Genomic DNA, 49598 nt, shown 5'->3' on the forward strand with positions numbered 1-49598 from the left:
ATTTAGTTTATAGATAATTCAGCCGATATTTTATATAGATAGCCTATGTTTATTTATTATCATTTTGCTTAATCAAGTTCATAAATTTGTTGAGGTTAAAACTTATGGGTTTTTTTGATGAGAAATTTGTAAAAAATAAAAAAAGTTACATTCTCCAATGCACTTTAGCAACTATATCAATGTTTATTATACTAATGTTTCTTGATATAATATCAGATGGTATAGTAATTGCTTCTCTTGGTGCTAGTTCGTTTATTGCTTTTACAATGCCTAAATCAGAGTTATCAAAACCTAGATTTCTTATAGGAGGCTATTTCGTTGGCATTATAAGTGGGTGTACTTGCAACTATATACTTAAATTAGCAGAAATGCACATCCTGTTTCCTTCAAATAAGTTAGTCATTATATCAATTATAGGCGCTTTGGGAGTTGGTTTGGCAATTTTTTTAATGGTAATCACAAATACTGAGCATCCTCCAGCTGCAGCACTTTCATTAGGTCTTACTCTTATGGAATTTACTATGATTACAATTACAGTTGCTTTAATTGGAATTATAGCATTGTGCTTTTTAAAAACCATTTTGAAATCACAGCTTATAAACTTACTATAATTTCAGCTTATTCTAAGACTCAACTCCACCTGAAAATTTATAAGAGCAACTAATATTAGAAATCATTAACCAAATTCAATTCAAGAACCGTCCCCAGTTTGAATTAGACTGGCTATGCTGTCTCAATATTTGCTTCATCTTGAAGTTTAAGCTCTTCAATTGCCATTTCTCTCAACTTGTATTTCTGAATCTTTCCACTAGCAGTCATTGGAAAGTCATCTATGAACTTGACATACGATGGAACCTTGTGTCTTGCCATATTACTCTTTACGAAATCCTTAATCTCATCTTCGGTAGCGGTTTTGCCCTGTTTTAATATAATATATGCCATAATCTCTTCACCGTATTTCTTGCTAGGAACACCTATAACCTGTACATCCTTGACAGCAGGGTGGGTATATAGAAATTCCTCGATTTCCTTAGGATAAATATTTTCTCCACCTCTTATTATCATATCCTTGATGCGGCCAGTAATCTTGAAATAACCGTCTTCATCCATAACCGCAAGGTCTCCGGTATGAAGCCATCCTTTCTCATCTATGGCATTTGCAGTTGCCTCTGGCATGTTGTAATAGCCTTTCATAACATTATAACCTCTTATAACCAACTCACCGTTTGTATTAAAAGGTGCATCTTCATTGGTAGCAGGGTCAACTATTTTAACTTCAATAAAGGGAAGAGCTCTTCCAACAGTTGAAACTCTTCTCTCTATACTATCATCAACCCTTGTCTGGGTACATACAGGAGAAGCTTCTGTCTGACCATATGCAATGGTTATTTCTTTAGCCCCCATAAGTTCAACTACCTGTTTCATAACCTCTACAGGACAGGGGGAGCCTGCCATGATACCAGTTCTGAGTTTGGTAAATTTGAATTTACTAAATTCCGGATGTCCAAGCATTGAAATAAACATTGTAGGAACACCATGAACTGCCGTACACTCTTCATCTTGAACTGCCTCCATTACCCTGACAGGATGGAAATGATCAACAGGCACTATTGATGAACCATGAGTGATACAAGCCATTATTCCAAGCACCAATCCAAAACAATGAAAAAACGGCACTGGTATACAGAGTTTATCCTTATAGGTGAAATTCATGCAGTTACCTATGCATTTTCCATTATTGACAATATTATAGTGGCTTAGCATTACACCCTTAGGAAAACCTGTCGTACCTGATGTATACTGCATATTGATAATCTCGTGTACATCAAGGCTTGACTGTATAGCTTGAAGTTCCTCATCCGGTATTACCTTTGCCATTTCATGTAATTTATTCCAATTCATCATTCCCGGGTGCTCTTCCTCACCGATGTATATTATATTTTTAAGCTTGGGTAAAGTTTGGGACTCAAGTTTTCCAGGCTGGGAGTCTTTGATTTCAGGGCAAAGGCTGTTAATAATGTCTACGTAATTTGCATCTTTACAACCATCTATAAGAATTAATGTATTCGAATCCGATTGCCTGAGTAGATATTCAAGTTCAAAGTTCTTATAGTTTGTGTTTACCGTAACAAGCACAGCACCTATTTTGGCAGTAGCAAAAATGGAAATGAGCCATTCCGGATAATTTGTTGCCCATATGGCTACATGGTCACCTTTTTTTATTCCCATTGCCATAAGGCCTTTTGCCGCCTCGTTGCATATATCCCTGAACTGGGAATAAGTTTTTCTGAAAGGTTGCTCATGATAAATAATCGCTTCATGATTAGGATACCTTTCAGCCATGTCGTCAAGTAAATCTCCAACCGTTTGGTTTATTAATTCTTCCATCTTGACCCTCCTAACATGTCCGTCAACTATTTTAAAATTATCAAACACTTTTTATTTCCCCATTCGTTTATATCATATAAATAATTCACTAAGATAATTATACACCAAAATAGCATAAATGGTAACGTTAATTTATAAAAAAGGGTTCATATATATTTTTTCATTCACTTAAATAAGGGGATCTAATATCAATGTATATTCTAAAAGCTTCATTATGGAATTATATGTATAGCTTTTAGAAACAGAAAAAAGGGGGTTGCCCCCCAATGTTTAGCTTTATATAAATCAATCTACTTATGATGTCCTTAAATACTACTCAATAAATAGTGGGATTTCTCTAATATTTTTATCATCTAAAGGACCTAGCATTAAATTTGAAGTGCTGTCAAGAGCATCTTTATCAACAGTAATATATATATAAAAGTATTCCATAACCGGTGGACCAACAAAACTCGGATTGTTTACACTAGTAGATATTACAAATGAATCTCCTTTAATGGCAGCACCATTTAATCCAACTGAATTTCCACCCTCACCAAATTGATAAGATACCACTATCATTCCGTTTTCTTCAAAAAACTCATCTGTATAGCCCAATCTTGAATATATTCTTTCAATATTAGAAGAATACGAACCACCAGATCCTCCCATAGAGATTTCATAATCCTTTATTAAATCCTGTCTTTCTATTATATTTAAATTAATTTCTTGTGTTTCATCGGCTATGCCTTTTGGTACAGTAACTAACAATGCCCAATGAGCCATATCAGTTGTTCCTTTAAAAGGTGTAAATCTTTTCAAATTTACTATGCACTCATCATTTTTAAAGGTGACTTTATCCATCTCATGCCAAATAGATCCACTTGTTTCTTCTAAAGCTATAAATATTAGACCATTGTTCTCAAAATATGCGTCTGTATATTTATCTAAAGCTTCATTGATATCTTCACTTTTATTCTCCTTAAACAGTTCTAATAATTCAGCATTAGTATTTATATTTTGTATTGTAGGATATTCATCAACAGCAGTCTGTGTTTTAAAAAGCTCATGACTTGATTCTACCTCTTCTTCTGTTATTATATTTAGCTTAGCTTCTGAAATATTATTGAGCTTACCTGATATCGGAAGCAAAAACACCTTATGATCCGTTCTAGAAGATAAGGATGATTTAGATTTAAATCTGTGTATATTTACAGTGCAAATTTCATCTCTTATTTCAATACTTTTAGGGGTATCTTGTTCATATGTACTATTTTTCTCTTGTGCAACATATATAAGACTATTGTCCTCAAAAAACTCATCTGAATATCTATTTACATATAATCCAATATCAGGTGCTCCACGAAAAGAATATTGATCGTATGATCCAATTGCTTCTACCAATTCTGAATTAGTATTTACTATTTTTACAGGATAATCCGGAAGATTTTGTACATAAAGTGAGTCATAATTTATCATTATCTCATCTTCTGTATTGGATTCATCTTCCTCACTTTCATTGTATTCATCAAAGTTATCTATTACTCCAAGAATATATCTTTTTAATAATGAGTAATCTATTGAAGATACATTACCATCCCCGTTTATGTCTGCATTTTCAATATTGATATCCTCCTTGTCACTATTGCCTAAAATATATCGTTGCATCAGTGCAGCATCTGTAGAATCAATGATTCCATCTGAATTTAAATCCCCTGTTATTCCAGTAGCATGTCCATAGGCAAAAGTCCCTAAAATAACCGATGTCAAAACAAGGTTAAACATTACCTTTTTGCTTAATTTCAACACAATCACACTCCCCTTATTGGATTACATCCATTTTATTATATTTAAATTTTATCATATCAAGCTCATATAGGTCAATCTTGCATAATATTGTAAATGGATTTATTAATCATAACAATTAATTTTTGTTTACACTAATTTTATAATATTTTCCAATAGAAAACGTCTTTGTTGCGGCTGATTTAAATGGGGATGGAATAATAGACAGCACTGATATTTCTTTGATGAAGAGATATATCTTTAGTATAATAGATTGATTTCCTGTTGATTATACAGAAAATAATATAATTTATTATAGTTTTCTAACAGGTATTGATATATAAAACACACTTCCCTTTTCTTCTCCTTCTTCAAACCACATTTCTCCTCCAAACCTTCCCTTTATAGTAGAATAGGATAAAAGTAAACTTATTCCTGTTCCATTTTTATCCCTTGTGGTAATCATATGCTTAAATATTTTATACTTAATATCTTCAGGTATTCCTTTTCCATAATCTCTAACCTCAAATATAATTGAAGTCATGTCTAAGTATATACTAAGGTCTATCCTATATCCTATTTCATTTTTTTCACTATATGACTCAACTCCATTAATCAAAAGATTGTCAATTATTTTAGCTAGACTTCTTATATCACCTGATATTCTTGTCTTAATATTAAGATTTGTTTTAATGTTAAGATTGCATCTAGAAAGTTTTTTGTTGTTGTCTAGATTATATTTTATTACGCCTAAAAGTTCTTCTATCGTAAACTCTTTTATAGAGGTACAATTTAGCTGTGTAGTTTGATTTTTAATGGTTGAAATCATTTTTGAAATATAGGAGTTATATTCTTTCAGCCGCTCATTCCACATTTTAATCTCTTTAGAAATTTTACTTTTCTCTTTAATAGTTGCATTGGCATCTTCTAGAGCATATCTATGTTTATTTATCAGTTTTTCCCAAGTCTCCTGTATTTCTGATATTGATTTAATAGGTGACATAAGGTTATGAGAAATAGCTCCAACTAAATGACCTAATAGAGCAAGACGCTCATTTTCAAGCATAACTTTTTCCATCTTATCTTTTTCCTGCAACACTAAAACTCCTTTTAATATGTTGCTTACCTGAGATCTTAGAGCTTCAAATACAAAAACATCATCATTGTTTATTTCAATACATAAAAACCCAAAGTTTTCTTCCCCAAAATATAATGGACATACAAGATAAATAAACCTTCTATCTTCAGGGAGATAACAATTCGGCACTATATCTTTGGTGTTATAAATCTTTACACTACCCGTTATATCGACTCTTTCATGATTATAAAAGGCATATATAAGCTCTGATTTATCAGGAACATCATATGATTTATTTAACAAATCTGTATCTACAAACATAGTTGAACCTTCATAATAAGTTGAAATAAAACAACTTCTTATATTGCACCCTTTTAAGATGTAAGTAATTTTATTATATAGCTCTTCTAAAGAATACGTTTCAGTTCCCTCAACTAATTCCATATCAGGTGTGAGTCTTAAATATTTATTTGACATCTCATCTAATGTCCTCTCGCCCCTGCACCCACAAGACTGTCTCTTGACTAAAACTGCTGGAAATTCCATTATATCATTGGTTTTTTTCCCATCTATTTTTTCAATTAGCGTTTTAACTGCATTATAACAAAGTTCTTCAATCGGTTGACGCACAGTTGTCAAAGAGGGTTTTGTCAATCTTGAATTAATTGAATCATCGAAACCACACATGATAGTTTTTCCCGAAACATCAAATTCATATTTTTTAGATAAATCACCAGTTGCCTTTATAGCTCCTAATGCCATATCATCATTAGAAAAAACAATTGCCTCATAATCAATGTCTTTTATAATTATATCCTTCATTATTTCATATCCATCTTGAGAATCAAAGTTGCCCTCAAAAACTATATTTTTATCAACTTCAATGCCATTTTCATTTAAAACTTCTAAATATGCTTCGTATCGTTCTATCGCTTCACAGTTATTTTTAGGACCTTTTACAAAAGCAACTTTTTTGTAACCATGGTCTTCTACTAAGTGTCTTACTGCACTTCTCATACCTTCTTTATTCTCCATCAATATACTAGTAGCATTTGGCACAACCCTTCCAATTGATACCATAGGTATTTCTTTAAATCTTTCTAAAAAGCTAACAAACTCATCTTCATTTAATTTATCTGATATTGCAGAGGTAAGTATTACGCCATCGACTCTACACTTATCTACAAAACCATAAACAATAGTATGTTTTTTATCATCACCCATTTTTGACTTTATATTTTTCCCCTCATAAACTATTAAATTGCAATCAAATTTTTTAGCTGCTTTTTTTAGCATAAGCCACATGTAAGTCAAATAGTTTCCATTTAGACCTTTTATCATCAATCCTATTGTTTTACGTTTTTTCATTATTTACCTCCAATCAAAGCAACTTTAATGTTATGAATATTATTACTTATTCACCATTATTTTCACGTTGTCTTTTAACAGGTATAGATATGTAGAATGTTACTCCTTTACCTTCAGGTTCTTCAAACCATATTTCTCCCCCAAATCTGGCCTTTATAGTAGAATGGGATAGAAGCAAACTTAGCCCTGTACCATTTTTACCTTTAGAAGTCACCATATGTTTAAATATTTTATCTTTAACCGAAGAGAGAATTTTATCTCCATAATTCCTTATTTTAATTGTGATAAACTCTTCTTTATAGCACACATAAAAGTCAATTATATATGCTTTTTCATCTTCTTTACTATATGACTCAACTCCATTAACTAAAATATTATTAATTATTTTTACTAAACTTGTTATATCACCTGATATTTTTATTTTATCAGTGACCTCTGTTTTAACATTTAATTTACACTTTGAAAGTTTTATATTATTATTTAAATTAAATTTTATTTTTTTCATAAGTTCATCTACAGTAAATTCATTTTTAGTATTAGAATTTAACTCTTCAGCTTGTGCATTAATACTTAAAATTACTTTTTCCATATAATTTTTATACTCTTTTAATCTACTATTCCAAGTTTTCATTTCATCTAAAATCTCAATATAATCTTCCTTTGTAACTTCAGAATCTTCTAAAGAATTTTCATACTCATCAGCAAGACTTTCCATAGCAGATGATACACCTGATATTGACATTATAGGTGACATAAGATTGTGAGAAATCCCTCCTACTAAGTGACCTAAGGAAGCTAACCTTTCACTTTCAACTAAAACTCTTTTTATCCTGTCCTTTTCCATTAATAGAAGTGCACCATTTAAAACATTGCTAATTTGAATCCTTAATAATTCAAAATGCAAAACATCATCACTTACTAATTCAATACACATAAAACCAAAATTATCCTCCCCAAAATACAATGGCTTTATAAGATAATTAAACCTTCTATCCTTTGGAATAAAGGACTCAGGTATTAGATTTTTTGTATCAAAAAGTTTTTCTTCTTCTACATTCACTCTTTCACCATTACAATAAGCATATAGAAGTACAGATTTTTTTGGAACTTCAAAAGACTCTTTTAGCAATAAAGTATCATTATACATAATTGTACCTTCATAATATGTGGAAATAAAACAGTTTTTTAATCCAATTCTTTTAAATTCCTTGGTAATTTTTTTACAAATATCATTTAAATTATATGTTTGCACTCCTATATTGAATATGCTCTGTGGTATAAGCCTTAAAGACTTATTTGATATTTCATCTAAAAGACTCTGTTTTTTACATCCACATGATTGTCTTTTCACTAAAACAGCAGGATACTTTATGATATCCTCTGTTTTTTTTCCATCTATTTTCTCAAGAAGAGCTTTAACAGCCCCCTGGCAAATATCTTCAAAAGGTTGACTTACAGTTGTCAAGGAAGGAGTTGTCAATTTTGCTTTAGTTGTATTATCAAATCCGCATATGGTATTTTTTTTAGAAACATCTATATTATATTCTTTTGATAAATCTTCAATTGCCTTTATAGCTCCTAATGCCATATCGTCATTTGAAAAAACAGCTGCATCATATTCAATTCCTTTGAGAATTACTTTTTTCATAATTTCATACCCTGTATGGGAATTAAAATCCCCTTCAAAGACAATATCCTCATCTACATCAATATTATTTTCTTCTAGAACTTCTAAATAAGCTTCATATCTCTCTACCGCTTCACAATTATTTTTAGGTCCTGTTACAAAAATAATCTTTCTATACTCGTGATCTTTAACTAAATGTTTTATGAGACTTTTCATTCCTGTTTTGTTATCTACCAATACACTCGTAGTTTTAGGTATTATCCTTCCAATTGATACTAGCGGTATATCTTTAAACCTACGTAAAAATTTATTAATATTTTCATCACTTACATGGTCAGTCACTGCCGAAGTAATTATAAGTCCGTCTACCCTTTTTTTATCTATAAAACCATATACAATAGTTTGCTTTCTCGTATAATCTGAATAATAGTTTAAAACTCTTCCCTCATAAACTATTAAATTACAGCCAAATTTTTCGGCTGCTTTTTTCAGCATAAGCCAAAAATAAGTTAAATAATTACCCTCTAAACAATTAATTACAAGCCCAATTGTCTTTCGTTTTTCCATATTTTCCTCCAGTTAGCCAAGAATAATGTGTATCTATATATTAAATCGGAATAACTAGATTTTTTAATAAGCTCGAGGAGATTTGTCCTCGAGCTTTAATCTTACTCTAATACAAAATTTGGGTTTGTCAAAAGAATGGTTTTCTTTAAAGCTAATAATAAAGACTTTTTAATTTATTACGTGTTTCTTTTAAACACTCAATTAATTTAGGATTAAAAACACCACATTCACCATTTATAATCATGCTATATACTTTTTCTTCATGGTATGCTTCTTTGTAACATCTTTTACTTATAAGTGCATCATAAACATCTGCAACAGACACAGCTTGTGCTGAAATTGATATGTCATCTCCTTTTAAACCATCTGGATAACCCTTTCCATCATATCTCTCGTGATGATGCCGACATATTTCATAACAATAATTATAATATTGTTCATCTTGAATTACTGATGCACTATTTATAATTTTGCAGCCTCTTGTAGTATGTTCCTTCATAATTTCAAACTCTTCTGGTGTCAACCTACCAGGCTTTAATAATATATTATCTGGAATTGCTATTTTTCCTACATCATGCATTGTTGAAGCCGAAGCCATGACCTCTATTTGTTCTTCACACAACCCATACTCTGGATATTTTTTCATAATAGCCGTTAAAAGAAGTTTAGTTATATTTTTTATTCTTTTAATATGATCACCTGATTCTAAATCTCTCGATTCTACTACAGAACCCAGTACTTCAATAAAACGATTATTAATATTGCGAATTTCATTTTGTTTTTTCATTTTTACAATTTCGTCCATGTCACAAAAGGTCAGTATAACATCTTCACTTACTCCATCAATACCATCCATATAGTACACATTTGACTCATACCACCTAATTTCATCCTTTTCATCCATTATCCTTAATTCAAAAGACAAATGTTTTCCATCTCTGTTTATTTCACTTTTTGAAATAACAGCATCTTTATAAATGTTTTTTTCATTATTATAAATATATTCATCTATACATATTTTCAGTTGCTCAATACTTCCTTGACTAGCTAATTTACCTATTGGTTTTCCCTTTCTTATATACGCTTGATTTTTTTTATTTATATAAATAACTGCATCATATTTTTCTGTAACAATTTGGGATAACCTTTTTTTCATAGCATTTAATGAAATCATCAGTTCTTCTTTCTTTTCTTCTCCATCATTTAAGTAAGATAGAACACCAATAACTCGATTTTCATTTAATTTACTATTTTTTACCCTTGTTAAGTTCAAAACTCCAGAACGCCAGTTTCCTGAATTGTCTTTTATGTCAAGAACAACTACAGACTCTGTTTCATAATCTTTGATTTTCTGAAATGCCTTTTTAACAGCTTCTTTTGATTGTTCTTTTATCCTTTGGCTATTTATAAAAACTTTTTCAAAAGATTCACTTGTGTCATACTTTATATTGAAATCCTCTAATTCTTTCAGGATAATGGCATTACCAGTTTTTATATCGTAGTCAAACATTAGACATTTAATTCCATAATAAGTTTCCATTTCATTTTCTACTTCTTCTACTTTTTCATCTGTACTCATCTCAGCTGGTGCTACAACAAGTCCAAGAATTCCCTCAACAGAACCATCTTCACCAATTAAGGGCTCTTTATAAATGTCATAGTATTTTACTGTTTCACCGCATAATGTAGGCGAAAGCATTCGACTTCCTTTTTTTGTATTCATGATTTTTTTGTCATCATCATAAAAACTTTGAGCTATTTCTTTAGATTTTTGAATATCAAAGTCGGTTTTCCCTTTAAGTTCTCCTCTGTTAACACCATTTATTATGTCGCAAATCTTACTTGTAACCTGGTAATTACAGTTGGTATCCTTCACAAACAGATTAATAGGCAATGCTTCTAATATCATTCGAAACATTCTATTCTCTTCTTCTAGTTGCTTTAGTTTGTTTTCCATATCATTCACTTTTTACATCTCCTTTAACTTAATAGACTATTGCGATGCTATTTATCAAAGTACATAAAGTGACAATTTTTTATTTGTTTTCAGGTTATTTATTTTAAGAATAGATTCTTTTGTTTTTCAAGATAAGGCATTCTATATTATATTCTTCATTAACTATTATTTTTCCTGCTTTTTTGGACAGTCTCGATATTTTTTTTGCAGACCTACTGTTCCTCTGTTAATACCAGATTAAATTAACTTTTACTCATGGAAGAAATGAGGAATTGCATCATAAAATATCCAATGTAATCAAGACAGTTAACCATTACTACCCACGTTGAAACTTGCCTCCATTGAGAAGCCGCCACAAGCACTGTGCATTCTTGAAGCAGCAATTCTCTCAGGAGTTGTTGACGCTACATAAGTAAAATACTTACCTTCTACGAAGGAAATTCATCAATTATTTCTAAAATGTAACGTGATAAAAGGGTGATGTCAGTGCTATTTACTTCTCCATCCTGATTAACGTCAGCTGCACGCTTAGCAGCATCGCTAGCAAATCCTTGCTCTAGTATCCCCCTCTTTGCTAATGCTAAGTCAGTGGAGTCAATAGTACCGTTAAAGTCTAAGTCGCCAAGCATAAATTCAACTTCAGCAGGTCCAGTAATCACAGTCCCTGCAACTGCTCCAATCGCTTCATCTATGTAGAAATTCATAGTATCTTCTTCTGTTTCCACATAAACGTACATATCTCTTGCATCAGCAGGGATTTTGTATTCTGGGTTATATAGGTGAACCCATTCGTTTGCAACTGCAGTCTTCATATCTATAGTATCATATTGAGTATCACCATATGGATCCACATATTGCAATTTCATACAGAATGTTGCCGAAGTACCACCTTCAATAAACATAGCAACAGAACTAAAACAATATTTATCGCCAGAAACAAATGTTATAGGACTTAATGCACGTTGTGCTCCATTCCATGCATCTGTGCGATCGTTAATTAAAAGTGCCTCTGAATCTTTATAAGCTACTCTGCCACTTAACATAATTTCTGCAGATCCTCTATTAGTCCATTGACCCATGCTGCCTTCGAATGTATCGTGATAATAATATCCATTTGCATCTGGCTCCTCTGGCTGTGCTGTTCCACCACCGATTGGGTTGCTACCATCGCCCCATTCCGATTGTGGAATAAGGGAAGCTACTGCATTATAAGCTTCCTTTGGTTGGGTATCTCTATCAAATAAAAGAGGTGCATTTTCAGAACCAATCCAAGTATTGGCATCATCAGGTCCCCACATACAAACTGCTGTAACCCTTCCTTGGTTAGAGTTTTTGTTTACATCGACAGCTGCTTGGAAAATAGCTTCATATTTTTCAGCCTGCTGCTGTTCACTAAATCTGCCCTCCTCTGTGCTTATATCAAGTTCTGTAATCTGAACATCACAGCCTATATTTATATACATCTGTAACGCCGTTGTATAGGTTTCTATACCTGTAAACCCATCCATATCTGCATTGATATGCGACTGCATTCCCACACCATCAAGCAAACCCTTATTGTATAAAGATGTACACAATTCAACTATACTGTCTCTCTTATGATCCCAATATTCGTTGTAATCATTATAGTAAAGCTCACAACCTTCTGGAGCATATTTTCTTGCATATCTAAATGCTTGCTCAATAAAACTATTATCTCCATAAATCTGAACCCATGGAGATCTTCCATCCCCATATCCGGGTTCTCTTGCTCCACCAAAATTTCTAGTTCTGTTAGCATCATCACTCACAGCCTCATTTACAACGTCGTAGGCATAAAGATTTAGTGATGGATACTGTCTTTCTATTTCAGCAAACATATTTTTTATGTAGCTTTCCATACGCTGATCCATAACTGATTGGGATACCCAATCTCCATCGTTTTCAAAATTGTCCTTAAAGAACCACTCAGGCGTCTGACCATGCCAAACTAAGGTATGACCTCTAACAGCTATATTATTTTCTGCACAGAAGTTTAAAATACTTGCTGCACGATTTAGGGAAACGTTAATATTTGTATTAGTTGAACCTGATTGAACCATTGTAGCATCAGGCTTCAATTCGTTTTCATGAGTAATACTGTTAAACTCTCTCAAGATCATAGCCGTTATTGTTGAATTAGTTACTGTTCCAGAGTTAAGTATCGAACCAACTCTGAAATAATTTGCATATATATCTTTTAATCCAACATCACTACTTGCTGCTGATACTGTATTTGCTTTAACTTTTCTATTTTTAGTTATAGTTACATCATCAAAAATGAAATCTACAGTACTATCAGTTGTGATTGACAAAGTAATATCTGATGCAGTTTTTGGTGCTTTATACTCTGTTGAAAGTTCAATCCATTCTCCACTAGCAACGTCTTCAGTTGCAATTACTTTTGAATTTAACTCCCCTGTCTCTGTATCTTGGTAGCTTAAGGAAAACTTAAATGTTTCATTACCATCTCCATCATGATTTACAAAAACGCTGTAATCATAACTCTTACCACCATCAAGATATAAACCCTTTTGTGAATACGCTCCATCATTCTTAGATGAGCGTTTTGTCACCATCATACCTCTTGTAGAATTGTTCCCCTGATTTTCAACTGCTGATAAAACTGTGCTTTCTCCCATATTGCACCATCCATCATAGTTAATTTCAAAGTCATCAGAAACAATCACATCCTCGTATGTTCTGTCTGCGTTTAAAGGCATTGCCCAAAGCAGTCCTGCTGATATTACAAAAGCTGTCACCCCTGCTAAAAATCTTTTAATTTTCATACTTATACCTCCCATAATATAATCTTTCTAAAATCACTGAACCCTTACTTAAGCAAAATTACCTCCTTTGCCTTACTTATACGAAAGATATAGATTTTTTAAGTTGGGAATTTGATTTAGTGAATTAATTTAGCTAAAGCTAAACAACGAGACCTCAGGTGGAGACTCAACTCCACCTGAAAATTTATAAGAGCAACTCCACCTTGTAAAAGATGGAGTCTTAGGATAAGATTAATTTTAAAAACCTCTATAAGCGTTAACTTATACTGGTTTTCATCTACATAATATAGTCTTGTTTTTAATACACAAACTATTTCAAGGCTACTCAACAACTTTTATTTCAATATACGTTGCATCTTTTTTCTCAAGTTCAGTAGATATTTCTTCAATATAAAGTTCATACTCCCTGTGCCTTATATACCTATTCGGATGATTAAACGATTGGAAAGAAATCATATTTTCATCCGCCAAACCTGGTACAATTCTATAAGTTGCATCTGCTCTAAATAAATCCGTGTCCTCATATTTTTTAAGAATAAGTTTAAAGTTTTCATGCTTGAGATAATATCCTGGATAATTTATTGACTCAAAGGAAATACAATCTGCTTCTGCAAGTCCAGGAACTATCTTAAATACAGAATCCTTAATAGGTTCTACATAGGAAGAAAGCCGAACATTAAATGATTCACTTCTTATAAAATATCCACGATAATTACTAGATTCAAATCTTCTATGCATTGAATCTGTGGCCTCCGGTGTTGGCGTTGGTGTCGGTGTTGGCGTTGGTGTCGGTGTCGGTGTTAGTGTTGGTATTGGCGTTGGTGTTGGCTTTGGCGTTGATGTTGGCGTTGGCGTTGGCGTTAGTGTTGGCTTTGGCGTTGGTGTCACTTCTAATTTATCACCTGCCAACCACTCTATTAGATTATCAACAGTAACCTCTTTAGCATACTCAATTGAAATATCCTTTTCTAGTTTTTTGTATACTACATATCTGCCAGTGGATATACCTTCACTTTTTGCAGCTTCTCTTTCCTTTATATCCGCTTGAAGCAAGTATACATCTGCTTTCCCACTATTTTGTATATCATTTTTAATTACATCCATAATAATATTAAGTTCTTCTCTTTTTCTCCTACTTTCTTTATTGCTTTCTTCCTTTTCCCAATTCAACGCACTTGAAATCAATATATGATCTTTTGTGTTCTTACTAATAGCCCCCTTAGCACTTAATCCATCCATTATATTATCAATAGCTTCAGAAATATCAACCTTATCAAACTTTATATTATTAACAAGGAGCTTTGCATCATCATCTAGTGGAACTAAATTTAAAACATTTCCACTATGGTCAATTTCGACCTCAAGACTAGGATTTGTGTCAATACTTACGTAGGCAAAAACTTGGGGATTGTATAAAATATTATTTATATCAATTATCCCCGAAAAAGACATAAAAGCAGCTATCATAAATATGGCACAAGCAGCACCTAAAACCCACTTTGTTAAAGTATGTGTTTTCTTAATAATTTCTTTGTTGGTAAATTCAATTTTCTTTCCCACACAAATTGTAGGGCTTCTCTTAATATAGTAGCACTGAAAATCTTCAGTAGTTACAATAGCTTTATTTTTTGTCAGTTTTAATACAATACCCTGATACTTCATCTCTTCCCTCCTTACTTTCATATTCTAAGGATTAAATTTCTTATTTGCGGTTTCAAAATATTTTTGTAATCATTTATCTTTTCTAGATTATAATAAATCAGAACACTTTGTTTAAATATGCCTTGAAATTTCCATAATCGCTTTCATATATTATGCATAAACATATAATAAATGCTCTATTTCTTTCAACAGTCTTTGGATGAACATCAATTACTTTTGAAAGCTGCTTCATTTGTATATACTTTTTTGTTTTTAATTTATATAAAATATCTTTATTTTCAATTATTTTTTTAGCAATGCCTATACACATTTGTTTTGAATCCTTATGTTTTGGTACATAGTCTGGCAATTTTGTAATACTTAGTCCAAAGCTTTCTAATTCTTTTGAAAAATTTTTTAACTCCCAAATAAGCTCGTATTTGCCTGCTCCCTGATTAATATCATACATATTTAGTTTTTTCTCAAGTTCCTTCTCTCTTTTGCTGTTAAAAGATGAAAAGGGAATTTCATTTTTACCAACTGATGATGATTTCCTAAAATAATCTATCATTCTTTTTTTCATCACCATTTCTGCAAATTTAAGAAAACTTCTACTTCTACTTATATCAAATCTATCAATAGCCTCATCAAAGGCTATTAGTCCTATACTATATTCGTCACTGCTTTTTAAATCATTTGCATTAGAAGAACAAAAATCCGAAACAATTTTTAATATAAATGGAATATAGTCCTTTATAAGCTTTTCTTTCAACTGCTTGTCTCCATTTTTAATTTTTTCAACAATACGGGTTGCTGTTTCACCAGTATAATTTATAACAGCTGTAATAAATAGCATAGATTTCTTCCCTCATCAATAAATTTCTTAAGACAATAATAGCATATTAATGCATAAAATTAAATTAGACCCTGTGCTTTTGATTAACAAAATAACAAAGATTTCTAATAATTTGTCATACCTTATGTGTTATTTATACGATAACGACCTTATTTTTAGGTTGGAAATTACAAAATTAATTTTTCCTTCTCTGTAGTATTATTATGTTGGATGTAGGACTGTTATCTTGTATGTTCACGCTAGACCAAGGGGTTTTACTAAAAGGCAATGAACTATATTCAAATAATTCTAGGTTCAATTCCAGAATAATCCACCAATGTGACTTCTTTATTCTTATATGCATATCTTAATATCTCATCTGTAAATCCTGATTTAGAAAAAAGTACATATGATGAACGCTTAACCTTTTCACCAATATTACTGCTTTTTATTTTAAGTTGTTCTAATGTCCTTGAGCTTACCTTTTCCCTTTTCCACTTACATTCACCAAAAATAAAATTATTTTTAATATCACAGGCAACAATATCAATTTCATTATCCTTATGCCACCACCTGCCTATCTTAATAGGACGAATTGGTAACAAATTATTCTTGCCTAGTTCTCTTAATTTACTTATAGCAATGTTTTCAAATTCCCAAGAAACAAACATTGAAAGTCTTTTTAGTATAACCTCTTCATATATTATATCTGCTCCACCTTCTAATAACTCTGATATATAAGGATACACAAAGGCATAGTAGAATCTAAAATAACTATTATCTATTTTGTAAATCCCCATTCTTGACTTTATCTGTTCTTTAGTCTTTATAGTAGATGGGTATTCTTTTCTTACAATACCTAATTCAATTAAACTTCCAATATAAAATGGAATCTTTGTCTTTTCAATTCCTGTTTTTTGGTATATGTCATTTATTTTTGTATTGCCTAATGCTATTGATTCAATAATAGCATTATATTGACTAACCTCTCGCAATTCCTGTTTTAATAAAAACTCTGCTTCATTAAATAAAACTGAATTATTACTTAAAATATTTTTCTTTAGATTGTTTTCAAAACTGTCTTCTGGAGAAATCATACTCAAATAGTATGGTACTCCGCTAAAAACACTATAATAATTTATGTGATCTTCTAAGCTTCCTTTTCCCATAAAACCTCTAGAAGATTCAAAATCCATCTCTTGAATTTTTAAAACACCTGTTGTCCTTCCGTAAAGAGGATTTTTCTCGCTTAAAACTTTCTTTTCCATAAAGCTCATAGATGAGCCACAAATTATTAACATTATATTTAACTTAGAAAAATAATGATCCCAAAGTTTTTGTATAATTGATGGTATACTTTTGTTTCCCTGAACCATATATGGAAATTCATCTAAAGCAATAATAATTTTTTCTTTATTCTCATTTACGTTGTCAATTATAAATTTAAATAAAGCTTCCCAATCTGAAAATCTATCACTATAAATGTCTTTTTTAAAATACTGCTGTACTATGGTAGACATTTTAGTTAGCTGAACACTATCTGTTACTTCAACTGCAGAATAGAAAACATGTGGTTTGTTTTTTATAAATTCTTGAATAAGAAATGTTTTTCCAATTCTTCTTCGTCCGTAAAGAACTATAAATTCTGTTTTATTGCTTTTATATTTTTCTTCAAGAAAATCAAGCTCTTCTTTTCTTCCAATAAACATACTAATCACCACCTAATTTAATATTATCAGCACTAAACAGTATAGTCAAGACTATTATAGTTTAAACTATAATAGTCTTGACTATACTGTTTGAATTATTTAATGAGAACATATAAATTTTCTTAAAAAAAGACAAGAACACTCTGCCTTGTCTTTTTTTATCTTCACATATTATTATTGCTTGCTTTTCTATTATCACCGATAATCTTATCTTTTAATCAAAATACTTTTTGGCATCATCTAATGTCTTATACTCAAATATTTGGTCAATTATTATTTCTAAAGTTATTGAATCTAGTTTTTCAATTTTAGATTTGGTTTCCTCCGATAGTTTCCCAAATTTTTTAGTCAACAATCTTATTGCAGATTTAGAAAGAGCTTTTGTTTGTCCTTCTTCAAGCCCCTCTTGTTTGCCTTCTTCTATACCTTTCAGTTTGCCTTCTTCTCTTAATTGTTCAGCTAAAGTCATCACAACTTCACTCCCTTCTGGATAAGTCTTTTCAATATTTTCAACAATATCGTTAACATCTTCTGGTAAATCACCATAACCCTTTATCATTTCTCCTAACGTAGTTTTAATTTTCCATTCATCACTTCCATTATATACCACTAAAGGAATTATCAAATGATAGCAGGCTTAGTAAACATAAATATCTAAAAATAGTCCTTAAAACCTTTTACTTCTCTTTCAGAGGTAATACCATCATTATAGTTTACTACTAAAAATAACGATTCATAACTTTCTTTATCTTCTATAACCGTTGTTCCAAGTACAAATTCGTTCATATCAGAAAAACTACTTTTATTAAGATTCCAACTTTTTAGTACTTTGTTATTTTCATCTCTAGCTTCTAAAAGAGCTTCCTGTATTTTGTATTTTGCATTTTCTTGAATCATAGTTTCTATTATATGTGCATTTATTCTGTTTTCTTCAACATACACATTTGCATTTAAAGGACTAAATAAGCTTAAGTTTGAGGGTGACAAATGTATTGCTTGAATTTCACTAGAGCGAGCAGTCCCATTATGTTCTAAAGATATAAAATATTCATACATACGTACATTGTCTGGAGATTTAAATTCTTTTATTTCTTCATCAACAGTAGCAGTTCTAGTCTGATCTTGATTAGTAATTCTCCTAGTTAAGTGCACATCCCATACAGGTTCTTTTTTTATAATGGAAGCAGGAAAAGTGGCTATAAAATGACCATTACCCATATCTTTTGACTCTACTTGGGTATAGCTATCTTCATCTATTTGGCGATAATTTAAAAATACATTACTTCCCGTTTGATATTTGTTTAGTTGCCAATCTACCTTTATTATGGCTTCTTCATCCTTAATTTCTTCAATCTCAAATTCACCAGGAGTCCACCATCTAGCATCATCCCTTATTTTCTCAACAATTCCGCTAATACTTGATATTTCATTGGATACTTGAGAACGAACACCATACAATTCACTTTGCAGTCTAGATATTTTACTATTAAGCCTAAATATTTGATTATTTAAATTTTTAGTATTTGTGTAAGTTATTAGAATCAGCAGTGAAATCACTACAACTGATATTATTAAAAAAACATCTTTTTTATTATACATTTTCTAGCCTCCCCCAAACTGCCTCTAATCTATAATAATACCTATAAAGGGTAATCATTCCTCTTTATAGGTATTATTGCATAAAAATTTGTAAATAGCAACTATATTTGTTCTGGATGTAGGCTTGTTATCTTGTATGTTCAGACTAGAGACAGTGAACTACTAGAAAGAAAAGAATTAAAGTTGCCATTGAAAGTTGCAGCGAATTAGTTGACGTATTACAGATTTTAAAATAACTTTTGATGGAGATATTGTTTAAAAAAATTATTGATTTTATTTTTGTAATTAATTAATTTTGTAATCACAATATTTTATCACCTCAACTCGTTGTAATTTTTGTTGTACTTGTATGTAATACTATTACGATGTGATAAAATTGGAACGTATTGCTATGAAGAAGCTTTATAAATGGAAGCAAAAGAAAAATAAAAAACCGCTAATTATTAGATGTGCACGTCAGGTTGGTAAGACCTGGCTTATGAAAACTTTTGGAGAAACCACTTACAAGCAAACTGTCTATGTGAGTTTTGACAATAATCAGGAAATGAAAGATTTGTTTGAAAAAAACATGAATATTGAGCGTATAATAACAGGCTTAGAGCTATATGCTGGAAATAAAATCATTCCAGAAGATACGCTTCTCATTTTTGATGAAATTCAAGAAGTGCCAAAAGCACTAACATCATTAAAATATTTTAATGAGAATGCACCACAATATCAAATTGTATGTGCAGGTTCTTTACTAGGCGTTGCACTACATCAAGGCACTTCATTTCCAGTTGGCAAAGTGGAATTTCTAGACCTATATCCACTATCATTCAAAGAATTTATAAAGGCAATGGGAAAAGAGCAGTTTGTTGAACTTTTAGAAAAGGGAGATTTCGAACTTGCAAATACTTTTAAACATGAATATATTGATTTATTAAAATATTATTATTATGTTGGTGGCATGCCAGAAGTAGTTGATAACTTTTTGAACAATCAAGATTTTAATGAGGCAAGGGAAATACAAAAGCGTATCCTTTCTGTCTATGAACAAGATTTTTCAAAACATGCACCTAATGGCGCTGTACCTCGTATACGAATGCTCTGGAACAGCATTCCTTCACAACTCACTAAAGAAAACAAAAAATTCATTTATGGATTGATTAAAGAAGGATCTATAGCAAAGGATTATGAAATGGCTATGCTTTGGTTAACTGATTGCGGTCTTGTTCACAAGGTTCAACGTGTAACAGCTCCTAATCTTCCACTAAAGGCATATGAAGATTTAAAAGCTTTTAAATTATTTATGTTGGATGTAGGACTGTTATCTTGTATGGTTAGGCCAGATCAAAGGGTTTTACTAAAAGGTAATGAGCTATTCAAAGAATTTAAAGGTGCACTAACAGATCAGTATGTTTTACAACAACTAAAAACACTAGATGAAATAGAAACATATTATTGGACAAATGAACGTGGAAGTGCAGAAATAGATTTTGTCATTGATAACGGTCAAGATGTTGTCCCTATTGAAGTGAAAGCTGAGGTTAACTTAAAAGCCAAAAGTTTAAAGACTTACTTTGAGAAATTTAGTCCAAAAACTTCAATTAGGACAGCTATGACTGAATATAATCAGGAATATTGGCTTTTAAATTTACCTTTATGGGCTATTGAGACAATACATCATGTTTGATAATGCTATTGGAGAAGCTTTTGGTATCCATTTTACCAACAAGAGGCTCCGCCTCAATGAGATAAAGAACTGGCTTAAATGCTAATTTAAAATATGTTAAAAACCTTATGAATGTGCATGTACCTTTTATAATCGGAACAAACCTTGGACAAATAGGATCCTTTATAATTTTACTTGGAACAAGTGATAAGACCATTAAAGAGTATTTACTAAAATAGAAGGGCAATATTTAAAAATAAATAGAAACAAGTAGTAGGTTAATAATATAATAAATATTACATAGAAAGAGGGTGATTATAATGGAGATACAAGAAATAAAGGAAATAATAAAAATAAAGACAATAAATACTACATAAGAGTTGGTACTACAAAGCGTATTGCTTCAAGAGAAGAACTATTAAGGCTATTTGAAGCTAATGGAGCACTACATTTTGATATATCTCCAATGGAAGGTACGTCAATAAAAGATTTAAATATTGATGTTATAAGGGAGTACTTCTTAAAATATAATGCCTTTGATTTATATGAAGAAAGCAAGGAAACTATTGAAAGAATTCTGATTAATGGGGATATAATGACACAGACTAGTGAAAAAGCACTCTGTACTGTTGGTGGTTTACTGGTATTTGGGAAAATCCCCGAAAAGAACCTGCCGCAAAATGGAATGAGTTTTGCTCATTTTAGAGGTATAGAAATTACTGATGAGTTAATAGATAAAAAGGTTTTAACAGGAAGAATTCAGGACATTGCAGACCAAGCAATGGTTGTATTGAAAAACAATATGAAAACCCCTTCTGTTATAAATGGACTAAAGCGTGAAGAGAAAAGTGAATATCCTACACTTGTTCTTAGAGAAGCGATAGTTAATACACTTGTGCATAGGAACTACAGTATAAGTGGTTCAAAAATAAGAATATTTATGTTTGAAGACAGGATAGAGTTTCATAGCCCTAGCAGACTTCCTAATACTGTAACAATAGATAAAATGAAAATAGGTGTTTCCTACGCAAGGAATCCTTTTCTGGTAAAATACATGGAGAATCTTAGGTATATTGATCAATTGGGAAGAGGTATACCTATGATATTAAAAACAATGAAGGAAATTGGGGCAAAAGAACCGCTGCTCAAAGAGTCTGGCGAGGAGTTTGTTTTGACAATATACAACTGATTTCACAAAGTGATCTTTAACAAAGTATAAACCCTTTCTACTCTTTTCAGGTTGTTTCTCAGTTACTGGTACACGTTTTTCAATAAGATCTAAGTCTATAAGAGTTTTCAGATATGGACTTAATGCATTTGAAGGCATATTAAAAACACCTGCAAGTTGAGATACTTTGTGATTACCCTCTGCTATATTCTTCATAATAGCAAAGTATCTCACAATTTCCTTAACTTCTTTACTCCTCCTGTCACAGAATATACTTCCACAAGCTGCTCAAAAGATTTGTTTGAATTAGTTTTCATTATATCTGTAAATTTTAATGGTGATAGACGTATCTGTGCTGTTCTTCTTCCATATAAAGGACTAATGTGCGAAAGAACATGAGTTTTCATCATACTAATCAACGATCCACAAAGTATAATCATCACATTTTTATCCTTTAATATTTCATCCCAAATCCTCTGAAAAACTGTAGCAAATGCAGAGTTAACATTGACAAGGTATTAAAATTCATCTATTATAAGTACTTTTTTTGTGTCTGGCTTATATGTTGCAATTATTTTAAACAAGTCCTCCCAATCAGAAAAACTTGCGTTTTTTAGATAATCCTGTTTCACATATTCTGCTAATGTATTAGAAAAACGCTTCATGTTTCCTGTTTCCATTTCTTCTGTAGCTAAAAAATACATAGCATATTTATTCTTAATAATTTGTTTTCAGACGCTATTTTTTATAATTCTATTTAAATCTATCTTTGAATAAATCACTCGATGTATTTCAACAATTTTCTCATGTTCTCGTACAACGTAAAAAACCACATAATTTTTTACTGGTAGCAGTCTATATTCTTCATCTAAAGGTTTTATCCCACGAAATAGCTTGTAATAATAAGGAAAATTCTGCAATAAAGAAATCGAAGCATCCAGAGGTTCTAGTAAATCCATTGCAGCTTCGGGTGCACTTAAATGTTCTGATATATAAAGGATAATATCCGTTATATCCTCTTTGACAACAGGGAGATAATTAATTTTATACTTTCTCATTATCTATTTTATCCTTCAGTTTTTTCAAATCGCCAAAAACTTCCTTATGAGTAAATCGTTTATTTGTTTGTTTTGCTTGAATCTCAGCTTCCTTAAGTTTTAAATATATCTCACTTTCAAATTGATACTTCTCAAAAGCTTCATAACTCATAACAACCATATCTCCATAGCCATTTTTCGTTAAAATCACTGGTTCAGCGGATTCATGTACAGCTTTTGAAATATCAGCAAATTTATTTCTCAAATCGGACACTGGTCTAATTTGTGGCATAAAATAGTACCTCCAAGTTATATTACAATAATTTTATTATAATTATGATAAAAACTCAATCAAATTTCTAGATGCTAGATAATTTTGTTTCCTCGCAAATTCAGTGCTGTTAAGTTCTTCAAATTTGTCACTGGGATTATATCTTCTATTTTATTATATTCAAGCTCCAACATTTTTAAAATTACCTATCACAGATATATCATCTACTTCATTGTTGCTAATTTGCAAGTATGTCAAATTTACCAGACTCTCTATTGCTGTTATGTCATCGATTTCATTTCCTTTTAAATATAATTTTTTCACATCTCACCTTATAAATAATATAATTAGAATTAGTCTAATCTATTTTAGACTAAAACAAAGATATGCCATAGCCCAAACAACCCTTACGCTGCACTAAAAGGAGTCAAATTTTTTTTTAAAAAAAGACAAGAACACTCTGCCTTGTCTTTTTTAATCTTTACATATTTTTATTGCTTACTTTTCCATTATCACCCATAATCTTATCTTTTAATCAAAATACTTTTTGGCATCATCTAATGTCTTATACTCAAATATTTGGTCAATTATAATTTCTAAAGTTACTGAATCTAGTTTTTCAATTTTAGATTTGGTTTCCTCCGATAGTTTTCCAAATTTTTTAGTCAACAATCTTATTGCAGATTTAGAAAGAGCTTTTGTTTGTCCTTCTTCAAGCCCCTCTTGTTTGCCTTCTTCTATACCTTTCAGTTTGCCTTCTTCTATACCTTTCAGTTTGCCTTCTTCTATACCTTTCAGTTTGCCTTCTTCTATGCCTTTCAGTTTTCCTTCTTCTCTTAATTGTTCAGCTAAAGTCATCACAACTTCACTCCCTTCTGGATAAGTCTTTTCAATATTTTCAACAATATCGTTAACATCTGCTTTTGTTAATCTCTGTCTAGCATTTAGTATATATCTTATAAAAGTTTCAAAATATTCAATTCCCGTCTGTCTATCATCTAATTCTTTTAAATATTCTGCTGCTCTTAAAACTGTTTTTCTAACAACCTTACTGTCCTTAGAAAATATGTCCCTGAAAATAGTTAGCAAAATTCTAAGCTGAACTTCTCCCTTTATCTGTTCATCTGTATATTTTGACAAGTCATACAGCAGATACTCATAATCTGGCATATATTTTTTCACATCTTCTGGTAATTCACCATAACCCTTTATCATTTCTCCTAATGTAGTCTTAATTTTCCATTCATCACTTCCATGATATATAACCAAAGGAATTATCATTGGAAGTTCATCTGCTTTTTCTTTCTTTATTTTTGATTCCCAAATTTCAATCATATACTTTAAAAGCTGAAATGATATATTTTTGCCGATGTAGCTTTTGTGTTCAAAAAGAAAATAGATATATCCTTCTCTTTTGTTTATATTTATCCTAAAAAGCATATCTGAAAATACTTCCTGAAGATCTTCGTTGATAAAACTATCCTTTTGTGGCTCAAGAGTATCTATATCTACAATATTAATAATACTTTTGGGCAAATAATTTTTCATAAAATCTTTTGCCACGGCTGTATTTGAAAAAGTTTCTTTAAAAAATTTATCATGCGGGTTCTGTATCTTCATCTCATCACCTGCCTACTATTATTATATCATCTAACCAATATTATAACATGAATTTTTAGCTTTTTTATAAACAATTTTGTCTTAGTGCTTTTCACAACCATATAGTTTGCTGGCTGCAGTGTTTGTTAAAGCTTCCCTTGGGGTGTTTGAAAAGCTGCTATACATAGATGTAATTTTTGATCCTAGTATAATGCTTCAAAGCATCATTAGTATCAATATTTTACTTCTGGCAGTGGTTTTATTTATTATATTTTTTATCCATATAAAAGTAATCAGTAAAGATTCTAATACTTTATTAAACAAGTCCTAGTCTTCCACTAAAGACATATGAAGATTTAAAAGATTTTAAATTATTTATGTTGGATGTAGGACTGTTATCTTGTATGGTTAGGCTAGATCAAAGGGTTTTACTAAAAGGTAATGCGCTATTTAAAGAATTTAAATGTGCACTAAAAGGAGTCAAATTTTCTTTAAAAAAAGACAAGAACACTCTGCCTTGTCTTTTTTAATCTTCACATATTTTCATTACTTACTTTTCTATTTTCACCCATAATCTTATCTTTTAATCAAAATACCTTTTGGCATCATCTAATGTCTTATACTCAAATATTTGGTCAATTATTATTTCTAAAGTTATTGAATCTAATTTTTCAATTTTAGATTTGGTTTCCTCCGATAGTTTTCCAAATTTTTTAGTCAACAATCTTATTGCAGATTTAGAAAGGGCTTTTGTTTCTCCTTCCTCAAACCCCTCTTGTTTTCCTTTCAGTTTGCCTTCTTCTATACCTTTCAGTTTGCCTTCTTCTTTTAATTGTTCAGCTAAAGTCATCACAACTTCACTCCCTTCTGGATAAGTCTTTTCAATATTTTCAACAATATCGTTAACATCTTCTTTAGTTAATCTCTGTCTAGCATTTAGTATATACCTCATAAAAGTTTCAAAATATTCAATTCCCGTCTGTCTATCATCTAATTCTTTTAAATATTCTGCTGCTCTTAAAACTGTTTTTCTAACAACCTTACTGTCCTTAGAAAATATGTCCCTGAAAATAGTTAGCAAAATTCTAAGCTGAACTTCTCCCTTTATCTGTTCATCTGTATATTTTGATAAGTCATACAGCAAATACTCATAATCTGGCATATATTTTTTCACATCTTCTGGTAATTCACCATAACCCTTTATCATTTCTCCTAATGTAGTCTTAATTTTCCATTCATCACTTCCATGATATACGACCAAAGGAATTATCATTGGAAGTTCATCTGCTTTTTCTTTCTTTATTTTTGATTCCCAAATTTCAATCATATACTTTAAAAGCTGAAATGATATATTTTTGCCAATGTAGCTTTTATGTTCAAAAAGAAAATAGATATAACCTTCTCTTTTATTTATATTTACCCTAAAAAGCATATCTGAAAATACTTCCTGAAGATCTTCGTTGATAAAACTATCCTTTTGTGGCTCAAGAGTATCTATATCTACAATATTAATAATACTTTTGGGCAAATAATTTTTCATAAAATCTTTTGCCACGGCTGTATTTGAAAAAGTTTCTTTAAAAAATTTATCATGCGGGTTCTGTATCTTCATCTCATCACCTGCCTACTATTATTATATCATCTAACCAATATTATAACATGAATTTTTAGCTTTTTTATAAATAATTTTGTCTTAGTGCTTTTCACAACCATATAGTTTGCTGGCTGCAGTGTTTGTTAAATATTGGACAAATGAACGTGGAAGTACAGAAATAGATTTTGTCATTGATAACGGTCAAGATGTTGTCCCTATTGAAGTGAAAGCTGAGGTTAACTTAAAAGCCAAAAGTTTAAAGACTTACTTTGAGAAATTTAGTCCAAAAACTTCAATTAGGACAGCTATGACTGAATATTTCCACTATTCCATTGTATTTTACCTTGATCACTACTATTATTACTGTAATTCCTCCATGCATTTCTTTGATTGTCAAAATAATTGTTTTCAACAAGTATCTTACTTTGACACCTACACCAATATTGTACAGAGCTCCTGGAGAACCAAAGTAATTATTATAAACATGAACCTTTCCATAACGTACTCGTGGCATTCTTTAATCGCAACCATTATCATACCAATTATGATGCATTGTTACATGAAGCTTCCCTGCATCAGTTGAAACATTATCTCCATTAGCTATAAGGTTTGTAAAATTATGTTCTCTTTGATTAGGGTAACGAAATCTACACCATGAAACAGTAACAAAATCTGATGCCCTCACAATATCTATAGCACCATCTGCACAATCATAAATAGTACCTCTAGTAATAAATACCTTGGTACTTCCAGAAACCTCAATACCATCACCTGTCGCTACACCATCAGGATTTGTTATATTAAGGTTTTTTATAATTACATTGTTAGTATTTTCAATTGAAATACAACCTTTAATAGTACTATCTGAATTTTTCCCTTGTATTATTTTATTTGAAGATACTCTAGTTCTGATGATCCTAACTTTATATTTCCATCAACAGTTATAATCACTAATAATCCCATCGCTTGCTTCTGCATATACACTCTGTTTATCAGACATCAATAAACCACCAACTAGCATTCAAAGCGTACCAAAGGCAATTACACCACTTACGATTTTTGTGCTTTTAAGCATAATTTAACTATCTTATATTACATAGATTTGAGTGAACTCGTTTAGCTAAAAATGCAACCAGAGAATTATCATTTTTTTTGATTAACTCTTTGCTTTTGTATTTTTTAATATGCAAACTCTCCTTCGATATCTGTTATACAATACTTTCCATCAATTTTTGTCATTACAAAAACTATACTTTTATTTTGTACAGGTACAGTAACAACACTGGAATTATCACTTCTTTGTATATCAAATTCTTTTGCGTCCAATTGAATCTCAGTTTGCCATTTATATATATCATCTAACTGGTTAATCTTTTGAAAATTCACTGATTTTTCACTTAAATTAATCTCACTCAATCTTGTTTGAACATTCTTACTTTCTCTATCTTTTTCCCAAAGCATATTTAATTTCAAAAACTGTCTAATTACAGCTCCTTCACCTTCTGGATACTCTGGAATATGAACATCTGAAGAAATATAATCAAATGATTCTCCATTCCATTTATAATACCGCAACACATTGAAATACATAACACCATAACTATGCCTATGTTGTGTATATCCATCATAAATATTATTATCACCTGATGAAGTCAATCTATCATTCCCAACTCCAGTTGGAGATGCACTATACCCAACCATTTCAATTCCATCTTCAACTATTCTATATAGTGCAAATCCTGATAAGTTAGCACCGTTAGTTACAAAAGCATTAATATATTTATGCTCAGCTCCCTTCATACTAACAAGATGAGCATCATAAACACCATATCCCCCACCCTCAATAAGACCAAGTTCATGTAATTCATCTTCAGTTTCTCTCAATACATAAATTTTTTCACTTCCATATCCAACACCAACCGATATTACTATTTCCTCATTTCCATCTAAGTTAATATCCTCTTTTATATAACCTACTACTTCCCCATCTGTATTTAAAAAATCTAAGTATCTATTATATTTTGTTTGCATATTATCAGTTTCTATAAAATCTATTTTTTCTCCATTTAGAATATAACTTTTTACTTTTCTATTTTCTTTGTCAATTAAAACTTCTATCTTTATATTATTACTTTCATCTACAAGAGAATAATTCCAAAACCCATTTGCCTGAGCAATTGGCTCAATTAAGCTTCCAATTGCTTCTTTATGTATAATTTCAGTTGGAAGTTTTACATAAAATGTAGGATATGTTTTGTTTTCTGTTAATTCCAACTTACTTATAGGTATGTTTTTATCTTCTAATACATCTTTTACTGGATGATCCCAATTAACTATATCATCAATTATAGTTATATCTGACTGCATACAACCATTGTCTTGTAATTGTGTATCGTCCACTTCAATTACATCTGATTGTGTTGAGCTATTGTCTTGTGAATTTTCTTCATTCACCTCAATCACATCTGATTGTTTTGAGCTATTATCTTGCAAACTTGCATCATTTGCCTCAATTACATCTGCTGTTGGCAATATTTTACCATTCTCTTTATCAGAGTCATTCTGACTACTGCAAGATGATAAAATCATGCATAAAACGCTACAAATAATAATTTTTTTCATTTATTTTCTCCTTGTTTTTTAGATTATTATAACATAAATTTTTAGCTTTTTTATAATTTTGTCTTATTACTTTTCACAATCATATAGTTTTCCCATGAACAGTATAGTACCTGTAGCATCTTCAGTTATAAAAAGGTTTTAACAGGAAGAATTCAGGACATTGCAGACCAAGCAATGGTTGTATTGAAAAACAATATGAAAACTCCTTCTGTTATAAATGGACTAACGCGTGAAGAGAAAAGTGAATATCCTACACTTGTTCTTAGAGAAGCGATAGTTAATACACTTGTGCATAGGAACTACAGTATAAGTGGTTCAAAAATAAGAATATTTATGTTTGAAGACAGGATAGAGTTTTATAGCCCTGGCAGACTTCCTAATACTGTAACAATACATAAAATGAAAATAGGTGTTTCCTACGCAAGGAATCCTTTTCTGGTAAAATACATGGAGAATCTTAGGTATATTGATCAATTGGGAAGAGGTATACCTATGATATTAAAAACAATGAAGGAAATTGGGGCAAAAGAACCGCTGCTCAAAGAGTCTGGCGAGGAGTTTGTTTTGACAATATACAACTGATTTGTTTTTAAATAAAAATCCCAAAAGAGACTTCTAATACTTTATTAAACAAGTCCTAAAATTTCACTAAAGTCATATAAAGATTTAAAAGCCGCAAGTTTTGATGAGCATTTTTCTAAGCCTTCTTTGTCCATAAAAAAATTATAGATTCTGATTTATTACTGCTTAGTGAACTCGTTTAGCTAAAGCTAAACATCGAAGCTTCATGTGGAGACTCAACTCCACATGAAAATTCATAAGATAAACTCTACCTTATGGAAGGTGGAGCCTTAGAACAAGATAAAAAATAAAATTGACATAAATCTTTCACATCATTTCCTGCAATACTTCTATACATTTACTTTTTTGAACTCCATCAAGTGAATTAAAAATACTAACTATACTATCAATATTAAGCTCATTTACCCTTTTCTCAATTCTATCCCTATACATATCACACTTACTTATCAAATGATCATTAATATAATAAGGAATAGCTGCTGTTTCATTTAGCCATGTCAGGCATTGATTAGAATTCCATCTATCTACTTCATCAATGTTAAATGAAAGATGGTTTTTTTCCAAAACTGAATTTAAATTATTAATCCTAATTCTTAATTCGTCAATATAGCTATCAATTATATTATCAACGCTGACTATTTCATCATATTCTTTATACTTATTCTTTAATAGTTTTGAATTCTCGAGCTTATCTGTAAGCTTTTCTAACTCATCTACCACTTCAATATCTTTTAAAACATTTTGAATTACACTACCAATTTCCTCTATGTCCTCTTTATCTATCTGCCTTAACTTCTTAGCTATTAAACTCTCAATTTTTGATAAAACTTTTTTTGCATTTTGTATACTGTTTATTTCTAATGCATCATCCTGAATTTTTATGATTGAATCTACTAATTCATCTAGCTTTTCTTGTATGTCCGCAAGTTTTTTCTCAAGTTTTTCTTTATAGGACTTTTTTTCTGCTGAGTGCAAAACCTTATTTTCCTCTAAATTACTCATTAAAGTACTAGCTTCATCTTTCCATTTTAATAAATCTTCTTGACTTGAAAATTCTGTTATGTTGGTATTGTTTAAAAAACTATTAACTCTATTTAATACAGTTTCAATCATTTTTATTTTTTTAAGATCACCTAATATATCGTCTAATCTATTATGAGTAAGAGATGCATATTCATCATACCCAATATTTCTAAGATTTTCCCTTAAAGCCTTCATCCATTTTTCAAAGGCACTAACCTGAGCTGTGCTATTACACTTTACTTTTCTTATAAAATTTTCAAAATTCTTCTCAATGAATTCTCGTGCTTTATCCACTAGCAGCTCAAACATTTTTAAATGCTTTTTGTTATATACATACTGAGAGTTTTCTTCAATTACACCACTTAAAATTTCACATTGGGAAATCACCTTTACAATATATTTGTAATCCTCTTCTTCAAACCCTTTTGATAATATTCCCTTCATTTCAGCAATAAATTTATTCGTTCTATCATGTAATCTCAAGCCTTCATTCAATATTATTTTACATCCCTCTACCTTTTCTTTAAATTCCTCTGGTACATCTTCTTCTGCCTCTAAAGCATCTAACTCACTTTTAAGCTTAGGACATTCATCTATATCTACATTTTTTTCAATTTTTGAACATATCATTTGATATCTAGATAGGTATTCACTTAAATCAACCTTAATAATGCTTGTTTCATTTAATAGTGAAAAGTCTAAGTTTTTCTCATTAAAATATTTAGACGCCCAATCAGAATTCTTTAAAACAGTTCCTGCAACTGACATCTTTAGTTCAATTCCCTTTACTGCTAAATAAACTGACAGTAATAGAGAAAAACTATAATCATTTAAACCATATGGAATTCCAATATATTTCGTATAAATACTCTTTAGATTTATTTCATTTGACTGCTCTAAAAAACTATCCATATCATCAAAAATAGCCTTTACCTTTTGGTTAGATGGATAAACTAGTTTATAATCCTTATTAACTACTCCCCAACCTGTAACTTCATTTATTAAAACTAAGTCTATTCTGTTTTTTACATCTTTATTCTGTGTTTGTATCCATTGGTAACTAAAATGAGACATTACATTTCTAGCTACATTTGCATATGTCTTTTTCGCATTTGATATATTTTTATTATTAAATCCTTCAAAAGGAAATGGTATTATTTCTGTATAAAGCTTTTTAAATATTTCATTACATAATTTACTTGGCCTTAATTCTGCTTTTTCAATGCCATTTTTGCTAATAAAAAGCCTTTTTAATGTCAATTCACTAAATTTATCTAATAAGTTTTCATCTATTTTATTCATAAATCTTGTAATAAATTTTGAAAATTTCATCTTTTCTTCTTCAGTAAACTTTTTTGAAATATTGTATTCTATAAGAACATCATACAATTCATTTTCCACATCGTCTAATAACAAAAACAATACCGGATATTTATCTAACTCATATTTATTGTATAAATCAATAAGTCTATTTACCTCTTCTAATCCATCATTTGAATTGCAATAAACGTAGAACAATCTTCCCTTCATCTTGTCAGGAGATGTCCTGTTTTTAAAATCTCTAATATAATTTTCAATAAATGTTTTATTGATACTTGCTGCAGTTAATAACTCTTGCTCATATTGCCATTCGCTTGTCCTAATATTATTTTTAACTGCAAAGTCAGTTTTTATAGGATTATCAAGACCTATTTGAGTCTTTATATCAGTATTTAATAAAATATCTAATGTGATATTTTGCAATTCTGATTTCTTTTTTCTTATAAATCTTTTAAAGTCATTAATGCCTGTAGCATCTTCAATAAAGTCATAGGTAAAATTCTTCTCATCATAACTAATCATCCCATAACTTTCTTCTAAATCTTTTAATAATTCTTCTACAGAATCACTGCTTATATTTGTAACACATTCCATTGCAAGCAGTAAGTCATTCCAGTCACTAGTTTTAAATCTGCCTAGTTTTAATATCAAAATACCTGCTAATACATCCACTTGAACATTATTAAGCTTATCCTTATATTTAATATAAATCTTATCATATAAAGAACAGTACTCGCTTTTTTGTCTGCCTTCAGTTTCTGCCAACAATAATTCTTTGAAAAAATCTCCTCTTATTATGTGGATTGGCAATATTTGTGGCAAATCTCCTAATTCTTTTATATCGCTATTCTCTGCAGCTCCAAATGTGTCCATTAAAAAATTCAAAGCTGATCTTTGCTGATACCAGTCTGATAAATGTTTTAAAAGCCACACTGTAAGTGGATTAAAAGGATATATACCCTGAAGTATAACTTTATTAAAACTATCCCAATTATTCCATATGCCTATGTTTTCAGTCTGTGATGTCCAATCTTTAAGCCTGTCAAACAATAATCTATTTTTATCAAGTACTTTGTTTTTATTAAAATATCCTTTTATAAAATAGTCAAATTTCTCTTTATCATGCTTTTCTATTAAATTTGCAAATATGGTTTCTAAATTTGATGATAAATAAATCTTTTCTCCTGCTTCATATCTTCCTATATAACGAGTTATGTTTGAAGTTTTATTTACTCTTGCCATATATGTTTTAAGGTCTGATTGAATAAATGCCACAAGTATAATATTATTATTTGTATCTTGGATTACTTCAAATATTTGCTGTAGTGCTGCATCGCCAGCCCTATTAGGATATTCTGAAGCATATTCAATATATCTTCCAAACTCATCAAACAATATAAGTATTTTATTAAACTCACCCTTATCTCCACAAAGCCTTTCAACTAATTTGCCTAACACTTCAGCTGCCGATATTCCTTCGTCCCATCTTATATAGTTTCCTGTTACTTCTTTGTATACTTCATTTACAGCTTCAAAAACTTCATCTTTATATATGTTATCAAGTAAATATTGCTTCGAATCATTTCCTGTTATGTCATATTTAGCAGCAGATTTTTTAAAACTTTCTTCAAATACATCATAGTTTCTTTCTAAAAATTGCTGTGCTACACTATATGCTTTTGTAAATTCTGAAAACATTTCATCGCCATAGCCAAAGGTCTTTAAAACTTTTTTTGCACTGTTTAAAATCTCATAATTAAGATTAAAATCATTCATACCATTTAGCATAATAACTAAATTAGGTTTATCCATTTTAGTTGCGATATCTTCGGAAATAGTATTATCTGCTACTTTAATATTATTAAGTATTTTATTTACTAGTTGGTCTTCTTTTTTAGTTGAAAACAACTTACCAAGTGTAGCAGCTAAATGAGATTTACCCGTACCATAAGGTGCTATTGTAAGTAATATAGGATTACCCTCATCATCATAGAGCTTGTCAGATATAAGTTTTGAATACGTACAAGTATCCATTAATTTATGACTTTTAAATTCTACATCATCTTCTGTTACTCCAAAAAAATCAGGCCCATGAAAAACAAAATTTTCTGAAACGTTCTTTGACTTTTCATTGTCATAATACCAGTCAGTTTGAACTGCTCCTCCAAAAACAACGTCTCTTTTTAATCTTAAAATATCATGTACCTTTGGCATAAAAGAACACCTCCTATTAAATTAGCAAAGAATAAATATTACTCAACAAATCCCCACTATTTTTATTTATAAGAACAGTTGCAGGATTTAATTGTCTATTAATATTTAATATTCCTTTCTCAGATATCTTCTCTATTACACTCATTGCCTCATCTTCATTCCACCCAAAACCTCTGTTCCACAAAATTTCATTAAACACTTCATTCACTGTAAACTCTTTTCTTTTACTATCATACTCTTCAAGCTCTTTTATAAGAGTATAGGCATAAGCATAGGCATACTGAGGGTTATATCTTAATGGTTTAAATATATAAATATTGTTATCAATATCTATAAAATTTATTGATTGCAAAGAATTATTAGTCAAATAACAACTCCTAAAAGGGGTTAAATTTAGTAACTCTACATTAAACTCCTTTTCTGTTGATTCTTTTATAAGCTTCTCACTTAAATTATTTCCATATTGAAAAACTAATTTTCTGCAAATATAAAACCATATATCTGCACCAAAAAATTTGGACGTTAAAAAATAATTACATATTTGCTTTGTTATATCTTCTAAAAAATACGGATCTTCTTCAGAAACTAATTCACCTAACTCAGTTCTTATTATTCTATATTTCCCTGATGCTTTTTCATATTCTATAAGATTCATAAAATTACTATAATAAATATGAGGTTCAACTTTACCAGAACTTTTTCCAGTAGGTATACCTGTTATATTTGATATTTCCTCTTTTGTAATTTCATCATAATTATTTGCTATTTCTATATTAATTTTTGATATATGTTGCAAATCAGGATAAAAAGTTTGGTGAAAATTAATATTTGTACTTTTTTTCAAAATATCCCACCTCAATTATTAAATCTATTTAAAAATAATCTCTTATTCCATTATTTCAATTATTTCTTCTACTTCTTCTTTTACTGTAAAAGGTGATTTTAACCTTAACAAACTTGAAGTTAGACCTGTTTTAAAAAGCATGTCACCTTTTCCTAATAATCTTTCTGCCCCTTTTGTATCTAAAATCAAATTAGAAGTGTTTGAGTCCGCAACTTTTAAAGCTACTCTTGCAGTTAAATTGTTTCTTATAGTTGTGGTTATTATGTCTGCTCTTGGAGTCTGAGTACAAATGATTAAGTGAATACCTGCTGCCCTTGCAAGCTGGGACAGACTCTTAATCGCAGACTCTAACCTCTTTTGATTATCTTTACTGTCTTCCATCATTGAAGCATATTCATCAAATACCATAACAATCCTTTTTAAACGGTTTTCAGATTCTACTTCCTTATTGAACTGCGCAATATTTTGAACTTTCTTTTCTTTAAACATCTTGTACCTATTTTTCATCTCTAAAACTAAACCCTCTAAAAGATCAAGAGCCTCTTCGACTTCAGTGGCCAATTCTTTAGTATATGGACTGTCTTGAAAATGCGTAAGCTCAACATATTTGGGATCTACCAAAAGCATATCTACTTCTTTTGGTGTATACATAGCCATAATTGATGAAAGTATACTCATTAACAATACACTTTTACCACTTCCTGTTTGTCCAGCTATTAAAAGATGAGGGGTATTAGAATCACTAAAATCTATTAAATAAGGTTCTCCTAATACATCAGCTCCTAATACAGCATAAAACTTATCTTTCAAATCTTTATATTTGATTTTATCTTTATTTATCTTTTTTAAAAGCTCTCTTAGTCCAACAATCTGCCTTTTCTCTCTCATCATATCAAGTTTTACATGTCCATCTTCTATAAATAAGTAGGGTGGCTCATTTACACTAAGCCAAATCATCATGTCTCTTGAATATTTTTCTACCTGACTAACATCAACCCCTACACCAAGCTTTAATTTAACTCTTACAATATCAGGTCCTAATATATAATCTTCAATATGAAGCTTTATTTTTCTCATTTCCAATTCGCTTTTTAGCTTATTAAGCTTTTGATCAATTAAAACCTTTTCATTATCTAAATCTTTATTGACTATTTCATTAAAAACATTAATTATTTCTTCGCTTATTATCTTATCATTATTATATGCTTTTTGAATGTCATTCTCTATATTAGTCTGATTTTGAGGTATATCCACAATATCTATATCATTGTAATTAGAGTCTTCTTTTGTGTTTTCTGCTACATTATAAGTAGGATCTTTTATTTCACCTTCTTCTTTCTCTACAACACTGTCAATATTTGTTTTTTCTAGCTTTATAGAATCATCATGCTGTTCTTGTTTATTAAATTCCCAGTTTTCTTCTATTAAAATAGTCTTTATTGAATCTATTCCAAAATATAAGTTTTTTATTTCAAAATCATCAAGTAAATAAGTTTGTTCATCAAACAATTTATCATATTGCTTGTCTAGCCAATAAGTATAAATATAGTTTTCAAATTGTATTTCAAATTGTCCTTCATTAATTAATGTAAGCTTATTTATAAATTCAATATACCTTTCCTGATCATCTATTTGGCTTTCATTATTAAAAGCTAATAATCTATATAACTGATTAAACCAAAATCTCTTTTCAACAGAATTATTATTTTTACTCCATACAGCACTTAATTTCTCATATCCTTCTATTACCTGAGATTTTGCTTTCTCCAGATGAATATCACTGTATTTTGCCAATTTACATTCTATAATTTTGGCTTTAATTAAAATATCATTTGTATCTTCTAAATTATTCCCCTCTATAGGAATCTCTAACACAAGAAAATCTGGTCTTGTACCTTGATTTTTTAAACTTTCTAATTCAAATTGATTGTCAAACAAATGACTATGAGAATCTAAACTAATCATTTTTCTAACATAATATTTATCTTTTTCAAATTTATCAACTTTTTCAAATCTAGCTGTTAAAATATATGCTAAATAATTATTTATTGCTTCATCGTCAGGATTTATTGATTTTAAAATTTCTGCACCATCAAGCGTTTTTGCATACTCAACACATAAATGTGCCGCTCTATTAAGTTCTTCTTTATTCCAATTATAAAATTTATGCCTCATTCTACTCTTTAAAAATTTTTCTAAATCCATCAAAAAACATTCATTTGAGGATATAGTTGTATTTAATTCTCCAAAATAGCCTCCTCCTGTTGAAAAAGAAATCACCTTGTTGCCTGCTAAATCTATAATCTTAGGATCAACACTTTCATCTAATGTAACCACCCATATAGATTTTTCATGTAATACTTCTAAAAGTTCTTCAGATCTTTTTGTTAAATTTACTTTTTTTATGATTCTATAACTATCATCTTTAGTGTTTTTATTTTCTAAATAGACAATAAACTGTGAATGATTAAATTCGCATATAAACTGCTTTTGGCTTATAACAACTTTTCTATTCCTTTCTTCTCTTGATGGAATAGGCAGATACACCGCAGGATACCTGTTTTCTAAACGCCTTACATCAAAATTATTCATAGGTTCTGCAAATATGTCACTTGGTTCTAATATATCTTCCATAAATGTAATGTCTGATTTAAACATGTTTTTGCTGATAAGCTCTTTAAAATTGTTATTTACACTAAAATCAATATATTTAAGATAAGTCTCTACACTTACTATATCTTCTTCGGTAAAATAGTTGTTAATCCAGTACTTAATGTAACTTTTACCATGGCTTTTAAAATCACTAGTGTATATATATAGCTTTAATTTTATTTCAAATTTGTTATGCTTTTTTATTTTTGTCACAACATCGTGAAGACCACTTACAATATTTTTATAATCTTTTGGCTGGATAAAAGCTAAACTCAAACCATCTACTTTAGATGGATAAGTATTTAAATAGTCCATTATTACTTTTGAAATATAATTTGATATTGGAGTTTTTGCTAATAATCCTTTAAGAGCATCTGGATCATTAGAAGAATCAAAGTCATACTTTATGCTTGTTGTCATGTATTCCTCTTTGCTTTGTCCATATAAAGAATAAAATCCATAGGTATTTTTGCAACCTGTAAATTTGTTTTCCCTTCCAACTAATACAGCTAGAGCAGAAGTAATTGTTGCTAATTGATCATATCTTTCATACTTACTCTTTATTCTAATTTCTTTTATGTCATCTATATTTAATACATCATTAAACAATTCGGCAAATCCGCCTGACAAAAACATATACCTATCCACAATCTTTTCCATCATAACTGGATGATAAGGAGGTACCATAGCTCCTACAATGCTCTTTGAATAGTAATCGGTATTATTTAATATTAAAAATGCCTTAGATAAATAATTGACATTTTCCATGTTTATAGATCCATTCTTGATTTGTTCAATGATAGCCTCACATAATTGACTATATTTAGTTAAGAATTCTGGTATAGTTGCCTTTTCACCTATAAAAGCATTAAATAACCCTTTATCATATATGCTTTCAATGACATTTTTAAAATTTTTCCCTATAATTATAAGCTTTCCAAATATATCATTTTTAGGTGATATGTCATTTAATATATCCTTTAATATATTATTATAGCTAATATCTATGTCTTTATTTATTTGAATAAACTCTTCTTGATTAACTGTATCTAAAATATCATTTATTTTTTCACTAAAACCAACAGGAATAAAAGCTTCTGTTTCTTTTAACTCTAAAATTTTATTGCTTACAAAATTAAAAGAACTAATCCAATAATCAGTATCAAATATTTGCCACTCATATTCATATTCTATTGGTTTGTCATCACAGTCTTCAGTAAAGTAAAATTCATAAATTAAGTTTATTTTTGATTTAGACTCAGACTCAGTTGCACTTTTTAAAATACCTTCATCTATTAGCTTTTTAATATCACTTACTGAAAAAGGATAGTAATATAATTTATCTTTACTATCATCTTCTTCTGCTAAAATCTCTATTTCAATAGTATCTCCTTCTTTATTAGCTAAATTCTGAAGGTTTATTAGATTTTCTATGCCACCTAAAAATCTACACATGTTTGTCCACTTATCAAACAATTCATCATTACCTTTTGACTTTGTATTAGAGAGTCGAATATTTGATACTTTGATTATAATTTTTCTTAACGTGTTTTTTTCATCATCATTTAAAGATGCCATCTCAATTAAAATAGGCAAAAATAATGCCTTGACAGGATCTCCTTCAGTTTTAGGTACTGTTGTTGATGGTGTTTTTTTTGGATTTACAATTTTTATATTTAGCATATTATTAACTTCTTTAAAATCACATGCAAAAAGCTTCTCTTTAACCTGATCAATCCTAATACCCTTAATATAATCAAGTAAATCAGTTTTAAAATCATTTAAATTTCTATATCCAGGAAACTTTTGCGAAAATTCTACTTCTAAATCATCCTTATATGTTGTATAATAAGCATCTATATCTTCACTTAATTTTCCGATTTTTTTATCCGTTTGAAATTTATCTAAGCCTACTCTTCTACTAAACTTAAAAGCCTTTTCTAATAAATCAATTTTCTTATATATAATAACACTTTGATTTTTTACAGCAAGAAAGATACTGTTTATATTTGGGATATTCCACCAATCATATAGGTTTTCAAATATATACTTCACTAATTCATTAAAGTTCTTTACATCATCACACTCTTCTATAAATCCACTTAACTTTAACAAATCTTTTTGTGCATAGTTGAAAATATTTCTATATATATTATCAATTCCCTCAAACTCTTCTTCTGTAAAATCTATATCAGATTTTTTAAATAGACTTGAATATTCATTTCCAATATATGTTTCAATTGTATCTGGGCTAATTGTATAAAAATCTTCTAGCCCCCCTCTATCTTCAACTAACTCTGTTCCCATCAAGAATATAATTGCCTTATCTTTTTTTTCATTAAAAGCATAGTTTCTCCATCTTGTAAGATGCTGCTCTTTTTCTAAAAAGCCCATTTCATCTAACTTTTCTAAAAAGGAATTATACTCCTGGTTATCTTGCCAAAATTCATATTTTTCCTTTGACAGCTTAGCAATAAATTCAATTTCTCGCTCTTCTAAATAACTTTTAAAATACCTACATATTTCAAGATATATATATGGATTTGTAAAATTTTCAAACTTAATCATTATATAATTATTTAGCTCATCAACTTCTTTTTCTAATACTTCTTTTAATAATTTCAAATATGGTTTCATGTATTAACTCCTCCTACCTTATCATATGGATTTTCAACAATTGACGTTGCATCAGATAACTCTCTTAAAAACCCATTCTTTCGTAGCAAAGTCTGAAACTCAACTAAATTATTTTGAAGGTACGAAACATCACTTGTATCATTAAGTTCATTACTGTATCCTCTAGATCCAATTATAATTCCATAATGCTCATACAACTTTTTTAAAAACAAATCAATAGTTATTTTACTTTCAGGTGGAACTATTGATAAGACTATAAATCTAATAAGACTGTCCGTTAGTGTCATTCTCATGTTATCTCCTGATAAAGGAATAATCAAACCTATTTCTTTTCCTAGTTTTCGAAGAAGTTTATGAGAGTCAACATGAGCCTTCTTTAATAAAGATAGATGACTTCTTTCTTTGGTTGTTCTTCTTTTTACATTGTCAGAAAACATCTTTTCTTTATTCTCTAGCATTTGTGCTACAGCAATTTCCATATTTTCTTCAATTTCTTTATATTTTCTCACTGCAAGTTTCTTTATCTTTTTATCATAAACATTTTGAGATGGTATATGAATAAGCCATGTTGGATTAATGCCTTTTTTGCCTTTTGCAATACTTGCAGCTACTTCTGTCATCATTCTTAATAGTTGAAATACAATTCCAATTGACAGTAAATCTAACTTTTCAAACTCACTCGTGTCAGAAAGTAAAATATTATTTAGCTCTTTAACAGTATATGCTGATCTTCTTTCATATTCCTCAGGAATCCACTTACATTCTTTTATTTTATCAAAATTAATCTCAGTATTGGTACTTTCATTTAAATAATCACTCCATGTATTTAAAATCCAATTTGACAAAATAGAAAACTGAGGAAAAGAATTAATTAAATCTGTTAAGTTGTTTTCTATGCTCTCTTTATATTTTGTTTCTTTTAATTTATCAAACCCTTGAAGCAAGTGTAAAAAATATACTTCTCCACCTCTTGCTAAAAAGTTATGCTCATTAAACTCAAATTTTGTATCAACATTTAAATCAACTTCATCTTCTTTTTTATAGAAGTCTAAATTACTTCTATCCGCTTTTTTTCCCATAGCTTCTGGAAAAATAGTTTGTTCGCATATAGGAAGTAACGACTGGGCAAACCAACCTCTATTTTTTGTAACTGCTGAAAAACCATAAAATAAATCCTGTATAATGCTTATAACTTCAGATTTGTCAAAATGCTCAGTATCCACATTGTTTTCTAATAGATTTCTTAATTTTTTATATGCATCTCTATCTGCTTTGTATTTGTTTTCATTTTTACTGTTTTCAAAAAAAACAAACCTTTTTAAACCTATATTAGGCATTATACGATATTTAATTGGTTTATCTATTGATTCATCTATTTTTTTTAATCCTTTTTCATTAATCTTTTCTCCCATTCCAATGAATACCAATAGGAATTCTAACAAATATTCAGGGACAGTCTGATCTGAAGTAATTCTTCTACCATAAGTTTGTATCTGCAAATTTTCTGTCTCAGGCTCCCTCTCAAATTGAATATCAGGAAAAATATCAATCTTTTTCATAATGTCCCTCCTTTATATGTTAGCATGTAAGGTGTTTTCTTCTACAGCTAAAATTATTTTGTCAATCTTATTTTTTCTTATAACTAATAGCTTAATCTCTTCATCACTATTATATCTATAGTGTCTAATTAAATTTGTTTTTAACTTCATAAGACCAAATGTAAAACTTGGATTTAGACTTGTAAAAATAGCACCTTCTCTTATTTTATTGAAATAGTCTAAAGTTTGAAGGTCTAGTTTATACAAAGGCACATTGCTTCCAAACTTAATAAATGTTTCATATGACTTACCTGATTCAGTAATCATATCAGGTATTTGTTTTTGCAATATGTCAATGTCTGTTTTGCTTAACTCTCCTAATATTAACTGAACATTTTGAGTATCGTCATAATTTTTCTTTAATGTAAGATATAGTTTGTCACTATCTATAGGATGTATCCCTAAGTAAATCTTATAAAGGGCTTCAAAAATGATATCCTTTAGTTTAGCTTTTATATTGTAGTTTAAAGATTTCTTTTTCTTAAGATCAAAATACATATTAAATGTATCTGAAAATACCTGGCTAATTAGAAATTCAAATTCCTCTTCTAAGTTACTAAGTAGTATATAAAACCGTCTAAAAGATCTTCTTAACTTGACTGAACCTTCATTTTCAATACTTAAAGCTTCTATATTATTTTTAAGTGTAGTTTCTAATAGATCCTGTGTTTCATTATCAAATATATCAAATTCTTCTTTTACAAAAAGATTATAATCCTCTACTAAAGCAATTTCATCTAAATTAAGCTTTCTTAGTTCTCTTATTGCCTTAATGTTATTACTGTTTTTTATGAATTTGTATCCCTTATATCCAAAAAACAAATTTGAAAAAGCATAATCAAAAATTCCCTCTCTACTATTTTCAAATTTAGAATGAACTTCATTACAGTTTAGATTTCCTGTTATAGAAAAAGATATGTGGGATAACATCTGACGTATTGTAAGTCTAGATTGATTTTCAAAAAACCATAGATATAACCTCTCAATAAATGATATAATTCGATCTCTATTTTTATCCATTGTTTTATAATTAAAATAAATAGGACAGTATTCTTTTACATTACATTCTTGACACTTTTCCCAAAGTTCCTCATTTAGTATTTTTTCAATAATTTCTTTGACAAAGTATGTGTTTTCTATTTGTGCCATATTTATAATTCTAAATTTACAATCCTCACCTTTTATATCTATACTTCCAAAATCATCATCTGATTTATCTAATAAATCTAATATTTTCATTTCAAAATTATCAATCTCTTCTTCGTCTTTGTTATTATCTTTTAATATTCTTTTAAAAGTGTTGATTAAAGGACCTGTATTTGAAATCAAAATAGATGAGAAGTTTTTTGAGGGAGCTAATAAAAATTCTTCTAATACAATACCTTGAACTTCACTGCTTAACTCACTCATATCTTTTACATAAAATAATCTGTCATTAACATATTCTCTTTCTTTTAAAGGTTTTTTAACGTCAAAATAACCTAATTGGTTAAGTATTTGCACAAGGACACTTGTTTTGCCGTCACCAGCATGTCCTGTTAGAATTACAGCAGATGGCTTATCGTCAAATAACAACTGATATATATATTCTCCAAGTCTTCTATCTATTCGTATTTTGTCATAGTACTCCGTCAATATTTGTGATTCTGCTAATGCATTCTCACTACTACTATTTGCATTATTCATTGAATTTAAGTAGTAAACAAAACTATTTATTGTGCTCATGGCTATCCCCCAGTTAATTTGTTTTAATACTTATAAACTTCAACTATCTATGTATATTTATTAATTACTTTTAAATTTAACTATAACAGATTTGCTCTATTATATTATTTAGCTTTATTATGTCATTATTGTCATTAAAATATCCTAAACTAAACCTTACTGTTCCCCCAGGACTAGTTCCCATAAATTTGTGTGCTTCAGGAGCACAATGAAGGCCTGTACGAACTGCAATATTATTTTGGCTTAATACTTGTCCGATACTACCACTTTGATAATCTTCAAATGTACAGGATAGTATCCCAAGTTGTTTATCCTTTGATGCAGAAGAAAAAACAGTAATATTAGGATATTGCTCAAAAACACTTAACATATCATAAAAAAGCTTTTTCTCTTTATTTTCTATATTAACCCTTCCTATATTATCTATCCAATCAAGGGATGCATTTAGCCCTGCAATAGCATAAGTATTTTGACTTCCCACTTCAAATTTTTGTGGAATCTCAATGGGAAGCTCCATATTTGCAGAATCCACTCCTGTACCACCATACATTAATGGCTTTAAATTGCTTTTATTGCTAACAGTAAATCCTGCTATCCCAAGTGGTCCATACAAAGTTTTGTGACCTGCAAAAATAATGTGATCTGCACGCAGTTTGTTAAAATTTATGTTTAATAGTCCTGCCGTTTGAGCACAATCTACAACTACATATGCATCATATTCTTTTGCTAATGATGCTATTTCTTCAATAGGTACAACTAAACCACATACATTGCTTGCATGTGTCATTACAACTAAATCAGGCTTATTATCTTGAAACTGATACTTAATGTTTTCTAAATCAAAAGATAATGAGACCTTATTATTTTTTACTTCTTTTTCTGTTTTTATATAGTTAATATTAATGTTTTTTATCTGGTGCAACACTCTTAATACAGCATTATGCTCAAAATGTGTAATGTACACATTTTTTATTTTACTCCAGTCAATACCCTGTAATATAATATTAATAGCCTCTGTAGCAGATGATGTAAACACAACTTCCTGATGAGGTAAACAATTAAAAAGTTTTTTAAGTTTTTCTCTAGTGTCTGTAATCACCTTGCTAACTTGCACAGTTTGAGGATATTGACCACGCCCAGCACTAAATCCATAATTTCTGTAGAAATTATCCATAGTGCAGTATACTATATCAGGTTTTGGATAAGTTGTTGCAGCATTGTCAAAATATATCAAGGTAAAACCTCTATTCTTTGTTAAATAATAAAAACCCTTTAGAATAATATAACATTATATCTAAAAGGTTTCAAGAATTATGTAAGCTTTTTTATCATCTTCTTCTATAAATATGCTCAAATTTTTACCCATATGATTTAAATATTTTTATTTCTTCATCAGTAAGGTTACTCGCTAGATGAATATTTTTAAAATTCAAACCATATTCTTTTTTATAACTAATCTAAACTATGTTTTTGAACGAAATTTATAATAGAACCTATTGTTTTGTGTTCAGATGTATTTATATATTTTGGGGGGAAATTAAATTTTTCTTCAATCAACGAAAATATAATTGCCTGCTTTACAGTGTCTATACCTAAATCAATTTCCATTTCCATTTCTTCCCCAAGCATTTCTTTAGGGTATTTTGTAACCTCAGATATTACATTTAGCACTTCATTTTCAACCTCTTTTAAATTTTTATTAGTTTCATTAGTTTCTTGAACGAAATTTATAATAGAACCTATTGTTTTGTGTTCAGATGTATTTATATATTTTAGGGGGCATTTAAATTTTTCTTCAATCAACGAAAATATAATTGCCTGCTTTACAGAGTCTATACCTAAATCAGTTTCCATTTCCATTTCTTCCCCAAGCATTTCTTTAGGGTATTTTGTAACCTCAGATATTACATTTAGCACTTCATTTTCAACCTCTCTTCCAATGGTCACAGCAAAGCGTTCAACTACAGAGTCTATAACTTTTTTTCCTTCTAAATCAAATAGACTTTTATTCGTTTTAACCTGAAGTTTTTGTATATAATTTAAAAAGCTATTGTATTGCCTTGAGTTATTACGTAAGATTTTTTTATTTTCAAATTTATTACAGCATTTTCTACTTTTATTATCAAGGGTACGCTTAGACCTTTCTTTTGCCTTTTCATACTTTTTAGTTGTATCTATGTAGTTTTGTGAAATTTTCAAAAGTAATGAATCAATCTTTTCTATTTTTTCACAATTTTTAGTAAAAGGTATAGTGCAATTATGAAATCTAGAATCAATTTCTTTAAATAATTCATCCCCAGCAAGTATTGTTAAGCGCTTTTCTTTATTGAGATTATCTAAACGGTCGTTAGAAATAAATGACTCCCAGTAATCAACTTGATTTAATGTCTTATTGTTCAGTCTATCCCAATATCTCTTAGTCATTATAACTAAAAACTTATAATTTGAACTAATACATTTACTTATCCAATTCTCCAATCCTTTTTCATCACTATATTCATTGAATTGATCTATATCAGCCTCAATACCTAAGTCTCTTAATTTTTGAGTTAAGTTAAACGCAAAGTTATATTCTTTTTCAGTATCATAACATGAAGATACAATAACTTTCGGGTAAGCCTTGCAGCTAACCCCATAATTGTCAGATATTTTGCTAGCCTTATTATTAACATATTCAAAAATTTTATCATCCCAATCAAAAGATTCTACAACATTATTGAAACACTCACATTCTGTTTTAATTTCGGGAATAGCAATATTATGATTCTTCAAACATTCCGTTGCTTCACTAATATTTTTAGATATATTGTGTCTAACACATTTAATAAGTGCATTGCAGAAATCTGAATTTCCTGGTGGTATCCTAAAATGAATTATTATATTTGAGTTTTGTATTTTAATTTCTTTTACATAATAGTGAGATAAAGGGTGATATTTGTCTTTTACGATTTCTACATTTGTTTTACACCAATTCTCATTAATCGTATTATTCATTAAATGTACATTTCTTTTAAACCAATTCACATTAACCCTTTTATAGTCACAATCTAAAGAATCTCCAATTCTTAGAATGTATAGTAATAACTTAAGGTCAGTAGGTACTCTTTGATTTTCGAATGCATTTTTGAAAGTATCCTCATTCACACAATGGTATCGTGCTAATTTTGCAGCATTTTCAAAAAAGTCTCGGTATTCATCGGGTATTTCTAAAGAGAGTTGTTTATTAAGTATTCGATTTTTATCAAGAAGAGCAGTTATCAAATCAGAACTTAATTCTCCATGTTTAAGTCTAATATTTTCTAGCGTTTTTTCATTAAAATATTGAGGTCGCTCACCCTTTGAAATGAATTCTTCTATCTTATCTGAATTCATACCTATATCGTGTAGATAAATAGCCAAAAGCAAAATCATAGCTTCTTCTTGACTCCAATGCCTGTCAGTAAACAACTTGTCTAATCGAGCTTCAATTCTCTCTGAATGCTCTAGCCCATGTATGTTATAATGGGGATATCTTTCGTCTTTTCCCCATAATTCACGACAAAAAGGAATTACTTTGTTTTGTAAATATTCTCTATGATCATCATCTAAAAAATCTCTAAGTTTTGCCATTATTGCCTCCCCCAAATATAAATATAGTTAGACTTATATACAAATTATGTTACTATATGTGATACGAGTTTTCAAGAAAAAAATTGCAAACTTCTATCTTCTCACTATTTTGATTAAAATTTTAAACCATATGATTCTAATATTTTTATTTCTTCATCAGTAAGCTTACTCTCGGGATGAAGGTTTGCAAAATTGCAACCATATAAGTAAAGACCGGGAACATTTTTAAATTCTGCTATACAATCACCAGAATCAACCCTCCATATCCTTATACTTCCATCATGTGATCCAGACAGAATTTTTTCACCGTCTTCTGAATATACTGCACACATTACCCAATTAGTGTGACCTGTGTAGGTATGAATACAGTTTCCTGTTTCTACACTCCACTCCTTTATAGTATTATCAATGGAAGCAGATAAGATTTTTTGGTCATCTTTCGAATATACTGCACTATTTACTATTCCTTTATGACCTTTGTAAGTTTTAATACAATCTCCTGTATCTACACTCCATTCCTTTATGGTACCATCATCTGAAGCAGATAGAATTTTTTTACCAAATCCTGAATAAACTGCACTTTTCACCCATCGCGTATGACCATTATAGGTTCTGATACACCTTCCTGTTTCTACTCTCCATTCTTTTATTGTATGATCGGCAGAAGCAGATAGTATTTTTTCGCCATCATCGGAATACACTGCGTGTGATACGTAACTTAAGTGATCTTCATATGTCTTTATACATTTGCCACTTTCAACATCCCACTCTTTTATTGTGTTATCATAGGAAGCAGAAAGAATTTTTTTCTCATCGTTTGAATATACTGCGTTTGTTACCCATTTAGTATGACCTTCATAAGTTTTAATACATTCTCCTGTTTCTACATCCCACTCCTTTATTGTTTTATCCTTTGATGCCGATAGTATTTTTTTGCCATATTTCGAATATACAGCACTTCTCAGCCAATTCAAGTGTCCTATGTAAACTTTATCACATTTTTCTGTTTTTATGTTCAATTCTTTAATAGTATTATCATCTGAAGTAAAAAGTATCTTATTACCATCTAGCGAATATACCGCACTTTCAACTCTCCTTGTGTTACCGTTATAAGTTTTGATACATTCAGCTGTATCTACAAACCATTCCTTTACAGTCTGATCACCTGAGACAGATAGTATTTTTTTGCCGTCTTTTGAGTACACCCCACTAGCTACTGTATGCAAGTGACCTATGTAGGTTTTTATACACTCTTCTGTATCTACGAGCCATTCCTTTATAGTATGGTCAGATGAAGCTGAAAGTATTTTTTTCCCATCTTCTGAATACACTGCACTATGTACAAAATCAGTGTGACCCTTATATGTTTTAATGCATTCAGATGTATCTATTCTCCACTCTTTTATTGTGTGATCATAAGAGGCTGAAAGTATTTTTTTGCCACATATTGAATACACTGCACTTAATACAATATGTGAGTGACCTCTGTATTCTTTAATGCATTCTCCAGTATCTATTAGACATTCCTTTATTATATTGTCATATGAAGTATAAAGAAGTCTTTTCCCATCATCTGAATAAGCAATTGTTTTATAATCTCGAGGATGACCTGTATAGATTTTAAATATATACGAAAAAAACTCATCAGTTTCTGTTTCATAGCTTTTCACCTCATATTCCTTAATGTATCTTTCTTCACCTACATACCATTCTTTTATAGTATTATCCGATGAAATAGACAAAATTTTTCTGCCATCTTTTGAGTACACAGCTCTATTTACCCAGTCAGTATGACCAGTATAGGTTTTAATACATCCACCAGTATCTACACACCATTCTTTTATTGTATTGTCAGATGAAGCAGTAAGTATTTTTTTCCCATCTATCGAATACACTGCACTATTCACATATAAAGTGTGACCAGTATATGTCTTGATACATTCACCTGTATTTACACTCCATTCTTTTATAGTATTGTCAGATGAAGCAGTAAGTATTTTTTTCCCATCTTCTGAATACACTCCAGTATGTATGTCATCTAAATGACCTTGTGGAAATATGCTTTTTCTTGTAATAAGTGACCCTGAAAAATCTGTTGATAGGTTTTCT

General features: G+C 29.9%; 35 protein-coding genes. 5 read left to right on the forward strand and 30 right to left on the reverse strand.

Going from position 1 to position 49598, the window contains the following annotated elements:
- Window positions 1-104 precede the first annotated feature (104 nt).
- Window positions 105-611, forward strand: coding sequence for an HPP family protein (locus RBH29_RS11570; RefSeq protein ID WP_306696986.1), 507 nt, complete (start codon window positions 105-107; stop codon window positions 609-611).
- A 112-nt stretch (window positions 612-723) separates the two neighbouring features.
- On the opposite strand, the gene RBH29_RS11575 is transcribed toward RBH29_RS11570, so the two are convergent.
- The gene (locus tag RBH29_RS11575) at window positions 724-2388 is read right to left on the reverse strand and encodes an AMP-binding protein (RefSeq protein WP_306697024.1); all 1665 of its coding nucleotides are present in this window, start codon (window positions 2386-2388) and stop codon (window positions 724-726) included.
- 312 nt (window positions 2389-2700) lie between these two features.
- On the reverse strand, window positions 2701-4176 hold the full coding sequence (locus tag RBH29_RS11580; RefSeq protein WP_306696987.1) for a dockerin type I repeat-containing protein: 1476 nt from the start codon (window positions 4174-4176) through the stop codon (window positions 2701-2703).
- Window positions 4177-4328: 152 nt separating this feature from the next.
- On the opposite strand from RBH29_RS11580, the gene RBH29_RS11585 reads away from it, so the two are divergent.
- Window positions 4329-4430, forward strand: coding sequence for a dockerin type I domain-containing protein (locus RBH29_RS11585; protein ID WP_306697025.1), 102 nt, complete (start codon window positions 4329-4331; stop codon window positions 4428-4430).
- A gap of 35 nt (window positions 4431-4465) precedes the next feature.
- Here the strand turns inward: RBH29_RS11585 and RBH29_RS11590 are convergent, their stop codons facing one another.
- From RBH29_RS11590 to RBH29_RS11630, 9 genes are all read right to left on the reverse strand, one after another.
- The gene (locus RBH29_RS11590; protein ID WP_306696988.1) at window positions 4466-6598 is read right to left on the reverse strand and encodes a substrate-binding domain-containing protein; all 2133 of its coding nucleotides are present in this window, start codon (window positions 6596-6598) and stop codon (window positions 4466-4468) included.
- 46 nt (window positions 6599-6644) lie between these two features.
- Complete coding sequence (locus RBH29_RS11595) at window positions 6645-8792, reverse strand: substrate-binding domain-containing protein (protein ID WP_306696989.1); 2148 nt, start codon at window positions 8790-8792, stop codon at window positions 6645-6647.
- Between the two features lie 151 nt (window positions 8793-8943).
- Window positions 8944-10749: an HD domain-containing phosphohydrolase gene (locus RBH29_RS11600; protein WP_306697026.1), complete on the reverse strand. Its 1806-nt coding sequence runs from the start codon at window positions 10747-10749 to the stop codon at window positions 8944-8946.
- 428 nt (window positions 10750-11177) lie between these two features.
- The gene (locus RBH29_RS11605; RefSeq protein WP_306696990.1) at window positions 11178-13556 is read right to left on the reverse strand and encodes an endo-1,4-beta-xylanase; all 2379 of its coding nucleotides are present in this window, start codon (window positions 13554-13556) and stop codon (window positions 11178-11180) included.
- A gap of 321 nt (window positions 13557-13877) precedes the next feature.
- Window positions 13878-15218: an AbfB domain-containing protein gene (locus RBH29_RS11610; protein ID WP_306696991.1), complete on the reverse strand. Its 1341-nt coding sequence runs from the start codon at window positions 15216-15218 to the stop codon at window positions 13878-13880.
- A gap of 97 nt (window positions 15219-15315) precedes the next feature.
- Window positions 15316-16053, reverse strand: a complete 738-nt coding sequence (locus tag RBH29_RS11615) for a sigma-70 family RNA polymerase sigma factor (RefSeq protein ID WP_306696993.1) — start codon at window positions 16051-16053, stop codon at window positions 15316-15318.
- Between the two features lie 278 nt (window positions 16054-16331).
- Window positions 16332-17741: an ATP-binding protein gene (locus RBH29_RS11620; RefSeq protein ID WP_306696994.1), complete on the reverse strand. Its 1410-nt coding sequence runs from the start codon at window positions 17739-17741 to the stop codon at window positions 16332-16334.
- 214 nt (window positions 17742-17955) lie between these two features.
- On the reverse strand, window positions 17956-18366 hold the full coding sequence (locus RBH29_RS11625) for a DUF4351 domain-containing protein (protein WP_306696996.1): 411 nt from the start codon (window positions 18364-18366) through the stop codon (window positions 17956-17958).
- A gap of 29 nt (window positions 18367-18395) precedes the next feature.
- Window positions 18396-19340, reverse strand: coding sequence for a hypothetical protein (locus tag RBH29_RS11630; RefSeq protein WP_306696997.1), 945 nt, complete (start codon window positions 19338-19340; stop codon window positions 18396-18398).
- A 376-nt stretch (window positions 19341-19716) separates the two neighbouring features.
- On the opposite strand from RBH29_RS11630, the gene RBH29_RS11635 reads away from it, so the two are divergent.
- A complete protein-coding gene (locus tag RBH29_RS11635; protein WP_306697027.1) occupies window positions 19717-21015 on the forward strand; it encodes an ATP-binding protein in 1299 nt (432 codons plus the stop codon).
- Window positions 21016-21460: 445 nt separating this feature from the next.
- Window positions 21461-22183 (forward strand): ATP-binding protein, encoded by a 723-nt coding sequence (locus tag RBH29_RS11640; RefSeq protein ID WP_306696999.1) that lies wholly within the window; start codon window positions 21461-21463, stop codon window positions 22181-22183.
- A 209-nt stretch (window positions 22184-22392) separates the two neighbouring features.
- On the opposite strand, the gene RBH29_RS11645 is transcribed toward RBH29_RS11640, so the two are convergent.
- The 11 genes from RBH29_RS11645 to RBH29_RS11695 form a co-directional block, all read right to left on the reverse strand.
- Window positions 22393-22602 (reverse strand): hypothetical protein, encoded by a 210-nt coding sequence (locus tag RBH29_RS11645; RefSeq protein ID WP_306697000.1) that lies wholly within the window; start codon window positions 22600-22602, stop codon window positions 22393-22395.
- 78 nt (window positions 22603-22680) lie between these two features.
- Window positions 22681-22866 (reverse strand): hypothetical protein, encoded by a 186-nt coding sequence (locus RBH29_RS11650; protein WP_306697002.1) that lies wholly within the window; start codon window positions 22864-22866, stop codon window positions 22681-22683.
- Between the two features lie 27 nt (window positions 22867-22893).
- Complete coding sequence (locus RBH29_RS11655) at window positions 22894-23220, reverse strand: type II toxin-antitoxin system RelE/ParE family toxin (RefSeq protein ID WP_306697004.1); 327 nt, start codon at window positions 23218-23220, stop codon at window positions 22894-22896.
- Window positions 23207-23491, reverse strand: a complete 285-nt coding sequence (locus RBH29_RS11660) for a type II toxin-antitoxin system Phd/YefM family antitoxin (protein ID WP_306697005.1) — start codon at window positions 23489-23491, stop codon at window positions 23207-23209. The genes RBH29_RS11655 and RBH29_RS11660 overlap by 14 nt, the downstream gene beginning before the upstream one ends.
- 74 nt (window positions 23492-23565) lie before the next feature.
- Window positions 23566-23664, reverse strand: a complete 99-nt coding sequence (locus RBH29_RS17865; protein WP_373463330.1) for a hypothetical protein — start codon at window positions 23662-23664, stop codon at window positions 23566-23568.
- A complete protein-coding gene (locus tag RBH29_RS11665; protein WP_306697006.1) occupies window positions 23651-23794 on the reverse strand; it encodes a leucine-rich repeat domain-containing protein in 144 nt (47 codons plus the stop codon). The genes RBH29_RS17865 and RBH29_RS11665 overlap by 14 nt, the downstream gene beginning before the upstream one ends.
- Window positions 23795-24001: 207 nt before the next feature.
- Complete coding sequence (locus RBH29_RS11670) at window positions 24002-25090, reverse strand: Rpn family recombination-promoting nuclease/putative transposase (RefSeq protein ID WP_306697007.1); 1089 nt, start codon at window positions 25088-25090, stop codon at window positions 24002-24004.
- A 562-nt stretch (window positions 25091-25652) separates the two neighbouring features.
- Window positions 25653-26681, reverse strand: coding sequence for an Rpn family recombination-promoting nuclease/putative transposase (locus tag RBH29_RS11680; RefSeq protein WP_306697009.1), 1029 nt, complete (start codon window positions 26679-26681; stop codon window positions 25653-25655).
- A 274-nt stretch (window positions 26682-26955) separates the two neighbouring features.
- Window positions 26956-27177: a hypothetical protein gene (locus RBH29_RS11685; protein ID WP_306697011.1), complete on the reverse strand. Its 222-nt coding sequence runs from the start codon at window positions 27175-27177 to the stop codon at window positions 26956-26958.
- Between the two features lie 3 nt (window positions 27178-27180).
- Complete coding sequence (locus tag RBH29_RS11690; protein ID WP_306697029.1) at window positions 27181-27579, reverse strand: pectate lyase family protein; 399 nt, start codon at window positions 27577-27579, stop codon at window positions 27181-27183.
- 263 nt (window positions 27580-27842) lie between these two features.
- Complete coding sequence (locus tag RBH29_RS11695) at window positions 27843-29285, reverse strand: hypothetical protein (protein ID WP_306697012.1); 1443 nt, start codon at window positions 29283-29285, stop codon at window positions 27843-27845.
- A 174-nt stretch (window positions 29286-29459) separates the two neighbouring features.
- Here RBH29_RS11695 and RBH29_RS11700 point away from each other — a divergent pair, with 174 nt between their 5' ends.
- The gene (locus RBH29_RS11700) at window positions 29460-29867 is read left to right on the forward strand and encodes an ATP-binding protein (protein WP_306697013.1); all 408 of its coding nucleotides are present in this window, start codon (window positions 29460-29462) and stop codon (window positions 29865-29867) included.
- A 306-nt stretch (window positions 29868-30173) separates the two neighbouring features.
- Here the strand turns inward: RBH29_RS11700 and RBH29_RS11705 are convergent, their stop codons facing one another.
- From RBH29_RS11705 to RBH29_RS11740, 8 genes are all read right to left on the reverse strand, one after another.
- Window positions 30174-34424: a hypothetical protein gene (locus RBH29_RS11705; protein WP_306697015.1), complete on the reverse strand. Its 4251-nt coding sequence runs from the start codon at window positions 34422-34424 to the stop codon at window positions 30174-30176.
- Between the two features lie 16 nt (window positions 34425-34440).
- A complete protein-coding gene (locus RBH29_RS11710) occupies window positions 34441-35268 on the reverse strand; it encodes a hypothetical protein (RefSeq protein ID WP_306697016.1) in 828 nt (275 codons plus the stop codon).
- Between the two features lie 42 nt (window positions 35269-35310).
- Entirely contained in the window at window positions 35311-40557 is a 5247-nt protein-coding gene (locus tag RBH29_RS11715; RefSeq protein WP_306697017.1) for a DNA translocase FtsK, read from the reverse strand.
- Entirely contained in the window at window positions 40554-42116 is a 1563-nt protein-coding gene (locus RBH29_RS11720; RefSeq protein WP_306697019.1) for a hypothetical protein, read from the reverse strand. Before RBH29_RS11720 ends, RBH29_RS11715 begins: the two co-directional genes overlap by 4 nt.
- A 12-nt stretch (window positions 42117-42128) precedes the next feature.
- Window positions 42129-43880, reverse strand: coding sequence for a hypothetical protein (locus RBH29_RS11725; RefSeq protein WP_306697020.1), 1752 nt, complete (start codon window positions 43878-43880; stop codon window positions 42129-42131).
- Between the two features lie 76 nt (window positions 43881-43956).
- The gene (locus tag RBH29_RS11730) at window positions 43957-45114 is read right to left on the reverse strand and encodes an aminotransferase class V-fold PLP-dependent enzyme (protein WP_306697021.1); all 1158 of its coding nucleotides are present in this window, start codon (window positions 45112-45114) and stop codon (window positions 43957-43959) included.
- Window positions 45115-45332: 218 nt separating this feature from the next.
- A complete protein-coding gene (locus RBH29_RS11735; protein WP_306697022.1) occupies window positions 45333-47489 on the reverse strand; it encodes an HD domain-containing protein in 2157 nt (718 codons plus the stop codon).
- A gap of 113 nt (window positions 47490-47602) precedes the next feature.
- Window positions 47603-49598, reverse strand: a 1996-nt coding sequence (locus RBH29_RS11740) for a WD40 repeat domain-containing protein (protein WP_306697023.1), incomplete at its 5' end; no start/stop codon positions are given.

The organism is Herbivorax alkaliphila, assembly GCF_030848475.1.
Lineage (GTDB): Bacteria > Bacillota > Clostridia > Acetivibrionales > Acetivibrionaceae > Herbivorax.

Coding starts and splice junctions, on each gene's coding strand:
- RBH29_RS11570 (WP_306696986.1), top strand. CDS start 105: ATGGGTTTTTTTGATGAGAAATTTGTAAAAAATAAAAAAAGTTACATT.
- RBH29_RS11575 (WP_306697024.1), bottom strand. CDS start 2,388: ATGGAAGAATTAATAAACCAAACGGTTGGAGATTTACTTGACGACATG.
- RBH29_RS11590 (WP_306696988.1), bottom strand. CDS start 6,598: ATGAAAAAACGTAAAACAATAGGATTGATGATAAAAGGTCTAAATGGA.
- RBH29_RS11595 (WP_306696989.1), bottom strand. CDS start 8,792: ATGGAAAAACGAAAGACAATTGGGCTTGTAATTAATTGTTTAGAGGGT.
- RBH29_RS11600 (WP_306697026.1), bottom strand. CDS start 10,749: ATGGAAAACAAACTAAAGCAACTAGAAGAAGAGAATAGAATGTTTCGA.
- RBH29_RS11605 (WP_306696990.1), bottom strand. CDS start 13,556: ATGAAAATTAAAAGATTTTTAGCAGGGGTGACAGCTTTTGTAATATCA.
- RBH29_RS11610 (WP_306696991.1), bottom strand. CDS start 15,218: ATGAAGTATCAGGGTATTGTATTAAAACTGACAAAAAATAAAGCTATT.
- RBH29_RS11615 (WP_306696993.1), bottom strand. CDS start 16,053: ATGCTATTTATTACAGCTGTTATAAATTATACTGGTGAAACAGCAACC.
- RBH29_RS11620 (WP_306696994.1), bottom strand. CDS start 17,741: ATGTTTATTGGAAGAAAAGAAGAGCTTGATTTTCTTGAAGAAAAATAT.
- RBH29_RS11630 (WP_306696997.1), bottom strand. CDS start 19,340: ATGTATAATAAAAAAGATGTTTTTTTAATAATATCAGTTGTAGTGATT.
- RBH29_RS11640 (WP_306696999.1), top strand. CDS start 21,461: ATGGAAGGTACGTCAATAAAAGATTTAAATATTGATGTTATAAGGGAG.
- RBH29_RS11645 (WP_306697000.1), bottom strand. CDS start 22,602: ATGATTATACTTTGTGGATCGTTGATTAGTATGATGAAAACTCATGTT.
- RBH29_RS11650 (WP_306697002.1), bottom strand. CDS start 22,866: ATGTATTTTTTAGCTACAGAAGAAATGGAAACAGGAAACATGAAGCGT.
- RBH29_RS11655 (WP_306697004.1), bottom strand. CDS start 23,220: ATGAGAAAGTATAAAATTAATTATCTCCCTGTTGTCAAAGAGGATATA.
- RBH29_RS11660 (WP_306697005.1), bottom strand. CDS start 23,491: ATGCCACAAATTAGACCAGTGTCCGATTTGAGAAATAAATTTGCTGAT.
- RBH29_RS17865 (WP_373463330.1), bottom strand. CDS start 23,664: ATGTTGGAGCTTGAATATAATAAAATAGAAGATATAATCCCAGTGACA.
- RBH29_RS11670 (WP_306697007.1), bottom strand. CDS start 25,090: ATGAAGATACAGAACCCGCATGATAAATTTTTTAAAGAAACTTTTTCA.
- RBH29_RS11680 (WP_306697009.1), bottom strand. CDS start 26,681: ATGAAGATACAGAACCCGCATGATAAATTTTTTAAAGAAACTTTTTCA.
- RBH29_RS11685 (WP_306697011.1), bottom strand. CDS start 27,177: ATGCCACGAGTACGTTATGGAAAGGTTCATGTTTATAATAATTACTTT.
- RBH29_RS11695 (WP_306697012.1), bottom strand. CDS start 29,285: ATGAAAAAAATTATTATTTGTAGCGTTTTATGCATGATTTTATCATCT.
- RBH29_RS11700 (WP_306697013.1), top strand. CDS start 29,460: ATGGTTGTATTGAAAAACAATATGAAAACTCCTTCTGTTATAAATGGA.
- RBH29_RS11705 (WP_306697015.1), bottom strand. CDS start 34,424: ATGCCAAAGGTACATGATATTTTAAGATTAAAAAGAGACGTTGTTTTT.
- RBH29_RS11715 (WP_306697017.1), bottom strand. CDS start 40,557: ATGAAACCATATTTGAAATTATTAAAAGAAGTATTAGAAAAAGAAGTT.
- RBH29_RS11720 (WP_306697019.1), bottom strand. CDS start 42,116: ATGAAAAAGATTGATATTTTTCCTGATATTCAATTTGAGAGGGAGCCT.
- RBH29_RS11725 (WP_306697020.1), bottom strand. CDS start 43,880: ATGAGCACAATAAATAGTTTTGTTTACTACTTAAATTCAATGAATAAT.
- RBH29_RS11735 (WP_306697022.1), bottom strand. CDS start 47,489: ATGGCAAAACTTAGAGATTTTTTAGATGATGATCATAGAGAATATTTA.